At 58.8% G+C, this 55,778-nt stretch carries 56 protein-coding genes, 1 tRNA gene and 7 pseudogenes (2 of these 64 cut by a window edge); 21 read left to right on the top strand and 43 right to left on the bottom strand.

Annotated features, from left to right (window positions below):
• Window positions 1-50, top strand: the final stretch of a protein-coding gene (locus P6U16_RS06555) for an FAD/NAD(P)-binding protein (protein ID WP_277703080.1). Its footprint begins 1,414 nt before the window's first position; 50 of the gene's 1,464 nt are visible here — the last part of the coding sequence; the start codon falls outside the window, past its left edge; the stop codon is at window positions 48-50.
• Between the two features lie 591 nt (window positions 51-641).
• Window positions 642-902, top strand: coding sequence for a hypothetical protein (locus tag P6U16_RS06560; RefSeq protein WP_277703081.1), 261 nt, complete (start codon window positions 642-644; stop codon window positions 900-902).
• 572 nt (window positions 903-1,474) lie between these two features.
• Here the strand turns inward: P6U16_RS06560 and P6U16_RS06565 are convergent.
• From P6U16_RS06565 to P6U16_RS06590, 6 genes are all read right to left on the bottom strand, one after another.
• Complete coding sequence (locus tag P6U16_RS06565) at window positions 1,475-1,783, bottom strand: hypothetical protein (RefSeq protein ID WP_277703082.1); 309 nt, start codon at window positions 1,781-1,783, stop codon at window positions 1,475-1,477.
• Window positions 1,784-1,846: 63 nt separating this feature from the next.
• Entirely contained in the window at window positions 1,847-2,242 is a 396-nt protein-coding gene (locus P6U16_RS06570; RefSeq protein ID WP_277703083.1) for a hypothetical protein, read from the bottom strand.
• 108 nt (window positions 2,243-2,350) lie between these two features.
• Window positions 2,351-2,824, bottom strand: coding sequence for a VOC family protein (locus tag P6U16_RS06575; RefSeq protein ID WP_277703773.1), 474 nt, complete (start codon window positions 2,822-2,824; stop codon window positions 2,351-2,353).
• A 161-nt stretch (window positions 2,825-2,985) separates the two neighbouring features.
• Window positions 2,986-3,237, bottom strand: coding sequence for a DUF6074 family protein (locus tag P6U16_RS06580; RefSeq protein WP_277703084.1), 252 nt, complete (start codon window positions 3,235-3,237; stop codon window positions 2,986-2,988).
• Between the two features lie 132 nt (window positions 3,238-3,369).
• Window positions 3,370-3,765 carry a cupin domain-containing protein gene (locus tag P6U16_RS06585; protein WP_277703085.1) on the bottom strand — a complete coding sequence of 132 codons (396 nt, stop codon included), beginning with the start codon at window positions 3,763-3,765 and terminating at the stop codon, window positions 3,370-3,372.
• A gap of 31 nt (window positions 3,766-3,796) precedes the next feature.
• Complete coding sequence (locus tag P6U16_RS06590; RefSeq protein WP_277703086.1) at window positions 3,797-7,030, bottom strand: PAS domain S-box protein; 3,234 nt, start codon at window positions 7,028-7,030, stop codon at window positions 3,797-3,799.
• Window positions 7,031-7,353: 323 nt separating this feature from the next.
• On the opposite strand from P6U16_RS06590, the gene P6U16_RS06595 reads away from it, so the two are divergent.
• Together P6U16_RS06595 and glgX are read left to right on the top strand one after the other, a co-directional pair.
• Window positions 7,354-7,572, top strand: a complete 219-nt coding sequence (locus P6U16_RS06595; protein WP_277703087.1) for a hypothetical protein — start codon at window positions 7,354-7,356, stop codon at window positions 7,570-7,572.
• 136 nt (window positions 7,573-7,708) lie between these two features.
• Window positions 7,709-9,796: a glycogen debranching protein GlgX gene (gene glgX, locus P6U16_RS06600; protein WP_277703088.1), complete on the top strand. Its 2,088-nt coding sequence runs from the start codon at window positions 7,709-7,711 to the stop codon at window positions 9,794-9,796.
• Between the two features lie 35 nt (window positions 9,797-9,831).
• On the opposite strand, the gene glgA is transcribed toward glgX, so the two are convergent.
• Both glgA and P6U16_RS06610 read right to left on the bottom strand, forming a co-directional pair.
• Entirely contained in the window at window positions 9,832-11,310 is a 1,479-nt protein-coding gene (glgA, locus tag P6U16_RS06605) for a glycogen synthase GlgA (RefSeq protein WP_277703089.1), read from the bottom strand.
• Between the two features lie 204 nt (window positions 11,311-11,514).
• Window positions 11,515-11,742 carry a DUF2934 domain-containing protein gene (locus tag P6U16_RS06610; RefSeq protein WP_277703090.1) on the bottom strand — a complete coding sequence of 76 codons (228 nt, stop codon included), beginning with the start codon at window positions 11,740-11,742 and terminating at the stop codon, window positions 11,515-11,517.
• A gap of 293 nt (window positions 11,743-12,035) precedes the next feature.
• On the opposite strand from P6U16_RS06610, the gene P6U16_RS06615 reads away from it, so the two are divergent.
• The 5 genes from P6U16_RS06615 to P6U16_RS06635 all read left to right on the top strand — a co-directional run bounded on the left by P6U16_RS06615 (window position 12,036) and on the right by P6U16_RS06635 (window position 14,965).
• Window positions 12,036-12,275, top strand: a complete 240-nt coding sequence (locus P6U16_RS06615) for a hypothetical protein (protein ID WP_277703774.1) — start codon at window positions 12,036-12,038, stop codon at window positions 12,273-12,275.
• Window positions 12,276-12,454: 179 nt separating this feature from the next.
• Window positions 12,455-12,916, top strand: a complete 462-nt coding sequence (locus P6U16_RS06620) for a hypothetical protein (protein WP_277703091.1) — start codon at window positions 12,455-12,457, stop codon at window positions 12,914-12,916.
• 163 nt (window positions 12,917-13,079) lie between these two features.
• On the top strand, window positions 13,080-13,574 hold the full coding sequence (locus P6U16_RS06625) for a BON domain-containing protein (protein WP_277703092.1): 495 nt from the start codon (window positions 13,080-13,082) through the stop codon (window positions 13,572-13,574).
• A gap of 72 nt (window positions 13,575-13,646) precedes the next feature.
• Entirely contained in the window at window positions 13,647-14,537 is an 891-nt protein-coding gene (locus tag P6U16_RS06630) for a TIGR02587 family membrane protein (protein ID WP_277703093.1), read from the top strand.
• Between the two features lie 8 nt (window positions 14,538-14,545).
• Window positions 14,546-14,965 (top strand): hypothetical protein, encoded by a 420-nt coding sequence (locus P6U16_RS06635; RefSeq protein ID WP_277703094.1) that lies wholly within the window; start codon window positions 14,546-14,548, stop codon window positions 14,963-14,965.
• Window positions 14,966-14,981: 16 nt separating this feature from the next.
• On the opposite strand, the gene P6U16_RS06640 is transcribed toward P6U16_RS06635, so the two are convergent.
• Together P6U16_RS06640 and P6U16_RS06645 are read right to left on the bottom strand one after the other, a co-directional pair.
• Window positions 14,982-15,284, bottom strand: coding sequence for a hypothetical protein (locus tag P6U16_RS06640; RefSeq protein WP_277703095.1), 303 nt, complete (start codon window positions 15,282-15,284; stop codon window positions 14,982-14,984).
• A 215-nt stretch (window positions 15,285-15,499) separates the two neighbouring features.
• Window positions 15,500-15,688, bottom strand: a complete 189-nt coding sequence (locus P6U16_RS06645; RefSeq protein WP_277704034.1) for a hypothetical protein — start codon at window positions 15,686-15,688, stop codon at window positions 15,500-15,502.
• Here P6U16_RS06645 and P6U16_RS06650 point away from each other — a divergent pair.
• Entirely contained in the window at window positions 15,662-15,862 is a 201-nt protein-coding gene (locus tag P6U16_RS06650) for a hypothetical protein (RefSeq protein WP_277703775.1), read from the top strand. The genes P6U16_RS06645 and P6U16_RS06650 overlap by 27 nt on opposite strands.
• A gap of 3 nt (window positions 15,863-15,865) precedes the next feature.
• On the opposite strand, the pseudogene P6U16_RS06655 reads toward P6U16_RS06650, so the two are convergent.
• From P6U16_RS06655 to P6U16_RS06665, 3 genes and pseudogenes are all read right to left on the bottom strand, one after another.
• Window positions 15,866-17,118, bottom strand: a pseudogene (locus tag P6U16_RS06655) (FAD-binding oxidoreductase).
• Window positions 17,119-17,188: 70 nt separating this feature from the next.
• Window positions 17,189-17,689: a TIGR00645 family protein gene (locus tag P6U16_RS06660; RefSeq protein WP_277703096.1), complete on the bottom strand. Its 501-nt coding sequence runs from the start codon at window positions 17,687-17,689 to the stop codon at window positions 17,189-17,191.
• Window positions 17,690-17,825: 136 nt separating this feature from the next.
• Window positions 17,826-17,990, bottom strand: coding sequence for a DUF1328 domain-containing protein (locus P6U16_RS06665; RefSeq protein WP_277703097.1), 165 nt, complete (start codon window positions 17,988-17,990; stop codon window positions 17,826-17,828).
• 222 nt (window positions 17,991-18,212) lie between these two features.
• Here P6U16_RS06665 and P6U16_RS06670 point away from each other — a divergent pair, with 222 nt between their 5' ends.
• Window positions 18,213-18,428 carry a hypothetical protein gene (locus P6U16_RS06670; RefSeq protein WP_277703098.1) on the top strand — a complete coding sequence of 72 codons (216 nt, stop codon included), beginning with the start codon at window positions 18,213-18,215 and terminating at the stop codon, window positions 18,426-18,428.
• A gap of 147 nt (window positions 18,429-18,575) precedes the next feature.
• Here the strand turns inward: P6U16_RS06670 and P6U16_RS06675 are convergent, their stop codons facing one another.
• Both P6U16_RS06675 and P6U16_RS06680 read right to left on the bottom strand, forming a co-directional pair.
• Window positions 18,576-19,529 carry a PRC-barrel domain-containing protein gene (locus P6U16_RS06675; protein WP_277703100.1) on the bottom strand — a complete coding sequence of 318 codons (954 nt, stop codon included), beginning with the start codon at window positions 19,527-19,529 and terminating at the stop codon, window positions 18,576-18,578.
• A 192-nt stretch (window positions 19,530-19,721) separates the two neighbouring features.
• Window positions 19,722-20,051 (bottom strand): hypothetical protein, encoded by a 330-nt coding sequence (locus P6U16_RS06680; protein ID WP_277703101.1) that lies wholly within the window; start codon window positions 20,049-20,051, stop codon window positions 19,722-19,724.
• 167 nt (window positions 20,052-20,218) lie between these two features.
• Between P6U16_RS06680 and P6U16_RS06685 the strand changes: the two genes are divergently transcribed.
• The gene (locus P6U16_RS06685; protein ID WP_277703102.1) at window positions 20,219-20,374 is read left to right on the top strand and encodes a DUF3309 family protein; all 156 of its coding nucleotides are present in this window, start codon (window positions 20,219-20,221) and stop codon (window positions 20,372-20,374) included.
• Window positions 20,375-20,420: 46 nt separating this feature from the next.
• Window positions 20,421-20,669 carry a glycine zipper domain-containing protein gene (locus tag P6U16_RS06690; protein ID WP_277703103.1) on the top strand — a complete coding sequence of 83 codons (249 nt, stop codon included), beginning with the start codon at window positions 20,421-20,423 and terminating at the stop codon, window positions 20,667-20,669.
• A 77-nt stretch (window positions 20,670-20,746) separates the two neighbouring features.
• On the opposite strand, the gene P6U16_RS28330 is transcribed toward P6U16_RS06690, so the two are convergent.
• Window positions 20,747-20,962 (bottom strand): NepR family anti-sigma factor, encoded by a 216-nt coding sequence (locus P6U16_RS28330; RefSeq protein ID WP_349017690.1) that lies wholly within the window; start codon window positions 20,960-20,962, stop codon window positions 20,747-20,749.
• 156 nt (window positions 20,963-21,118) lie between these two features.
• Here P6U16_RS28330 and P6U16_RS06700 point away from each other — a divergent pair, with 156 nt between their 5' ends.
• The gene (locus tag P6U16_RS06700; RefSeq protein WP_277703104.1) at window positions 21,119-21,922 is read left to right on the top strand and encodes a response regulator; all 804 of its coding nucleotides are present in this window, start codon (window positions 21,119-21,121) and stop codon (window positions 21,920-21,922) included.
• A gap of 2 nt (window positions 21,923-21,924) precedes the next feature.
• Here P6U16_RS06700 and P6U16_RS06705 read toward each other — a convergent pair whose 3' ends face one another.
• The 6 genes and pseudogenes from P6U16_RS06705 to P6U16_RS06730 all read right to left on the bottom strand — a co-directional run bounded on the left by P6U16_RS06705 (window position 21,925) and on the right by P6U16_RS06730 (window position 28,026).
• On the bottom strand, window positions 21,925-23,172 hold the full coding sequence (locus P6U16_RS06705) for an FAD-binding oxidoreductase (protein ID WP_277703105.1): 1,248 nt from the start codon (window positions 23,170-23,172) through the stop codon (window positions 21,925-21,927).
• A 41-nt stretch (window positions 23,173-23,213) separates the two neighbouring features.
• Window positions 23,214-24,342 (bottom strand): annotated as a pseudogene (locus P6U16_RS06710) (AI-2E family transporter).
• Between the two features lie 330 nt (window positions 24,343-24,672).
• Window positions 24,673-25,727 (bottom strand): annotated as a pseudogene (locus tag P6U16_RS06715) (response regulator).
• Window positions 25,727-26,173 carry a response regulator gene (locus tag P6U16_RS06720; RefSeq protein ID WP_277703106.1) on the bottom strand — a complete coding sequence of 149 codons (447 nt, stop codon included), beginning with the start codon at window positions 26,171-26,173 and terminating at the stop codon, window positions 25,727-25,729. Before P6U16_RS06720 ends, P6U16_RS06715 begins: the two are co-directional and overlap by 1 nt.
• A complete protein-coding gene (locus tag P6U16_RS06725) occupies window positions 26,167-27,711 on the bottom strand; it encodes a sensor histidine kinase (protein WP_277703107.1) in 1,545 nt (514 codons plus the stop codon). The genes P6U16_RS06720 and P6U16_RS06725 overlap by 7 nt, the downstream gene beginning before the upstream one ends.
• Before the next feature lie 144 nt (window positions 27,712-27,855).
• A complete protein-coding gene (locus tag P6U16_RS06730) occupies window positions 27,856-28,026 on the bottom strand; it encodes a hypothetical protein (protein WP_277703108.1) in 171 nt (56 codons plus the stop codon).
• Window positions 28,027-28,180: 154 nt separating this feature from the next.
• On the opposite strand from P6U16_RS06730, the gene P6U16_RS06735 reads away from it, so the two are divergent.
• On the top strand, window positions 28,181-28,564 hold the full coding sequence (locus P6U16_RS06735) for a hypothetical protein (protein ID WP_277703109.1): 384 nt from the start codon (window positions 28,181-28,183) through the stop codon (window positions 28,562-28,564).
• 55 nt (window positions 28,565-28,619) lie between these two features.
• Here the strand turns inward: P6U16_RS06735 and P6U16_RS06740 are convergent, their stop codons facing one another.
• The 10 genes and pseudogenes from P6U16_RS06740 to P6U16_RS06785 form a co-directional block, all read right to left on the bottom strand.
• A complete protein-coding gene (locus tag P6U16_RS06740; protein ID WP_277703110.1) occupies window positions 28,620-28,964 on the bottom strand; it encodes a RidA family protein in 345 nt (114 codons plus the stop codon).
• Window positions 28,965-29,062: 98 nt separating this feature from the next.
• The gene (locus P6U16_RS06745; protein ID WP_277703111.1) at window positions 29,063-30,436 is read right to left on the bottom strand and encodes a HAMP domain-containing sensor histidine kinase; all 1,374 of its coding nucleotides are present in this window, start codon (window positions 30,434-30,436) and stop codon (window positions 29,063-29,065) included.
• A pseudogene (locus P6U16_RS06750) lies at window positions 30,433-31,105 on the bottom strand (response regulator transcription factor). The gene P6U16_RS06745 and the pseudogene P6U16_RS06750 overlap by 4 nt, the downstream one beginning before the upstream one ends.
• A 15-nt stretch (window positions 31,106-31,120) precedes the next feature.
• Window positions 31,121-31,659: pseudogene (locus tag P6U16_RS06755) on the bottom strand (cytochrome b/b6 domain-containing protein).
• A gap of 35 nt (window positions 31,660-31,694) precedes the next feature.
• Window positions 31,695-31,979, bottom strand: a complete 285-nt coding sequence (locus tag P6U16_RS06760; RefSeq protein ID WP_277703112.1) for a PepSY domain-containing protein — start codon at window positions 31,977-31,979, stop codon at window positions 31,695-31,697.
• Window positions 31,980-32,124: 145 nt separating this feature from the next.
• Entirely contained in the window at window positions 32,125-32,952 is an 828-nt protein-coding gene (locus P6U16_RS06765; RefSeq protein WP_277703113.1) for a dipeptide ABC transporter ATP-binding protein, read from the bottom strand.
• Window positions 32,949-33,802 (bottom strand): annotated as a pseudogene (locus P6U16_RS06770) (ABC transporter ATP-binding protein). Before P6U16_RS06770 ends, P6U16_RS06765 begins: the two are co-directional and overlap by 4 nt.
• Complete coding sequence (locus P6U16_RS06775; protein ID WP_277703114.1) at window positions 33,802-34,710, bottom strand: ABC transporter permease subunit; 909 nt, start codon at window positions 34,708-34,710, stop codon at window positions 33,802-33,804. Before P6U16_RS06775 ends, P6U16_RS06770 begins: the two are co-directional and overlap by 1 nt.
• A gap of 9 nt (window positions 34,711-34,719) precedes the next feature.
• The gene (locus P6U16_RS06780) at window positions 34,720-35,724 is read right to left on the bottom strand and encodes an ABC transporter permease subunit (protein WP_277703115.1); all 1,005 of its coding nucleotides are present in this window, start codon (window positions 35,722-35,724) and stop codon (window positions 34,720-34,722) included.
• Between the two features lie 146 nt (window positions 35,725-35,870).
• Window positions 35,871-37,466: an ABC transporter substrate-binding protein gene (locus tag P6U16_RS06785; protein ID WP_277703116.1), complete on the bottom strand. Its 1,596-nt coding sequence runs from the start codon at window positions 37,464-37,466 to the stop codon at window positions 35,871-35,873.
• A gap of 492 nt (window positions 37,467-37,958) precedes the next feature.
• Between P6U16_RS06785 and P6U16_RS06790 the strand changes: the two genes are divergently transcribed.
• Window positions 37,959-38,669 carry a helix-turn-helix transcriptional regulator gene (locus P6U16_RS06790; RefSeq protein ID WP_277703117.1) on the top strand — a complete coding sequence of 237 codons (711 nt, stop codon included), beginning with the start codon at window positions 37,959-37,961 and terminating at the stop codon, window positions 38,667-38,669.
• 158 nt (window positions 38,670-38,827) lie between these two features.
• A complete protein-coding gene (locus P6U16_RS06795; protein ID WP_277703118.1) occupies window positions 38,828-39,217 on the top strand; it encodes a response regulator in 390 nt (129 codons plus the stop codon).
• Between the two features lie 56 nt (window positions 39,218-39,273).
• On the opposite strand, the gene rirA is transcribed toward P6U16_RS06795, so the two are convergent.
• Complete coding sequence (gene rirA / locus P6U16_RS06800) at window positions 39,274-39,759, bottom strand: iron-responsive transcriptional regulator RirA (RefSeq protein WP_277703119.1); 486 nt, start codon at window positions 39,757-39,759, stop codon at window positions 39,274-39,276.
• A 199-nt stretch (window positions 39,760-39,958) separates the two neighbouring features.
• Between rirA and P6U16_RS06805 the strand changes: the two genes are divergently transcribed.
• Window positions 39,959-40,987: a Fe(3+) ABC transporter substrate-binding protein gene (locus P6U16_RS06805; protein ID WP_277703777.1), complete on the top strand. Its 1,029-nt coding sequence runs from the start codon at window positions 39,959-39,961 to the stop codon at window positions 40,985-40,987.
• Window positions 40,988-41,060: 73 nt separating this feature from the next.
• Here P6U16_RS06805 and P6U16_RS06810 read toward each other — a convergent pair.
• The 3 genes and pseudogenes from P6U16_RS06810 to P6U16_RS06820 form a co-directional block, all read right to left on the bottom strand.
• A pseudogene (locus P6U16_RS06810) lies at window positions 41,061-42,145 on the bottom strand (M48 family metallopeptidase).
• A complete protein-coding gene (locus tag P6U16_RS06815; RefSeq protein ID WP_277703120.1) occupies window positions 42,120-43,211 on the bottom strand; it encodes a YjgN family protein in 1,092 nt (363 codons plus the stop codon). Before P6U16_RS06815 ends, P6U16_RS06810 begins: the two are co-directional and overlap by 26 nt.
• A 190-nt stretch (window positions 43,212-43,401) precedes the next feature.
• Window positions 43,402-44,898 carry a CoA-acylating methylmalonate-semialdehyde dehydrogenase gene (locus P6U16_RS06820; RefSeq protein ID WP_277703121.1) on the bottom strand — a complete coding sequence of 499 codons (1,497 nt, stop codon included), beginning with the start codon at window positions 44,896-44,898 and terminating at the stop codon, window positions 43,402-43,404.
• 124 nt (window positions 44,899-45,022) lie between these two features.
• Here P6U16_RS06820 and P6U16_RS06825 point away from each other — a divergent pair, with 124 nt between their 5' ends.
• Both P6U16_RS06825 and P6U16_RS06830 read left to right on the top strand, forming a co-directional pair.
• Window positions 45,023-45,340: an antibiotic biosynthesis monooxygenase gene (locus P6U16_RS06825; RefSeq protein ID WP_277703122.1), complete on the top strand. Its 318-nt coding sequence runs from the start codon at window positions 45,023-45,025 to the stop codon at window positions 45,338-45,340.
• A gap of 10 nt (window positions 45,341-45,350) precedes the next feature.
• Window positions 45,351-46,232, top strand: coding sequence for a LysR family transcriptional regulator (locus P6U16_RS06830; RefSeq protein WP_277703123.1), 882 nt, complete (start codon window positions 45,351-45,353; stop codon window positions 46,230-46,232).
• A gap of 13 nt (window positions 46,233-46,245) precedes the next feature.
• Here the strand turns inward: P6U16_RS06830 and bcsN are convergent, their stop codons facing one another.
• From bcsN to P6U16_RS06865, 7 genes are all read right to left on the bottom strand, one after another.
• Window positions 46,246-47,136, bottom strand: coding sequence for a cellulose biosynthesis protein BcsN (bcsN, locus tag P6U16_RS06835; protein ID WP_277703124.1), 891 nt, complete (start codon window positions 47,134-47,136; stop codon window positions 46,246-46,248).
• A gap of 112 nt (window positions 47,137-47,248) precedes the next feature.
• Window positions 47,249-48,628 (bottom strand): bacterial transcriptional activator domain-containing protein, encoded by a 1,380-nt coding sequence (locus P6U16_RS06840; protein ID WP_277703125.1) that lies wholly within the window; start codon window positions 48,626-48,628, stop codon window positions 47,249-47,251.
• Window positions 48,625-49,350, bottom strand: coding sequence for a hypothetical protein (locus P6U16_RS06845; RefSeq protein WP_277703126.1), 726 nt, complete (start codon window positions 49,348-49,350; stop codon window positions 48,625-48,627). The genes P6U16_RS06840 and P6U16_RS06845 overlap by 4 nt, the downstream gene beginning before the upstream one ends.
• The gene (locus tag P6U16_RS06850) at window positions 49,347-51,722 is read right to left on the bottom strand and encodes a cellulose biosynthesis cyclic di-GMP-binding regulatory protein BcsB (RefSeq protein WP_277703127.1); all 2,376 of its coding nucleotides are present in this window, start codon (window positions 51,720-51,722) and stop codon (window positions 49,347-49,349) included. Before P6U16_RS06850 ends, P6U16_RS06845 begins: the two co-directional genes overlap by 4 nt.
• Window positions 51,715-53,970 (bottom strand): UDP-forming cellulose synthase catalytic subunit, encoded by a 2,256-nt coding sequence (bcsA, locus tag P6U16_RS06855; RefSeq protein WP_277703128.1) that lies wholly within the window; start codon window positions 53,968-53,970, stop codon window positions 51,715-51,717. The genes P6U16_RS06850 and bcsA overlap by 8 nt, the downstream gene beginning before the upstream one ends.
• A 315-nt stretch (window positions 53,971-54,285) precedes the next feature.
• Window positions 54,286-54,362, bottom strand: a tRNA-His gene (locus P6U16_RS06860).
• Window positions 54,363-54,572: 210 nt separating this feature from the next.
• On the bottom strand, window positions 54,573-55,022 hold the full coding sequence (locus P6U16_RS06865; protein ID WP_277703129.1) for a phasin: 450 nt from the start codon (window positions 55,020-55,022) through the stop codon (window positions 54,573-54,575).
• 249 nt (window positions 55,023-55,271) lie between these two features.
• On the opposite strand from P6U16_RS06865, the gene P6U16_RS06870 reads away from it, so the two are divergent.
• Window positions 55,272-55,778: the beginning of a PAS domain S-box protein gene (locus P6U16_RS06870; protein ID WP_277703130.1), read on the top strand. 3,600 nt of this gene lie beyond the right edge of the window; the window shows 507 of its 4,107 coding nt (coding positions 1-507); its start codon is at window positions 55,272-55,274; its stop codon lies off the right edge, out of view.

The raw sequence follows: 55,778 nt of genomic DNA on the forward strand, positions 1-55,778 counted from the left end.
GAATGCTGGCGCGGCGGCACCGGACGATCTTCATCGGGCGACAGGAGTAGAAGCAGTCCTATCACCAGCCTTGGGTCTATTGCGACGCAGACGGGCAAGCTTAAAGATGCGCGATGTCATCGAATTGGACCGTGACGATACGAAGCCGTGTCATGGCCTCAAGCGGAAATAATTGCCGCTATGCCTACCCTGTTGGCTGAGGGCCAAAGCCAGGGCGCAAAGGTGGCATCCACGGTCGCTCGCGATGGGAAAACAGAGGGAACTTCAAGGAAATTTATCTAAGCCATTGAAATCATGTTAGAATCCAGGCTCCCCAGCCACTGTATTTTTCTTCAATGAAATTAGATACTTAGATTACACTAGAAAAGCCTAAGTTTTACAGCCGTTTGGATGATCCACATGGGCTTTGGCCTATGCCCCACCATCCTTACCTTCAGCCCACACTTGACAGGCAGCACCGCCGCGTAGACCTTCGCGCCGGGGTAAATATGCTTGGGGTCAATCTTGAGAAAGTCGATTGTCGTCGCGGCGGCGCTCGCGCGCTCCGGATGCACCACCACCTCGAAACACCCGACAGGCAGATGGCGGGACAGCAACCACCATCGGCGGCGCTAAGGTAGAAGGTCGCTCATGCAGCGCGCGTGTCGCTCCGAGATCCTTATTCCGTCCGCGACGTTTCAATTTCATCCTATGTGCCAGCACCGGAGCAGCCCGGCAGCGGCTTTATATGCGTTCGCTACAACGCTAAGAACGGCTTCGGCGGCTACACCGGGCTGAAGACGGTCGGAACTAACATCATCAACGGCGAGCTTCGGGGGCTATGGCAGAACCCCTACCAGGGCACCATGCCAAGCTTGCAATGGCATCCGCTGCCGGAAGTTCCGCAGCTTCAGAACCTCTGACTACCGCAGCGGGTAGTCAGAGGCGCGCCGCTAACCAACCCGATCTGACATCATGCCAGCAATTAGGGAGCATATGACAAAATAGAACAACTGAAGAATAATAAGGACAGAAATCATAATAACTCCCTTCAGATTTAAGCCGGGACGAAAATCCCTTTCAGAGTCTATCAATATCGGAACAGCTATTAAGAAGAATTTTGTGGATATATATGATATTGAGTAGCTAAAATATAGCTGCGTAAAGAAGATCAAGGCACCAAATATCGCCAGGGTCCATTTCCAGACGCCGTTAGAATCAGCAATCTCACTGCTGATAAAGGATTGAATGGCTGCGAGAAATGCAAGCCTGGTTAGAAAGCCAATAAAATCAGATACCTTCTTCGTTCTCTCAAACTGCTGCGAAATCGTTCTCTTCGATGCTGTGTCGGCGAACTCTTCTAATAGCGACAACCATGCCGCGATTGACTCGCGTAAATGCTTTCGGATTCCCACTGCTCATCCCTCGATTGCCTGTCGGTATGATGTCATCATTACATGAAATGCAAAAGCCCGCCGGGTTTCCCCGCGGGCTTCTAAGGCGCTGATGAGCGAGCGGATATGCTTCCACTGCCATCGCGCTCATCCGGAGAACGCCCCTCACCCCTTCGGATCAGCATCCAAGATCGACACCCCAGCATCACGCCGAGCCTTTGGAAACAGCGGGGTGATATTGGAGGTTTCGCCTTTTGGGCGGCTTCGCCCTCTTGGCGGCGGTGGCGGGCCTGGGTGATGCGGGTGATCCGGCGCAGGAAGTCGGCGCGCGGATCGTAGTAGTCCGGGCGTTCAGGTTTCTGGAGCTTGTATTCCGACGAGAGGGTTTCGATCAGATCAAGCGCCCGCACGCCGAGCCGTGAAAAATCTTCCTCGCGGCGCTCGAACAGGTCGTCGAAGGCGGGGGCACGACTTCAAGCGAGATCGAGGCCATCGAGGACATTGCGGAGCCGGTTCGGCATCCACAAAATCTGCTCGGCGAGATCGGGCTGCAGCACGCTCCATTCGACATCGCGCGGCAGGTTGAGACGCGGATCATCGATGTGGAAGACGAATTCGGACGGATCGGCCGGGTTGAATTCCGGCGTATCGCTGACGGCCGCATGGCAGGCGCCGACAAACTCATCGAGCGCGATCACGGTGCGAACGGCAAGCTGGCGCGCCTCAAGGCCCGATCGCGCGCTGCGATTGTCGCGGGAGGCCGGTCGCGAAGACACGGCGCTGACCAGCCATCCGGTGATGACGCCCATCAAAGTGAGGCCGGCGCCCAGCAAGACCGATCCAATTCCACTGCCCAGAATCTCGTTCAATATGAAGTCCCTGCGTTTGAGATACATCAATATCTAGTGGTTTGCAGGATCAACGACAAGTGACCCCTTGGGATTGCCAGCCTTGCATTTCCCGCAGAGCACGCTTTGTCAGCCGCGCCGGGCTGCCTCGATCGCGGCGACGTCGATTTTCCTCATGTCCATCATAGCTGCAAAGGCGCGCTTGGCCTCCGCGCCACCCACGACCAACGCCTCGCTCAGCACGCGCGGCGTGATCTGCCAGGAAATGCCCCATTTGTCTCTGCACCAGCCGCAGGCGCTTTCCTCCCCGCCATTGTCAACGATGGCGTTCCAGTAACGGTCGGTTTCTTCCTGGTCTTCGGTTGAGATCTGGAAGGAAAAGGCTTCGTTGTGTTTGAAAGTCGGGCCGCCGTTCAGCCCCAGACAGGCCACACCGGCAACTGTGAATTCGACGGTCAGCACGTCACCTTCTTTTCCCGAGGGGTAATCGCCCGGCGCGCGGCAGATGGTGCCGACCGCGCTATCCGGGAATGTTGCGGCATAGAAATGAGCCGCCGCTTCGGCGTCCTTGTGGTACCACAGGCAAATCGTGTTCTTCGCCATCATCTGCTCCTCGCCTTCAAAAGGCCGGCTCTCCCTGCCGCTTCGTGCAGGGAGTATTCCGGATAGAATGCGCTGAGGCAACCGGCGTTCCGGAAGCGTCGCGGAAAATGTCCCGGCAGCGCGGCAAACGCTTCCCCCGTGCGGACTTCAGCGCCGACGGTCTAGGCGAGCGCGCCCTGTGCCTGCTCGGCATAGGCTTCCTGTAACTGGATCTGGACAGCCTGCATGAACAGGCGGGCCTGGAAGGCAATTTCGGCCTCCTCGACACCATTCGCAACCAAGGCTGCCCGGAAAGCCACCATTTCCGAACGCCAGAAACGATTGGCCTCTTCGCCGTGGATCATCTGCAGCGCATCCGCGCAACGCTTTACGTCGGCAACGCGCCGATCTGCCGGAAATTGTACGAGTGTCATCGGTTCTCCAACCCACCAGTCGAATCACATGGGGTGGTTCCACAATCGCTTCCAAGTTCTTCACAAAAGCTAAACGCGCCGTCATTCTACGCACTGGTCTGGGTGGAGAATGTCGATTTCGCCTGATGGCGCTCAGGCGCCGTATTCCGCGTCCGTCACCTTTTCCATCCAGTCCACGGTCTTGCCATCAAGCGCTTCCTGGATGGCGATATGGGTCATTGCCGTCGTTGGTGCTGCGCCATGCCAGTGTTTTTCGCCGGGTTCGAACCAGACGACATCGCCGGGGCGGATGTCCTCGATCGGCCCGCCTTCACGCTGAACCCGGCCGCAGCCGGCCGTCACGATCAGGATCTGCCCGAGCGGATGCGTATGCCAGGCCGTGCGCGCACCGGGCTCGAAGGTGACGGCATTGCCCGCAGCGCGGGCGGGCTCGCGCACCGGAAACTGCGGATCGATCCGCACCGTTCCAGTGAACCAGTCGACCGGCCCCTTGGTCGATGGCTGCGAACCGCTTCTCTTGATGTCCATGGTCGTTCCTTCCTGATGCCTACCGTATCGACTACGAATCCTTTGACACGGCAGCGATGGCGGCGGCCAGCGTATCGCCGGAATAGGGTTTGACCACCAGCTGCACGCCGGCCCCCGGCTGGATGCCTTCGTGATTGCTGTGGCCGGTGGCGTAAATGACCGGAAGCGACGGTACGATCGCCCACGCGCGTTCGGCCAGCATGATGCCCGACATGTCCGGCAGGCCGACATCGGTGACGAGAATGTCGATGTTACGCTCCGACAGCACCGCCAGCGCAGACTTCGCATCCGCGGCCTCGATCACCGTATGCCCGAGATCCTCGAGGAGCTCGACGGTGCTGGCGCGGATCAGCCAGTCGTCTTCACAGACCAGGATGGTCTTCGGGCCAGCGTCTGCAGGTGCATCGGCTGCAGCACTCTGTGCCGTGGGCTCCTCAGCCTGCACTGGCGCCTCAGCCTGATCAACGACAGCGCCGTCGTCGTTTCCAGCCGCATCGGCCTTGGAGAGGAGATAGCGTATTTTTCGGGCCAGCGCCTCGCGGGTATAGGGCTTGCTCAAAAGCTCGACACCTTCGTCGAGGCGGCCGGAATGCACGATTGAATTTTCCGTATACCCTGAGGTGAAGAGCACGCTGATACCCGGCAGGCGCTCGCGGGCCTGGCGCGCCAGTTCGGGGCTTTTCATCGGGCCGGGCATGACGACATCGGTAAACAAAAGGTCGATGGCCATACCGCTTTCGATCACCGTCAGGGCGCTCTGCGCATCCTTGGCCTTCAGCACGCGATAGCCGAGATCGCTCAACAAAGCCACCACGGTTTCGCGCACCGCTTCATCGTCTTCGGCAATCAGGATGGTTTCGCTGCCGCCGGTGATCGGTCCGGATTCGATATCGACCAGCCGGTCTTCCGATTGCGTCGAGCGCGGCAGATAGAGCTTGATGGTCGTGCCCTGCCCCGGCTCGCTGTAGATATTGATATGGCCGCCGGACTGCTTGACGAAACCATAGACCATGGAAAGTCCAAGGCCCGTTCCCTTGCCTTCCGGCTTTGTCGTGAAGAAGGGTTCGAACACCTGGTCGAGAACCTCGCGCGTCATGCCGACCCCGGTGTCCGTTACCGCCAGGATGACATATTGGCCGGGCGTCACGTCGTCGTAGTTCGCGGCATATTTGTCATCGAGGAAGGCGTTTCCCGCCTCGATCGTCAGGCGGCCGCTGCCGTCCATGGCGTCGCGGGCGTTGATCGCGAGGTTAAGGATGGCGTTTTCAACATTGCTCGGATCGATGAATGTGTTCCAGAGGCCGCCGGCCACGATGGTTTCGACCTCGATCGCCTCGCCGAGTGCGCGGCGCAGGATATCGTCCATGTTGCGCACCAGCCGGCCGATATTGACGACCTTGGGCGCCAATGGCTGGCGACGGCCGAAGGCGAGCAATTGCGAGGCAAGCTTGGAGCCGCGGGCGACGCCGGCCATGGCATTCTGCAGCCGCTGTTCGGCCCTGGCATTACCGGCAAGGTCGTTGGACAGCAGCTGCATATTGCCGCTGATCACCTGCAGCAGATTGTTGAAATCATGGGCGACGCCGCCCGTCAGGTTGCCGATGGATTCCATCTTCTGGCTTTGGCGCAGCGCATCCTGAGTCCGCAGCAGTTCGGCGGTGCGCGCCTCGACGCGCTCCTCCAGCGTGGCAGCCAGATCGGCAAGAGCTGCCTCCGCCGTCTTCTGGTCCTCGATATCGGTATTGGTGCCGATCCAGCGCTCCAGCACGCCATTCGGGCAGCGGATGGGAACCGCGCGCGCAATATGCCAACGATAGATGCCGTCATGCCGGCGCAGGCGGAATTCCACCTCGTAGGGCGTGCCTGTCCTGCAGGCCTCGGCCCAGCTGCCGGCCGTCGTCTCGACGTCATCGGCATGCAGCATGGCGACCCAGCCGGTTCCGTCCAGCATGCCGGGCGCAGACCCGCTATAGGCGTAGACGCGGTCATTGAACCAATCGAGCCGGCCATCGGGGCCAGCCGTCCAGACGTGATTGGGCATGGACTGCGCCAGCGAACGGAACCGCGCCTCGCTCTCGAGGATCGCCTGTTCCGTCAGTTTGCGGGCCGAAATATCAACGAACAGAACCGCGAAGCGGTCGGGTCCCGCCTTGCGGGCCCGCGCCTCGAACCAGCGATCGGCGAGAGACGGCACATGAACTTCGAACTGCAGCGCCTCGCCGGTCTCGACGACGCTGGCATAGCGGGCGATCAAATCGTCGGGAACGCCGGGGATAATCTCACGCACGCGACGTCCGGCTGCGGTTGCCGCGGCCACGCCTGTCTGATCCTCGAAGGCGGGATTGAGCTCCACGAAAATGAAATCATCGATGATGCCATCCGCATTGCGGACGACTTCGCCGATGAAGAACCCCTCCTGCATCTGCTCGAACAGGCCCCGCCAGCGGGCTTCGCTTTCCTGGATGGCGGCTTCCGCCAATTTGCGCGCCGTGATGTCGAAAGCGATGCCGATGAAGCGCCGCTGGCCGCTTCCGGCGCTCGACACCACCTCGCCGCGTCGGGCGATCCAGCGGACGGCACCCGTCTGCGGGTCGATACGCCGGTATTCGGCATATTCGAGCGGGTTGGCCTCGGCCAGTTTTGCCGGTCCCGCAACGGCGCGGTCATCGGGATGCAGAAGACCGACGAGCAGCTTGTCAGTCACCGGGACATCCGGACCAAGCCCCCAGATGCGCCGGTATTCGTCCGACACGTCGAGACGTCCGGTTTCCGGATACCATTCAAACGTGCCGATGCCGCCGGCCTCCTGGGCAATGCGCAGGCGTTGTTCAACACGAACCCGTTCCGTGGTTTCCTTGACGATCGACAGCACGCCGCCCGGCGCACCGTTTTCGTCGAGGATCGGGCTGTAATCAAGATTGAGCCAGACATCCTCCGGAACACCCTTGCGCTCCAGCACCAGATGCTGGTCGCGATAGGCAAGCGTTCCGCCAGCCAAAACGACTTTCAGGACGTTGTCGTTGAAATCAGCGACTTCCGGCCAGCCTTCGCGAACATTGCAACCCAGCAGACTGGGATGCCGTCCGCCTGCAAAAGCCGCATAGGCGTCATTGTAGATCATCACGCCATCCGGTCCCCAGAGCAGGATGATCGGCACATTGGCCCGCAATACTGTCGCGATGAGGGTCTTCAGCGGGGCGGGCCAGCCGACTGGACCGCCGACCGGCGTCTTTTCCCAGTCGAACTGGCGGATAAGAGACGTCATCGGCCCATCCGACGACAGGAAGGAAAAAGGCGAAGACGAGATGTGCATTGAGCCCTGATGCAGATGAGTAAGCCAAGCGCTTTTTGAGAGCGATGGTCTGAATGTTGTCACGATTGTCTATTGGTCAACGAGGTACCGCAAAATCCGGTCGATCACTCCATATCCAGCGAAGAGAGATAGAACACATCCGCAGATCGGCAAGGACCCGTTTCGAACATTTGCAAGGTCTGGACAAGACAGCTCACGAACGATCTGCACCGTTTCTTCTGTAGCAAAGTATGGTATCTTTCCGCGTCTACGGAAAAAACCGAGGAGAAACTGCGATGCACTACAGCGTTCAGATTTTCACCTGGAGCCCGAAGCTTGGCGTTCATCAAGTGGGCTCCGCTATCGAGATCGATGCTCTCAACCCCAAATTCGCGGCCGTAACGCTTCTCGGCATGCGGCTCGACGAAACCGGCAGTTCGCGGAACCTCGCGGTTCGTGTCTGGAACGCGGAAGACGCCGAAAAGGCCGATTGCAGCTGCTACTACTATCATTAGCGATTGAAGCAAGCATCGTGCGCTTGTGCGAACGCTTGAGCGTCCAGGACGACCCGACAAAAAATTTGATTGCCTGCGGAACAAAATGGCGCACTGCACAATTTAGCAGGCTCTGGGGCAATAGGGGTTTTCGAGAATGGACGGCAAGGTCAATCAATACCGCGTCGAAGCCGGCAACTGGCAGAGCCTCGGCGCGACGCCGGACGCCGATGGCACGAATTTTGCGCTTTTTTCAGCCCATGCCGAGCGCGTGGAGCTTTGTCTTTTCGACGATAGTGGCACTATCGAAACAGCGCGCATAGAACTCCCTGAGTTCACCAACGAAATCTGGCATGGCTATGTTCCGGGCCTGAAGCCAGGTGCGCTGTACGGCTATCGTGTCCGGGGTCCATTTGATCCTGCCAATGGTCACCGCTTCAACGCAAACAAGCTGCTCGTCGATCCCTATGCCCGCGAACTTGTCGGCGACGTTCAGTGGTCCTCCGCGCATTTCGGCTACATCGCCGATAGCGACGACAAGGATCTCTCCTTCAACGGCGAGGATAGCGCGCCCTTCATGCCGAAATGCCGGGTCGTCGATCCAACGGCCCATGACTGGCGAAACGATCGCGGGCCAAATATTCCCTGGTCGAACACGATTTTCTACGAGACCCATGTCAAGGGTTTCACCAAGCTGCATCCCGCCATCCCGGAAAACCTGCGCGGCACCTTCGAGGGCATGGGCCATGAGGCGATCGTCGGCTATATCAAGAGCCTCGGTATCACCTCCGTCGAACTGATGCCGATCCACGAGTTTCCCGACGACGACTTCCTTTTGAAAAAGGGCCTGCGCAATTTCTGGGGCTACAACACGCTCGGCTTTTTCGCGCCCGCCCAGCGTTATTATGGCCCGCGCGGTATCGCCGGCTTCCGCGACATGGTCCGCGCGTTTCACGATGCCGGGATCGAGGTCATCCTCGATGTGGTCTACAACCACACGGCAGAAGGCAACGAAATGGGGCCGACACTGTCTTTCAAGGGCATCGACAACCTCTCCTACTATCGCACCCTGCCGGACAATCACCGCTACTACATCAACGACACCGGCACCGGTAACACCGTCAACACCTCGCATCCGCGCGTGTTGCAGATGGTCACGGACTCACTGCGCTACTGGGTCGAGCACATGCACATCGACGGCTTCCGCTTCGATCTCGGCACTATCCTTGGACGTGAACCCGAGGGCTTTGATCAGCGTAGCGGCTTTTTCGATGCGATTGGTCAAGACCCGCTGCTTTCAAAAGTGAAACTGATCGGAGAACCCTGGGATATTGGCCCCGGCGGCTATCAGGTGGGTGGCTTTCCTCCGGGCTGGGCCGAATGGAACGACAAGTATCGCGACAAGATCCGCGATTACTGGAAGCTAACGCCAGGCGTCGAGCCCGATCTTGCGGCGCGCCTTCTCGGCTCCGGAGACATCTACGATCACCGCGGCCGCCGCCCGTGGTCGACGGTCAATTTCATCTCCGCCCATGACGGCTTCACCTTGAACGACCTCGTCTCCTACAACGACAAGCACAATGACGATAATGGCGAGGATAACAGGGACGGCCACAGCGACAACCGCAGCTACAACTACGGCGTGGAAGGCCCGACCGACGACGCAGCGATTAACGCGATCCGCGACCGGCAGAAGCGTAACATGCTGGCGACGCTGCTTCTCTCCCACGGAACGCCGATGCTGCTTGCCGGCGACGAGTTCGGGCGCAGCCAGATGGGCAACAATAACGGCTATTGCCAGGACAGCGAGATCAGCTGGGTCCATTGGGAAGGCACGCCCGAAAGCGGCGAGCAACTGAAGGAATTCACCCGCCGCCTCATTGCGCTGCGCCAGGAACAGCCCTTGCTGCGGCGGGAAAGCTGGCGCGATGGCACGGTGATCAACTGGGTTAGCGCCGACGGCACGCCTCATCTCGGAGACGACTGGGGCGTTGGCACGGATGCCGTGCTCGGTGTTCACCTGATACGGGAAGACCTTCAACAGGTCGAAGGCGTCTGGTCGGACGTTCTCACCCTGTTTAACCCGACCGATGCGGACGTTCCCTTCATCGTGCCGGCTCCGCAGGAGGGCGCTTGGGCGCTGGCCTTTACGACAGCCGATCCCAGCGCGGATGCGGCCACTCTTTTGGGCGGCGAAGCCTTCGAACTCGAGGCGCGCAGCATGGCTCTGTTCCACCGCATATGATCGACAGAGGGGCGGCGCCGCGTGGGTGGTTGCGCTCACTCGGCGGCGTTGGCCCGCTCGACCGGTGCATAGGCGAAACCCGGCAGCAGCTTGGCATAGAGCGCTGCATATTGCTCGGCGCTCCGCTCCCAAGAAAAGTTGGCTTTCATACCCTGGTTCTGCAGCCGTGCCCACTTCTTGGGGTCGGAATAGGCCTGCAGCGCCCGGCGAACCGCAAGGCGAAGGTTTTCGGCGGTGGCCGGATGAAACTGGAACCCCGTTGCAACACGCGCAGAAATCGCCGCGTCATTGGCATCAATGATTGTCTCGGACAGGCCGCCGGTGCGCGAGACGACCGGGACACAGCCGTAGCGCAACGCGTAAAGCTGGGTGAGGCCGCAGGGCTCGAACCGAGAAGGCTGGATGATCACGTCGGCGCCGCCGTGAATGAGGTGGGCCGTCGCCTCGTCATAACCGATCCGCACGCCGATGCGTCCCGGATAACGGCCGGCGGTCGCCAGCAGCGACACTTCGATATCCTCGTCGCCCTTGCCAAGCACAATCAGCTTGCCGCCAACCATTGCAATTTCCTCGGCAACCTCGGCCAACATGTCGCCGCCCTTCTGCCAGGTCAACCGGCTGACCGTCGCAAAGATCGGGCCGACAGCATGGTCAAGGCGGAAGGCATCAAGCAAATGCTTCCGATTGGTGGCCCGCAGCCGCATGCGCCGATAATCATACTTCTCAGGCAGATAGGGGTCTGTGGCCGGATTCCAGACATCCATGTCGATGCCGTTGACGATGCCCGTCAGCGCGCCCGGCCGGGCACTGAGCGCACCATCAAGCCCCATGCCGAGATCCGTCGAAACGATTTCGCGGGCATAGGTGGGGCTGACCGTGGTGATGGCCGTCGCGGTCTGGATGCCGCCCTTGAGATAGCTGACATAGCCGTAATATTCGAGACAGTCGGTCGACAGCGTCTCAAGCGGCAGGCCGATCTGCGAGACGACGGAGGTGGGAAACTGTCCCTGGAAGGCCAGATTGTGAATGGTCAGCACGCTTGGCACGTGGTTCGCATTGGTAGAGTGGCGCATATAGACCGAGGTCAACGCCGTCTGCCAGTCATGCGTATGCACCAGATCTGGGCGCCAGTCCGGAAGCAGGCCGCCCGCGATGGCCGATGCCACATAGGAAAGAACCGCAAACCGTTTCCAGTTATCGGCAAAATCCTTGCCGTCCTGATCGACATAGGGGCCACCCGCACGATTGTAGAGGGCGGGCGCATCAAGGATCAGAAGATCAAGGCCCTCATGCCGGCCTTCAAGCAATTGCGCGGGCGCACCGAAAAGATCCGGAAAATAATAGATCTGCTGTTTGTCGTGAACCGCGGAAAGAAGCAGCGGATATCCTGGAACCAGTGTCCGAATGAGAGCGCCATAATTCTTCAACGCCTTGGGCAATGAGCCCGTCACATCGGCAAGGCCGCCGGTTTTTATCAAGGGAAATATTTCGGACGTTACCGAGAGTATTTTCACGAAGCCCTGTTTCCTTCTCCCGCCTGAATCCCGCCGCAACGCACAAGCGTTTATGCTGCGCTGCCGAATCTATGATGTGATAAACGGGCGACCTTGTCCGCAGAAAAGAGACCTGCGGCGCGATAAAATTTTTCCGGTCAAATTTGAAGACGACGTATAAGCGCCGACAAGCCCGGCGCCTTCCGTTTCAACCTGAAGACGAATTCAGGACGCGGCCTTGCCACGCTTTTTTGCTACCATCTCCATCGGAGCATCGTTCTTGACGATGCTGAAGGGCGCCGGCTTGACTGTGTCATCGGCAGCAGCACTCTTCCCGCTCAACTCCCGTACTGCCTGCTCCCAATGCGAATACTCACGCCCTTCCGGAAAGCCCTGCGACTCCCAGATTTCATAGGCGCGCTTTCTGATGAGGTCTTCGTCAGTGTCTGTCATCTGCTTCTCCCTGGCACATCACATTTCACCACAACGACAATCTTACGCCTTGGTTCCTTTTCCGACGATCCTTAATTTTTTCCCCGTCCTATTCTTTTCCAGCGAAACGGGAAAACTATGATTTCCCTTGGCTTTTCCGGGCACATGTAAAAAGCAAGACTGGCGGCAGTGGCATGCAGCGCATATAAGCCTTGGGTAATTCTACTGCGCCCACTCGTTCCTAGTCAAACGAATCAGTGCACTGATCCGGCGACAGCCTCCGGTCGGCTGTCCCCAATCAACGAAAAGAGACGATCATGGCCGCGGAAAAGTTTATCGTCCTGCCCTATCGAAAAGTCCGCGGCGGCGTGGCACCGGGCGAGATGCGTCAGGCAAGCAGCGCTGCCAGTGCGGAAAAGATCGCAACGGCGATGTCAGGTCGTTTTCCCGGCGTTGCCGCCTATGCGGTGCAGGTCGATGAAGAAACCGGCGACATGAGCAGCCCGCGCCTCCTGATAAAATTCGGGGAAACGGCCGACCTGCCGTCCGACTGATCGGCCTCTCGGTTCCCGACGATTTTCTGCCGTAAGAACCACAGCCTTGGCCGGATGGAGGCGCACTTTGCGCATTCTCTGGGCGTTCTCTGGAACCTTTGTTGGGCATGAGCGTTTGTTGGGCAGTTGCCTTCAAAACGTGCGGGCACATCAAACGCTCTTCAAAGGATGTGAAAGCCATGAACCAACATATTGACCCCAAAGGAAGCCGCCCCGGAGATCCCGTTAACTTTCCCGCTGAACCGGCAACCACGCAGCGTGTGGATCCGCTGGCCGCACAGCAGCCGCGGAACGACTACACGACCACCGTCGACAATCGCCGTAGCTTCGGTAGCTGGCCGATCCTGATCGTGCTGCTTGCAGGTTTGGTGCTCGCATTACTTGTCTGGATGCCATCCGGCACCGATACATCGGACACGGCAACACAGCCGGCAACGACCGAGCAGACAACAACACCGCCAGCCGACGGGACCACGACGCCGGATACGGCCGTAACGCCGACCCCGGACGCGACGCCGGTGGTTCCCGACACGACGCAGCAGGCGCCGGCAACTGAGACACCGGCAACCGGCGAAACGCAGCCGCAGACGGATGGCGCTACGCCGAACAACGGCACAACGACCACGCCCGCTACGCCGTAATCGCAAGCTCACAGAATGTCTTAGGGATGGCGAAGCAACGCAAGTTGCTTCGCCATCTTCGTTGTTCACCTCGCCGTTTTCAGGCGACTTCTACCGCAGGCTCAATTGAACAAAAGACGCTTCCGGCCGTTTCTGCTTCAGGCAACAAACGTGAGGACAAGCCATGACAGAGAAAAATGGAAAGCCGACAAGCCGCGAGGAAGACTACCGCGACTACGAGGAACGAGATCTGAAAGACGGCTGGCCCTATGCCGATGCCGTTGCCGGATCGGATACGACCGTGCAAAACCAATCCTATGGCGATACTGCGCAAAACTTCGACGAAAGCGGTAATCCGGGTTTTGAGACAAGTTCCGAGGCAGCCATCCAGAGCGCCAGTGGTGCCGATCTTCTCGGGGAACGCACGGACGATGAAATCAACGATGACAGCATAGAGGAAGCCATTTCCGAAAGGCTGGAAAACAGTGATATTGAAACGGCGGGAATGGATATCAAGGTCAGCGCCGGCGTGGTCCATCTGACTGGCTTCGTCGAAACCGCAGGGCATCGCCGGCAAGTCGAAAAGCTGATCTATGCCGAGCCGGGCGTTACGGGCATTCGAAATGATCTGACCCTGACTGCCGCCGACGCGAATATTCCCGCCGACTGGGACGAGTAGCGTTATACGCAAATACTGGATACGGACGGCCGGACATGCGGCCGTCTGCGGGGCAAGGCAAGGGGAACTTGAATGTCTACCGATGGGGCGCAGACACCTTCTGAACAAGGGTCTGAAGATTTAAACCCTCGAGATCAGCAAACCGAATTCGTGGTCGGGCTCGGCCGCGGTATCGGCGGTGCGCTGCTGTTTGCGCTGCCCATGCAGATGACCATGGAGATGTGGCAGCTCGGTTTCTATATCGACCGCAGCCGGCTTTTCCTCCTGTTGATCGTGGCTATCCCCTTGCTCATCGGCATTGCGCATCGGATCGGGTTTGAAAAAACCATCGGCTGGAAAGATGACATTCGCGACAGCATTATCGCCTATGGCATCGGTATCGTCACCAGCATCGTCCTCCTGTCGCTTTTCCGTATTTTGACGCCCGACATGCCAGCGAGCGAAATCATCGGCAAGATTGCGCTCCAGGCAGTGCCCGCAAGCATCGGCGCCATGCTCGGGCGCAGCCAGCTTGGCAATGGCGGAGCGGATGATGACGACGAGGATAGCGATGGCGCCGCACCTGATGACAAGGGTTATGGCAGCGAATTGTTCTTAATGGCCGTCGGTGCGCTTTACCTCAATCTCAATATGGCACCCACCGAGGAGATGATCCTTATCTCATACAAGATGACACCCTGGCATGCACTTGCAACAATTCTGCTTTCGATCACTCTGATGCATGGCTTCGTCTATGCCGTGTCCTTCAAAGGCGGGCATGAGATTTCGGGCGATACGCCAGGCTGGCACGCGCTGATCCGCTTCACCCTGCCCGGCTATATCATCGCGCTCGCCATCAGCCTTTACGCGCTCTGGACCTTTGGGCGGTTGGACGGCGTCGGGCTGACACCGTCGATCATGGCGATGATTGTGCTTGGTTTTCCTGGCGCGCTGGGTGCCGCGGCCGCACGGCTGATCCTATAGGAGAGACAATGGCCGAAGACGCCAAGACATCGAAGAAAAGCAAAACCGTCGATCAGGACGCCCACTGGGTCCAATGGCTGACCGGGGCGATCTGTGCGGTGCTGGTTTCCGGCATGATCGGCTGGATCGGATACGAAGCGGTTATCGGCCAGGAGGGGCAACCTGAATTGTCGACCCGCATCGTTCACCAGGACAGAGTCGGTGACGGACAGCGGGTGGTGTTTCTCATCGAAAATGCCGGCGCGCGAACGGCAGCAGCCGTTGTTGTTCAGGGCCAGATACGGAATGGCGAAGCTGTTCTCGAAACATCCGAAGTGACATTCGACTACGTGCCCGCCCATTCCAGCGTCTCTGGAGCCATGCTGTTTCAATCGCCGCGGGACGCTGGTCGGTTGCAGATCCGGCCAACCGGCTATAGCGATCCATGACCGATTTTAAACGGGGTTATGCGGCAGAAGGCTGATCCTTGCCATCGCCTATTGCAGACGATGCGTTCCAGATAAACTGGCTTTCGCCGGCATCACCCTGCTGTGGCACCCAGAAGCTTGCAAGCGGCATCGCAGCGGCCCGCGCCTTGCTTTGTGAGAGGACAGTATCGACAGCGTCACCGGCAGCGGCGAGCGACGGATACAGCATGCCATCAAGGCTCCAGACGCTATATTTCACCGCGATAAAGCGTAGCTTGCCATTTTCGGGCACCAAGGCGCCCACAGCTTCGCCACCAAACTCAACAACCTGTTTCTTCATGATAAAACTCCCCTGCCTTGGCCCCGATCGGCAGTCATTTGGCTGCGCGCATGGCACAGCCGACCGAACCCTCGCCTTTCAGCCCGCACTGAAACGCGCGATTCAAAACTTGGTTCCATCCTTTTCAGAAAAAAACGACTTCGGTGCGGCGGACCTCAGCCAAGACGGGGGCAATTTCGAGTCCTGCGCTCGATCCGGCGACACCAGCGTCCGTATCATGCCGGTGCATGCAGCCTGAATGCGCGGTTCAGCCTGCGTTCCGGTGGAGTGGTGTTTTCTACACTTGCGACTGGAAGCCGGAACATTTCCGGCGGCGCAGGGCGACGGGGCGGCAGGTGCAACACTATTTCTTCGATTTGTTCTTCGGCGACGAGCAGATGGTCGATGACGAAGGTGTCGATCATTTCGACGAGGGCTCTGCCGTCTATTACGGGCAGAGGATCGCCGACAGGATCGGCCGCGACGCGGACTACCGCGCGCTCACGGTCCATGTCCGCCAGACGGACGGCGCTTTGCTCGCCGTCCTTGCCGCCTCCACCGGGCGCGGCATCGAGCGCACGGCGTTGATCGGTCGCTGAAGGTCAGGCCACGAACCGGTCCGGCCGGAACGGCTTGATGTCGATGACGGTTTTTCGCCCGTCATCTTCTCGGCAAGCGCACGGCCGGTGATCGGTCCGAGCGTCATACCATGATGGGCGTGGCCGAAGGCGAACCAGAGGCCTTCGTGGCGCGGCGCCTTGCCGATGATCGGCATCATGTCCGGCGTGCAGGGGCGAGCGCCCATCCAGGGTTCGTCGTCCCGGCGCTCCGCCAGTGGGAAAAACTCACGGGCGACACGCTCGGCGCGGGTCAATTGCACGGGTGTCTTGGGCGCATCGCGATTGGCAAATTCCGCACCCGTAGTCAGACGGACACCGCGCAGCATCGGCGCCAGGAAATAGCCCTTCTCCGCATCCAGCACCCAGTTGTTGAGCGTCGCCCCCTCTTCCATGCCATAGTGCATGTGATAGCCACGCTTGACGGCGAGCGGGAAACGATAGCCGAGTTTCTTCGTAACCGTATCGGCCCAGGGACCGAGAGCGACGACGACTTCTTTTGCCTCCAGCGGACCCTCGGGCGTGGCGACGCGCCAGCCTGCCCCTTCGAGAACATGCTCGAGCGTCGCGGCATCACCCGAGACAAGGCGTCCGCCCAGCGACTGGAAATAGATGAGATAGGCCTTGTTCAGGCTGTGCGGATCGCGGATCGACCAAGGATCAGTCCAGCGCAGGCCGCCGGCGAGATCGACCTTGATCGACGGCTCGATCACCTTCATTTCGGCGCTCGAAAGCTTCTGGTGGCTGACACCGAAGGTGGACGAAAGTTTTTCGGCATCCTTGTAGGCGGCGTCCCGCTCCTTGTCGGTGCGGAAGACCTTCATCCAGCCATCCTTGCGGATGAGATCGCCGGCACCCGAGGCGTTGATCAGGTCTGCGTGTTCGGCAATCGAATTCTCGATGAGCGGCGCATACATCGAGGCGATGTTCTGGTGCTGAGTAAAACCGGAATTCCACCAATAGCGAATGAGGAACGGAACGAGACCCGGCAGCGCACGAATATGGTAATGTGCATCGATCGTGTTGTTCAGCGCATAACGAAACAGGGCGCCGAAATCATGCGGGAAACCATAGGGAAAAACACCCTCGCGCTGGATAAGACCGGCATTGCCGAAGGACGTTTCCTCGCCGGCACCGCGACGATCGAGCAATACGACCGATTTGCCGCGCCGCGCTAGATGAATGGCCGTCGACAGGCCGACGATACCGGCACCCAGAACTACAACATCGGTCTTCATTTTTCAGATTTCCCCGTTTTCCAAGACATGGATTTACCAGTGCATACCGCGTCCACGGCTGCAAGCCGTGTCATTTCTTCAGCCCGTTCATGATACGCTCGAGATAGCCGAGCATCAGGGCCGAAACGACGAAGGCGATGTGCATGATAGTGGCCCACATCAGCTGTTCACCGGTATATTGTTTTGTGTTGAGGAAGATTTGCAGCAGGTGGATCGAGGAAATCGCCACGATCGACGAGGCGACCTTGATCTTGAGGCTGCCCGAATCGAGCTTTCCGAGGAAGGAAACCTCGCCATCTCCCTCGTCAAACCGGCTGACAAAATTCTCATATCCCGAGATCATCACCATGACGATGAGGCTTGCGACCAATGCGGCATCGATCAGGCCGAGCATAGCGAGGATCATCTGTGCATCGTCGTAGACGAACACCATCTCGGCGACCTTCAAGAACTTGTAGAGGAAGGAAACGCCGTAAAGGGCAAGCGCGGCTACCAGACCGAGATAAAAAATCACCAGCAACCAACGGCTCGAAAGGATGATCCGTTCGACAAGAAGTTCCAGGGATTTCATGGGGCAGCTCCGGATGTTGCGCGTGCGAACAATGAATAACCAAACGGCCCGGTTCCGGCAAGTCGCAGAAAACCGCATGCGAAAGGGCGGCAAAGATGCCGCCCCTCAACTGTCAATCATGACCAGTAAAGCCTATCTAGGCCCTGCGGAACAGACCGGCAATCAGAGAGATTACCAGGAACGCGAGGAACAGGAAGAACAGGATCTGGGCGATACCCGCCGATGCACCGGCGATGCCGCCGAAACCAAGCACACCAGCGATGATGGCAACAACCAGGAAGACGAGAGCGTAATACAGCATGATCATTCTCCTTTGCTTTGAAAGCTGTTCAGTAAACGCGCGTGGCGCGCGTTTGTTCCTGCTTCAACTTCAGCCTGTCTAACGCACGTAGTGGCTTGAAAGGATTGATTAACCATGTGCCAAAAATATGAACCGTTTTGAAACGGTATGGTCACTGGTTTGATGGAACTATCCACATAAACGACGCGTTGTGAGGGCAAGTAGCAAATGCGAGATAGTAAAATGACCGTATTGACCGTATCACCGTCGAACATATGGAAATCCGCATCCGAGGTCTTGCGCGCGCCCTCAGCACAACGGGACAAGAACCTGCATATCGGCGGCACCTTGCGAGACCTTTACTTTAGCGCCTCGATGCCAGCGACCGAAGGAGAATTTGCAAAACTCCTCAGCGATCTTGAAGCCGCAGAGACAGATAGCAAGAATCGCGACGCTTGAAACACGTATGAGCATAAGGACCAGGGCCGCCGAGAGCGGCCTTTTTCGTGTCTGCACCTCGCCTGAAAGTGAAAAGCCGGCGATGTTGACGCCGGCTTCGATTGCAATCATTGCCTTGTAAAGATTATTGCGCTGGCGTGGAAAGCATCATCCCGCGACTGTTGGCTGCGTAGCTCTCCTTGTCATAGGCCGGCTGCTTTTCCAGCTGCTCCTTGGTAAAGGGGAGTAGATCATCATCTTACCGCTCGCGTCTGCCATCACCTGCACGCTCTTCGCATTCATCGCCACCGGCTTTGCACCGACACCGAGAAAACCGCCGACATCGATGATATAGGCCTCGAGCTTGCCGTCTGCGCTCAGGATAACGTCGCCGATCGTGCCGATCTGGGTATCATCCGCAACCTTGACCTCGGTTCCGATCAGCTTTTCGGCGCTGAGCAGCGCAGGGTCCACGGGCTGCAGTTCACCCGACGGGACTGCCGCGGTGACATTCTTGTCCAGTGTCGCCGGATCAACATCCGGGTCCGTCATCAACGGCGTCGTTCCGGTTTCCGGAATGATCGTTTCTGCCGTTTGCGGTTCTGCCGTGGTAGACGCAGACGGCTCAGCCTCGGCCGACTGCTTGTCGGACTTGGCAGCATCGTTCTCGGGAAGCGTTGCCACTGCCCCGTCCATGACCGGGGCACGATCAAATGGCGGGGCTGCCTGCAGTTCCTCCTTGGTCGCGGAAATTACGATAATCCGCTCTCCGTCCTTCTGTGAAAGCGAGACGCGGTCGAAATTCACCGCCACATCCTTTTCGCCGATGCCGAGGAAGCCCCCGACGCCAACGACCAGCGCTTCGGCACCGCCACCGGCATTAATGACGACGTCGTTAACGTCACCAACGGCCTCGCCCTCTTCGTCAGCGCCCGTGTAAACCGTCTTGCCGATCACCGATGAGGCAAGAATCTGCTCCGCCGAGGCTGCAAAATAACCGACCGAACCGGACTTGGCTGAATCCGTCTGGACTGCCCCGTCCGTCGATGTGGCCTGCTGGGCAAGGACGTTCGTCGTGAAAATTGCGACAAAAACGGTCGTGGCCATAAGTGTGCGGTTCATTTCAATCTCCTTAAGAAATTTCGGTATCGACGCCCAGGCGAAGACGGCCGGCATCGCGCCGACTCTGAGTGCAAGGAACGGAAGAATGCGTGTGTTTGTTCCAAGGGTAGAGACAGTATCGCCCCCGACTGGTTTGCCTCGCAGGCAAAACTCGTCTCATGCACAGACAGCATTTTCGTGAGGTGTCACTGACTAATTGCTAAGCACCACGGAACGGGAACCCTTTTGAGCAACCACAATGGCTGCATCGGCAGCGTCATTCACAACTTGGACATTGAGTTCACCTGAGGAGGTAACATCCCAAGTGATCGTTGCATCTTCCAAAAAGAGCGCCGGATCGATGGTTGCACATTTGCCATAAGTAATACCGAACTGCCCCTCAACACTCCTGAGTGCTGGCTTCAGCAGTGCCTGGCATTCCTCAACGGTTTCAAATCCAACGGCGGGTGATGGAATTTCGCGGCAATCGGCATTTGCCGCGCCACACCCAATCAGCATCATGATTGCTGCAACATGCTCCATCCTCGTGCTCCTTGCACAATGACCGCGTTGCCAAGCAAACGGCGTTTCGCCATCAAAGTTCCAAAAATGGAAAAACCTTTTAGAGGGAACAAATTTATCTCACCTGCGTTTAGCTGCCGATAACAATTCGGCCACAAAGGCTGCAGACAGCTTTAAAGGACACGTCCATGCTCGGTACAATTCTGCTGATCGTCTTGATACTTCTTCTCGTCGGAGCGCTTCCGAATTGGGGACACAGTCGGAATTGGGGTTACGGACCATCGGGCGGGCTTGGCCTCGTTGTCGTCATCCTGCTTATTCTGGTCCTGATGGGCCGCATCTAAACCGCCTGCACGTCAATCACAATCGACACCTGAAGAGGAAATCCCCATGAAAAAGATAATGCTCGCAGTCGCGCTGATCCTGCCACTGACCGCCTGCACGCAGACTGAGCGCGGCGCCGGGATCGGAGCAGCATCTGGTGCTATCATCGGTGGCGTTGCAACAGGCAATGTCCGTGGCGCAGCTGTGGGTGCTGCGGTGGGCGGTGTCGCCGGCGCGCTGATCGGCAATGCCAATGAGCCGGGTCGCTGCTACTATCGTGATCGCTATGGCCGTCGTTACATCGACGCTTGCTAATTGCGAAACCAACGCATGAAAAAACGGGCCTCGGCCCGTTTTTTTATGCTTTCAGCCGTTTTTACCAAGGGTCACAACTAGACTTTGGGTTCATCAAGCTTTTCAGCCTGATCGAGCTTTTCGAGGAGATCAAGGAATATATCCGGAAGTGGCTGCATCTCGACAGAGTTGTACAATGCACGCAATTTCAAGGCGATCTGCGAAGAGCTCTCCAAAACCTCATGAGGATTTGACCGCAAATCTGCTGACTTTCCAGGCTTCTTAGGGGGGCCACTCATCGAATAGTCTCGCATCGGCAACCAAACAGTGCTGCATTATTTTGCTGACTCTTTCCTCGCTTGGAAACTTCCAATATTGGGTAAAACATGGTCAAACCACTGGCAGTTTCGGCTGAGGAGCGTCCTCTGCGAGCCTCACTCTCAAACACATCATACTAAAGGAAGTTCCGTATGTCACTTTCGATGCGAATTGCTGCCCATCTTCCCTACCTGCGCCGCTTTTCGCGTGCGGTCACCGGTTCGCAGGCCTCCGGCGACGCCTATGTCGCTGCTGTGCTGGAGGCTTTGATCGCCGATATTACCTTGTTTCCGAAAGGCTCAAACGACCGGGTAAACCTGTTTCAGCTGTTCTGCTCGCTCTTCGACGGCATCAATATCGACCTGCCCGAAAATACCTCGCCCTTCGGCTGGGAACAGCGCGCTGCCGACAATCTGGCCGTCGTTTCACCGGCAGCCCGAAAGGCTTTCCTGCTCGTTGCAGTCGAAGGTTTTTCGCCGGAGGACGCAGCGGACGTGCTCCAGGTCTCGGAAGAAGCGTTGTCCGGTCTGTTGCGGCAAGCATCGGATGATATTTCCGGACAGGTCGCCACCGATATCCTCATCATTGAGGACGAGCCTCTGATTGCCATGGATATCGAGGACATGGTGAAAAGCCTCGGTCACACGGTCACGGGCATTGCCCGCACGCACAAGGAAGCTATCGAGCTTTTCCGCCAGACGCCGCCAAAGATGATCCTTGCGGATATTCAGCTTGCCGATGGCAGCTCCGGTATCGATGCCGTTAATGAGATACTCGCCAAGACGTCGATCCCGGTGATCTTCATCACCGCCTTCCCCGAACGACTGCTGACCGGAGAAAAGCCGGAGCCCGCTTTCCTCGTCACCAAGCCGTTCAATCCTGACATGGTGAAGGCCCTGATCAGCCAAGCGCTGTTCTTTGACGAGCATGGACGCTCATCCGGCAGAGCCCACTGAGATCAGCCCACTGGGGAGGGGCGGTCCAGCGCAAACGCATCGAACCATGCTTCACGCTGGCCGCAACTAAGGGCGGCCAGGATGCGCGATGCCATGAAGCTGAACGTGATGCCGTTGCCGCCATAACCATAGGCTGCAAGCAGGCGAGGATAACCGGGCACCGGGCCGATCAGTGGCAAGCCGTCCTCGGTTTCGCCGAAGGCACCGGACCAGGAATAGGCAATGGTCGGGTCTGCTGCCGGCCAGAGGCGCCCAAGGCTTTGGATCAGGAATTCTTCTTTCGCCTGAGCCTTGGCATCTCGCTCTGCTGGATCGACCGTATCATCATCACCTCCGCCGATGATGATACGGCCGTCCTTGGTTGTTCGGGCATAGAGATAGCTTTCCGTAGCCTCCCAGATGAGTTCGCCACCGGGCCATAGATTATCTGCCTTCTGGGGTACCGTTGCGATCGCCCAACTCGAGGCTGTGCTGTGCAAGGCGCTTCCAACAAAATCGGGCATGACATAGCCGGTAGCGAGGATCACATGGCGCGCTTCGATGACGAAGGGGCTATCGGTCTCAACGACCACCGCACTGGACGAAGAATGGTATTCCGTCGCCATGGCATCGATCAGTCTGGCGCCCTGCCCCACGGCCGTCTTGAGCAGACCCCAGGAGAGGAGCAACGGATCGGCATCCGCTGAGCCCGGCGACAGAATGGCCGCAGCCCGGTCGATACCGAAAGTCGACAGAAGGTCGCGGTACTCGATGAATTGGCCGGGCAGGCCTGCACGCTGCCGCAGTTCGTGTTCCGCGTGAAGTTCCGAACTGCGGCCCTCAGCACCTGCGATGTAGAGCGTCGAGCGCTGGCGATAAAGGCAAGGGATCTGCAGAGACTGGACAAGCCCCGTCAGTCCCTGAACCGCTGCCAAGCTGCGGCGATAGATGGAGGCGGCCTGATCGAAGCCATAAAATTTGGTCAATTCTGAAAGCGGGCAGTCGATTTCCCATTGCAGCATGGCTGTGCTGGCATTGGTGCTGCCGAGCCCCGGCTGCTCGCGATCAAGGATGCAGACTTCAATGCCAAGTGCTGCAAGATGCTGCGCCGCAAGCGATCCGGTAATCCCGCCACCGACGACGAGCACCTCCGTCTTAATGCTTTCCGTGAGCCGCGCCCCGCGTGGCCGCAGCGCCGCGCCACCCCATGGGGACGTGCCACCACGGAGATCGTTCTGTCCGGTCAGATCCGGATCAAGCGATGAAGACATGGATAATTCCTGTATGAAAGGCGCCCGCCGGCAGCGTGGTGCTAGGATGGGAGGTGGCGTTCAGGCGGGTGTGTGCGGAGTTCGTCGAAGACTGTCATAGCGATCAGCGACATGGGCAAGGCTAGCATGGCGCCTACGGCACCCCACATCCATGTCCAGAAAATGATCGCAAGGAAGATCAGAAATGGGTTGATCTCCAGCCTGTGCCCGAGGATGGAAGGCGTTACGAGGTTTTCCATGACCAGATGAAGAAGAAAGAAACCAAGCGCCGGCGCCAGAGCCAGCAGCAAGGCATCATGCGTCATCAAACCGGCAACCATGAGCGCGATCGTCATCACGGTGACGCCGACATAGGGAATGAAGCTGGAGATGAAGGCAAACAGGCCCCAGAGCCCCGCCATGCCCAAGCCACCGACAAAGGCGATGATCGCCGTAATCGCACCGAGCACGATGTAGATCAGGCTTGCGGTGGAAAAATAGAAGCCCATGGCATTTTCGGTAGCGTTCATGATGCGGATTGCCGTCAATCTCCGTTCTCGCGTCGCGAACGCCATTATAATTGTCTTTCGCAGCTGTGCTCGGCCAACGAGAAACAGGCCCAGCGCTGCGAGGAAGATCAATGTCTGGATCAAGGCTGGCGTGAGCCCCGACGCAACGAGGCCGAGCATGGCCCCCGCATTCTGCATTGCGATGTCCGCCACCGCCTTTTCATCTGCCCCTGCAAGGGCCGATTTGAGCCAATCAAACCGCTCCACAAAAGGCAGAACCCGTTCAACGGTGCGCTCGAGAATGCGCGGCGCTTCGACGGCAAGTTGAGACATGGGTTCCACCAGGGCATTTATCAGCAGAAAAAGGCCGGCGACGAACACAATACCGAGGAGAAGACCGCCAAGCACGGGGAAGACCAAATTTCGCCAGGCGGTCCGCGGCGAGACCCAGCACCATACCGACGACGATCGCAAGCGTTATCGGCATGAGGATCGCTTCCATCAAATAGATGACAGCGGAAGCAATGATGATGAAGATGCCTACAATGCTCCAGGCGACCACCAGGTCAAGCGAGTCGCGTGGATTGACCTCCGGATAGGCGGCGTCGATTGCGGCCTGCTCGGCCTCGCGAATATGCTTACGCTTTCGAATATTCGCTTTTTCTTGCAGTACGGCGTCCATGTCGATGACCTTGTTCCCCCGTCATGGATTTGCCGAGAAGGCGGCCCGGAGATGACGCTCAACACCGGGCGAAAGAAGGAAGCGATCTACGTTTATGAGCATGGCCTTCTGATCCGCGCCCCATAAACGCCGGTTTTGCGAAAAAGTTCCACCGCCGCCTCGCCGAATGTGCGGACCAATCCCTCACTCGAGACGTTTTAACAGTGGCGGACTTGGGCATCCCCCCGGAAATCCGGTCAGTCGATGGAATGCAACCCTTCAATGGAGAAACCATCGATTCGACTGACTGAACCGGTACGGGAATCATCGCGAATTTACGCCACTTTTGGTTTATTCTGGAAACAGCAATTCTACTTTGGTACCCGCGCCCGGCTGGGCGTCATAGACCAGGGAACACCCCATTGCCGCTGCCATCGCCGAGATAATACGGCTGCCGAGCCCTGTCCCAATCGCCGGGTCATTAGGATCGAACCCTTGTCCGTCGTCCTCAACGCGCAAGCCGACCTTGCCGCTCTGTCGGAGCAGATGCACCCGGATTTCGCCCGCCTGCCCCGCGGGATAAGCATATTTAAAAGCGTTGGTGACCAGTTCACTGACGACCAATCCAAGCGTCACCACTTTGTCGGTTGGTAGATGCACGCGTTGCGCATCAAGAGTGACAGTGTGCGGGCGCATATCGTCACGCATCGATAGTTGAAGTTCATCCAGAAGACTGCTCAGATAGACATCGACCTGGACCGAGCCGACTTGATTGTTGACATAGAGATGCCGATGCACATTGCCGATCGCATTGATGCGGGCCTGTGTCTCCTGCAAGGCTTGAATGGCGATCGGATCGGTGACCAGCGAGGCCTGCATGCGCACCAAAGCCGCAGCCAGACCGAGACTGTTGCCAACACGGTGATTAACCTCGCGCAGCAGCAACTCCGCGCGATCACGCTCTTGCCGCACCAGATCCTGCGCCAGTTTTGTTTCGCGCCGGTATCCGGCACGCTCCAGGGCCTGATGAAGCGCGGCGGCCAACAGCTCGAAAAATCCGTCGAAACATTTTTTGCCACATAGTCGTCAGCCCCACATTTCAGGGCCTGCACGGCAATTCGAGTATCACCCGCACCTGTTACATAGACGACCGGCGGATGGTCCGGGCGCTTGAGGATTTCCGGGAGAATATCGAGGCCAGTTTCTCCCATAAGATAATGATCAAGGGCGATGGCATCGATATCGCCGCCAGCAAGCAAGGCGAGCCCGGTCATCCCGTCCAGAACAGTGACGACCTCGAAACCAAGGCGCTCGAGGTTTTTCTTGAGGAGAATGCCAAGAGTCTCGTCGTCATCGATATATAGGATACGGGTGCCAGTGCTTTGCATCTCGCGCGCGGATGACATTATCTTGCCTCCGGGACAGCCATGACCGACAGGAACAGTCCCAGTTGCTGGATGGCGTTGACAAATCTCTCATACTGCATGGGTTTGGGAATGTAGACGTTGGCACCCAGATCATAACAGCGGTGGACTTCGCGCGGATCATCCGTCGTGGTGAGGATGATGACCATGGTTGCATTGAGATGAGCACTGCCGCGCATCCGGGCGAGAATATCCATGCCCGTCATATCCGGAAGGTTGAGGTCCAGAAGCACCAGGATGGTCTGTCCGATGTGCTCGCTACCCGTTCCATCAGACCCAAGCAGAAAGGACAGAGCCTCAGTGCCATTGACGAAGGCAACGATGTCATTGGTAACCCCCGCGCGACGGATGTTCTTTTCGATTAGCCGGGCGTGCCCCTCATCATCCTCGATCATGACGATTTTAACGGCGCGTGCACTGGTTACCATTGCTCACCCCAGTTCTTTGCGCGGTTGAGATCTGCGGCAAGCGTAACATCGAAAGAGGTTCCCTGCCCCAATGTCGAGCGCACGCCGACCTCCCCGCCCAGCCGTCGAACCAGGGCACGCACATGCGCGAGTCCAATGCCTTCACCTGGTTTATCCTGTCTGCCGGAGCGTCTGAATAATTCGAAGATGCGCTCGTTGTCCTGGCTGGCAATACCTCGGCCATTGTCGCGTACGGTCACCGTCACATCCTCCCCGACGACTTTGCCGAACACCTCGATGACGGCGCGGCGCGAAGGATCGGCATATTTGATTGCGTTGTCCAGCAGATTGGCAAAGATTTGCTGAAGCGCCAAACGATCGGAGACGACGCCCGGAAGATCCGGCGAAATCGTAACGACAGTGTTGTTGCCATCCAAGCGGTGTTTGAGCGTTGCCACCACATCGTCAATCAGCGCCGCGAGGTTCAGCGGCTCGGCCTGCAAAGTCCGGTTGCCGGCTCTGGCGAGTTTGAGGATTTCATTGATCAGGTCATCCATCCGCTTCATCGACGACCTGATAAACCGTAAAGCTTCCGGAACATCCTCCTGGACTGCCTCGCGCGCAGCCTTTGCGGCGGGATGGTCCGGCAGGGGATTAGCCAAGAGATAGCTGGCAAATCGTCCCGACGCCCGCTCGAGCTCCGCGGTGAAGCCCATGATGTTGACCAACGGCGCGCGCAGATCATGGCCGACGATATAGGCATAGCTCTGCAATTCGCGATTTGCCCTTTCCAGATAGCGTGTACGCTCACGGACTTTCTGCTCAAGAGTCTCATTTTGAAGCTCGAGCGCCGCACTGGCCTTTTTGAGTTGGCGAGAGTGCCACAGTATGAGTGCGACCGCGCCTCCGACAAGAACGACGAGCAGAATGGCGCCGCCGGTTATCGAAATCAGCAGGAGGCGCGTGGCATCAGTAAGCGCAGACAAACGAACAAAGCCGACATTGTTGGTGATCGCATCTATGCGAACCATGATCTGCCGGATTTCTTCCATGGCCTGCTTTCCACGCTCGGTGATGACAACGGCAAGCGCTGCTTCTGCTTGTCCCGATCGCTTGAGTTTCACCGTCTCAATTAACTCGTCGAGCTTCGTTTTGATCAATGCGTCAAGTCGCTCGACCGTGACAGAACTGACAGCGATCGACTGAAAGTCGGGAAGCAGACTTCTAAAATGCAGGGGGATAAGATTTTCAGATCGCCGGAATGTTTTCAGGAACTCTTCTTGCCCCGTCAAGAGATAGCCGCGTTGACTGGTTTCCGCGTCTTGAATCAATGTGAAAAGCCGCATCACCCGGCCATTCAGGCGCGCGGCGTCCAGCGCCTCCTGCGCATTCCGGCTGGTCAAATTTGCAAAATGAAGAGACGAAAGAACAAGGACGAGAAGCAGGAGCGCTCCCGCGAGCAAAATTAGCGGCACCGATCTGGAAATGATCGTGTCCCTGTTCATTGTGGCCAGCTCACGAACATGATGGAACAAACGCCCCCGAATGCGCCGGCTCACCGCCGATTCATCGCAGCAAGCAATCCCTTTCGTCGCGAAAAATCAACCCTGAATATGCCTTGGAGTTGATTATCTTTACGCACTGGTCCCTCGCTCGGGAAAAGAGCCGCATCAACGAAGGTTTTGGGACAAGCGGAGGCGCTATCAGTAACGCTCGGGCGGAAAGACGTGAAGTGTCAGCGAAAACAAACCGAGACCCAACAGGACTACCATGACCGTGTTTGCGACATCATCGGATGTGGATGGCAGAAAACCGAGGCCAAGGATCGCGGCAACAAACAGTACCAGGCAAACTCTCGGAAACCAGTACAACATGGGACGTTCCTCGCGATGTATTTTTGATGCAACTAAACGCAGGAACAATGGAATGGTTCCCGCTGTTCGTTGCGAGGAAGTTCCAGTTCGGAAACTTTTTCGGTGATCCAACCGTGTATCGACACGTATCTTTACATGCCATCAGGAGACGATCATGAAGACGCTGATATTTGCACTACTGGGTATTCTAGCAACCGGCTTTTCCGGTGTGCATGCCAAGCAGTTACAAGAAGCCGATATTCGCAGCTCCATCATCGGACGCACGATTTACCTTGCAGCACCCATGGGCGGCGAGTTTCCGCTGAACTACAGGCCATCCGGCGACGTCGATGGCAATGGGAAGGCGCTTGGTCTTGGCAAGTTCATAAAGCCCACGGACACGGGCCGCTGGTGGATCGAGGCGAACAGACTCTGCCAGCAATTCAAGGTCTGGTACGACGGCAAGCAGATGTGCTTCGAATTATCGGAGAACGGCCCAGACAAAGTGAAATGGATCCGCGACAACGGTGACACGGGCATTGCACGCATCGGAAATTGATTGGGTAAGAAATGCGAAGATCCGGCGCAGCTTAAGCGCCGGATCGCTCAACTCATCACAGTGCGGCGATAACGATCACTTCAACGAGATATTCCGGGCTCGCAAGTTTGGCTTCACCCGTCGCGCGCGCAGGCGTGTTGCCCTGCGAAGCCCAGGCATCCCAAACGGCGTTCATCTTCGGAAAATCGACCATATCGGCCAGCCAGATGGTTGCGGAAAGAATTTTCGTCTTGTCGGTCCCGGCAAGCGCCAGAAGGCGATCGACTTCAGCCAGGGCCTGCTTTGTCTGTGTCGCGACGTCGTCGCCGGCATTGCCGACCTGGCCAGCGAGATAAACGGTGCCGTTGTGGACGACGGCCTGGCTCATGCGCGGGCCGGTTTCAAAGCGTTTGATATCCATGTGATGATCCTCATCAGAATTGCGGATCGCCGCGAAGGGCGTACCCGCGCGCTTTATCGCAGTTTCCATCAAAGGGAAACCGGATTTGCTTTGCGAGATCACGCAGCCGATGGCTCGGCAGGTGCCGGGAAATCCAGACGGACGCGTGTGCCCTTCCCGTCGTCGCTGTCGAGGGTAAGCACGGCACCGTGCAGCGCGGCAATGCGCTCGACAATCTTCAGGCCGACGCCCAGCTTATCCGAACTCTTGATCCGGCCGCCTTCGAGAACACGGGCGGCAGCCGAACCAAACCCCGGACCATCGTCGATGACATCCAGTCTTCGCCCCGGGCCTGTCCTGACGACGATATGCGTTCCTTTCGGCGTGTGCCGGACGGCATTTTCGACGAGATTGCGAATAGTGTTTTCGATCAGCGAGGGCACTGCATAAACGGGAGATGTACCCGCGTCGTCGAACTCCAGGGAGTGCCCGTTTGCAAAGACGAAGGGGGCGAGAGCCGCGACGCTGTCATTGGCGAGGTCACTGAGCGAGACCATCCGGAACGATGCACTATCGACCACATCAAGCTTGGCGAGAGACGTCAATTGTTCCAGCATGTGGGTCAGTGCATCGAGATCCCTTTCCGCCTTGCGCGCCCGTTCGCCGTCGATCCGCTCCAGTTCCATTCGCACGATAGCGACGGGGGTGCGGATTTCGTGAGCAATCGCCGTCGAGAATATCTTCTGCGCCTGGATAAGATCGGCGACGCGCACGAGCACGCGGTTGACCGCATTGGCAAAATTCGCAATCTCGCGCGGCATTCCGCGTGTCGGAAGATGGTCGAGCGCATTGCGTGGGTCGATATTGTCGGCAGCCTCGGCAGCCTCGATCACCGGCTTCAATGCGGCCCGGATGGACAGGATCGTGGCGCCCGCAACAAGCCCGAACATCAAAAGCATCGGAATGATCAGGTGATCACGAAGCTCGTGGAACAGGACGTTATAGATAAAACTGTGGGGATCCTTGACGACCGCAAGCTCGACGAAAACCTCCTGGCTCCCAACCGTAAAGGATCGCCCACCCGCCACGCTTAGCGGCTTTCCCGGCGCGATCTGGCGCTGCCAGAAAGCGGGAGGATTAATCTCGACCGGCAGAAAATGCGCCTGGCATATCGCCTCGCAGCTGGAAAACAGAATGGCGCCGTTGGCTGTTCGCACCCGCAGATACAGCGCACCATCGCCATCATCCCCGCGATTGGTGTAGCGCTCGCGCATTTCATGGGACAAAGCGAATGTCAGCTTTCCATTCCGGACCGTAATTCCCTCTGAAAGAGCATCCGTTTCATGCTCGATGATGAAACGCCCGAGCTCGCTGTCGTCGGACCAGTATTCGGCCAGCACGATGCCGAACTGCAAAACCATCGCCAGTACAGTGAAAGCAACGATGCGTCGGGAGACCAGGCCTGTGAGGGACGGTGGCTGGCGGAGCTTCATGGAGAGACCTGCACCATATAGCCGACACCGCGCACCGTCACCAGATCGATACCGGTCTCGTACGGCAGCAGCCTCTTGCGCAGCCGCGACACTGCCAGCTCGAGCGCGTTGTGGCTGACCTCTTCGCCGAACTCCGACAGCGCCTGTTCGAGCTTGCGCTTGAGAACGACGCGCCCTGCGTCGCGCATCAGAAGCTCGATCAGGGCGCGTTCTCGCGGCGCCAGCGAAAGGGTGCATCCTTGCAGCTCAGCTCGGCGGTGGAGGGATCATAGCGAAGATGGCCCGCTTCCAAAACCGGCTGAAGCGCCGTCGGCGCGCGGCGCAGCATGGCCCGGCAACGGGCCAGGAACTCCTTGTGATGGAACGGCTTGACCAGATAATCGTCCGCACCGGCATCCAGGCCTTCGATCCGCTCCTCGATCGATCCGCGCGCGGAAATGATCAGAACCGGCAGGTCCTTGTGATCGCGCCTGATCCGGCGCAAAAGGTCGATGCCGTTGCCATCGGGCAGGCCGAGGTCGAGCAGCACCAGATCATGTTCGCGAAGCGCCAGCACCAGCTCCGCATCGGCAATGGTGGTCACGGCATCCATCCGCCATCCGGCTTCGCGCACGGTTTCCCCAGAAGTTCGGCCAGGCGCGGACTGTCTTCAACCAAAAGGAGACGCATCAATTCTTCCAAGTTTCACGACTGTAACGGCTTCTTCCGGCCGGTGACCATTGCCAGCACGAGATTTTCTCGATGGCGGACGCTCTCGACAATCGCCGCCAGCGCATGCAGACCGGCCAGCACCATGATACCGTTAGCCAGCACTTCGTGCGTCTCCTCAATGAAGCCGTTCCCCCAGAAGGCGTCAAGCGTCATCATCCAGCCGCTAATGCCTGTCGCCAGAAGCAAGGCCATGAGCGCCATCATCATGACGGCCGCTGCCGGATTGTGCCCGAGATGACGCGCTTCACGGCCGTGACGCAAATCAACGAGATAGCGCCTGATTGCCGATGGAGAGCGAACAAAATCGGAGAACCGCGCATGGCGGGTACCGACGAAGCCCCAAACAAAACGAACGGCCAGCAGACCAAGAACCGCATATCCTGTGTAGCGATGCCATTCCTTGCCAGGGGACAGGACGAACAGGTTCAGCACGCAGGCCGCGACCACCCCCAATGGAAAAGCCGGACGAGCGGATCCCAGACGGCAATGGTTCGCGACGATGCGGCGGGCACTGTTGCGCCCGGCCCTCCCCTGGAGCGATCAACCGTCAATTGTCGATCTCCGCCTTGACGACGTCACCATTGACCGGGTTCATCACGACTTCCGCCCGCTCGCCTGTGGTAGTCATAGCATAGACCTCGTAGCAGGTGCCCTCGGTCTTGACCTGACGGATGTCCTTGTATCCGGCCGCGACCGCCTTGGCGGAAATCGCATCCGTGCTCATCCACTGGGCCTGTGGCTCGGTGGTGCAGGACGCATTGTCGTCGTCGGCAAAGGCGGCTGGGGAAAAAGCAAGCAGGCCAAGTGCTGCGAAAATGACTGTCTTTTGCATGGGGATCCTCGTTGTTTGTCGCCGATCTGGCGTGAGGGGACCATGCTTCATGCTTGCCGTCAGAACGCCGTCAGCATCAGAGGCTTCAGGCGCCTTCCGAACAAGACGGTTGGCGGCAGGGGCACGGCCTTGCCGTCAGAACGCTTCAGGCTGCAGCCTTGCGCGCAAGCCGCGCCTTGATGCTGTCGATGTCGGCGCGCGGCGTGGCGGCAAACAGCGTCTGCGTGTAATTGTGCTGCGGATTGCTGAAGACGGCCTCGCGCGAACCGTATTCGACAGCCTCGCCGTAATACATGACCATGACGTCATCGGCGATGTAGCGCACCACGGACAGATCGTGGCTGATGAAGACATAGGTCAGCTGGAACTCGTCCTGCAGGTCGGCAAGCAGGTTCAGCACCTGCGCCTGCACCGATAGATCGAGCGCCGAGACCGGCTCGTCCAGCACCAGCAGCCGCGGATTGAGCATCAGCGCGCGGGCAATGGCGATGCGCTGGCGCTGGCCGCCCGAAAACATGTGCGGGTAGCGCGCATAATGTTTCTCCTCGAGCCCGACTTTCTTCAGCATGGCCATCGCCTTGTCGCGACGGTCGTCCGCCTTCATGCTGGTATTGATGATCAGCGGCTCTGTCAGGATATCGCCGATCTTCTTGCGCGGGTTGAGCGTGCCATAGGGGTTCTGGAAGACGATCTGCACCTTCTGGCGCATTTCAGGCGTCAGTTCTTCCTTGGCGATATCGACCTTCTGCCCATCAATCAGCATATCGCCTGAGGTCGCCGGGTCGATCATCGTCACGATGCGCGCGAGCGTCGATTTTCCGCAGCCGCTTTCACCGACGATGGCAAGTGTCTTGCCTTGCTCGACCGAGAAGCTGACGCCCTTGACGGCGTGTACGGTCTTGCCCTTTTTCAAAAGGCTGCCCGGAATATAATAATCGCGGACGAGGTTTCTGGCTTCGAGAACAGGGGTCATCGCACGGCTCCCGCAAAAATCTGGTCGTCACTGAGGAATTCGGCAATCGTCGGCAGGCGGTCTCCCGTCGCATTGTCGGGAAGCGCCGAGAGCAGCGCCTTTGTGTAGGGGCTCTTCGGGGATTCGAACAGCGACAGCACATCCGCCTCCTCGATCTTGCGACCCTTATACTGGACGATGACGCGGTCTGCGGTTTCTGCAACCACGCCCATATTGTGGGTGATGATGATGAGCCCCATGCCGTGTTCGGCCTGCAGGCGCATCAGGAGGTCGAGGATCTGCTTCTGGATCGTGACATCAAGTGCGGTCGTCGGCTCGTCGGCGATCAAGAGTTTCGGATTGCAGGACAGTGCGATGGCGATCATCACGCGCTGGCACTGGCCGCCCGACATCTGGTGCGGGAAATGGCCGAGCCGTTCGGCCGCGTTCGGAATGCCGACAAGGTCGAACAGTTCGATGGCCCGGCGCGGCGCGCGGCCTTGTCGAGACCGAGATGGATGCGCAGCACCTCCTCGATCTGGAAGCCGACCGTGAAGCACGGATTGAGGCTCGCCACCGGCTCCTGGAAGATCATGGCGATGTCCTTGCCGACGATCTTGCGGCGGTCCGAGTCGGAAAGACCGAGCAGATCGATGCCGTTGAACAGCAATTTGTCGGCCGTCACCTTGGCCGTCCAGGGCAAAAGCCCCATCGCAGCCAGCATCGAGACGGACTTGCCAGACCCGGATTCGCCGACGATCGCCAGCACTTCGCCGGCATCGACCTTGAGCGAAACACCATCGACGGCCCGGAAAGGACCGGTCGATGTCTGGAATTCGACGGCGAGATTTTCGATTTCGAGCAGGGCCATCATGACCTCTTCAGTTTGGGGTCGAGCGCATCGCGCAGCCCGTCGCCCATCAGGTTGATTGCCAGAACGGTGATGAGGATGGCGAGGCCGGGGAAGGTCACGACCCACCATGCGCGCTGGATGAATTCGCGGGCTTCGGCCAGCATCGTGCCCCATTCCGGCGTCGGCGGCTGGGCGCCCATGCCGAGGAAGCCGAGGGCTGCCGCGTCAAGGATCGCCGCCGAGAAGGCGAGCGTTGCCTGAACGATCAGCGGCGCCAGGCAGTTCGGCAAGATGGTGAGGAACATGATGCGCGTGGTACCGGCACCGGCCACCTTCGAGGCGATCACATAATCCTTGGTGCGTTCCGTCATGACCGCAGCGCGCGTCAGCCGCACGAAATGTGGCAGGTTGACCAGCGAAATGGCAATCATCGCGTTCAGGAGACCCGGCCCCAGGACCGCGACGAGCACGAGCGCCAGAAGCAGTGATGGAAAGGCGAGGATGATATCCATGACGCGCATGATGATCGTATCGGTGCGGCCCCGGAAATAACCGGCAACCAGGCCGACCATCACACCGGACAAGACCGAGAGACTGACGACCACAAGGCCGATGAACAGCGAAAAGCGCGCGCCATAGATCAGCCGCGTCAGGATATCGCGTCCGACCGGGTCTGTTCCGAGCAGATAGGCGAACTGCCCGCCTTCCGCCCATGACGGCGGTAGCAGCAAGGCTTCGCGGTTCTGGATGCTCGGCGAGTGCGGCGAAACGAGCGGCGCGAAAACGGCCAGAAGGAGGATAATCGTGAAAACAACAAGGCCGATCACCGCGCCCTTGTTGCGCGAGAAATAGAACCAGAACTCGCCCAGCCCGGACGGCGGTGCAGTACCCGACGGCGGGGCGGCGTTTGTATCGACAACAGCCATATCAGCCTCCTAATGCCGGATTCGGGGGTTGATGAAGCCGTAGAGCACATCAACAATGAGATTGACGATCATGATCACGCCAGCGATCAGCATCAGCCCGCCCTGGACGACGGCGTAGTCGCGCTTGAAAACCGAATCGACCATCCATTTGCCGATGCCCGGCCAGGAGAAGATGGTTTCCGTCAAAATCGCGCCGGCGAGCAGCACGCCGATCTGCAGGCCGATCGTCGTAACAACGGGGATCAGCGCATTGCGGAGCGCATGCACGCCGATGACCCGGAATGGCGAAAGCCCCTTGGAGCGCGCCGTGCGCACATAATCCTCGCCCAGCACTTCGAGCATGGCCGAACGGGTCTGGCGGGCGATGACCGCGAGCGGGATCGTCGCCAGCACGATCGTGGGCAGGATCAGATAGGTGACCGCCGACTTGAAGGCGCCGGCCTGGCCGGAGAGCAGGCTGTCGATCAGCATGAACCCTGTCACCGGCGGGAAGAAGTACATGAACGAGATACGGCCCGAAACAGGCGTCCAGCCAAGGTAGCCGGAAAAGAAGATGATCAGCAGCAGCCCCCACCAGAAGATCGGCATGGAATAACCGACGAGCGCCGTGCCCATCACCGTCTGGTCGAGCCAGGTTCCGCGCTTTACCGCGGCGAGAACGCCAGCCGGGACGCCAAGAGCCACCGCCAGCAGGATGGCACAGAGCGAAAGCTCCACGGTCGCGGGAAACAGCGTCAGGAAATCGTCGAGCACCGGCCGCTTGCTGATGATGGAGCTACCGAAGTCGCCCTGCAGCAAATTGATGAGGTAGTCGAAATACTGGATGTACATCGGCCGATCAAAACCAAGCTCGGCCATGATCTGTGCATGGCGTTCCGGCGACATCACGCGTTCGCCCGCAAGCAGCATCACGGGATCGCCGGGCAGCAGGCGGATGAAGGAGAACGCAATGATGGAAACACCGATGAAAGTGGGAATAAGGACGGCCAGCCGTCCCAAAATAAAGCGCAACATGAGCGTTTAGTCCGTTGGTGGGAGCGAATGATAGTGTCAGGAATTTGCCGCTGCATATTCCGGTATCATGCTCGAAAACCGGCGGCTCGAAAGTGATTTCGAGCCGCCGGACACAGCCGCGAGGCGGCATACGATCGATTGTGTCGTTACTCGGCGATGTCAACGCCTTCGAAGACGAAGTCGCCAAGCGGGGATTGAACGAAGCCGGAAACCTTCTTGCTCATCGGCACGACGGCCAGCGAGTGATCCAGCGTATTCCAAGGAGCTTCTCTCTTGAAGACGATCTGCGCCTGCTCATAAAGCTTCGTGCGCTCGGCAACATCAGGCGTTTCCTTGGCCTTCGTTACGAGGTCGTCAAACTCCTTGTTGCACCATTGTGCGCGGTTGTTGCCGCCCACGGCATCGCAGCCGAGCAGGGTGTCAAGGAAGTTGTCCGGATCACCATTGTCACCCGTCCAGCCGAGGATGGCCGCGCCGTCGCGGTCCTTGGCGGAGGAGAGCTTCAGGTACTCGGCCCATTCGTAGGAGACGATTTCGACTTCGACGCCGATCTTGGCAAGGTCTGCCTGCATCAGCTCAGCTGCACGGCGCGCATTCAGCATGTACGGACGCGCGACGGGCATGGCCCAGATCTTCATCTTGAGACCGGAAACGCCGGCATCTTCGAGCATCTTCTTGGCTGCATCCGGATCGAACTTGTCGTCCTCGACGGCATCATTGTACGACCACATTGTCGGCGGGATCGGGTTCTTGGCAACCTGTGCTGCACCCTGGAAGACGGCGTCGACGATGGCCTGACGGTTGATGGCCATGTTGATGGCCTTGCGGACCTCGACCTTATCGAACGGCGGAACGAGAGTGTTGTAGGCGAGATAGGCGACGTTCAGGCCGGCCTGCTCGGAGATGGTGAGATTCGGATCCTTCTTCAGTTCCTCGACGTCGGCCGCGTTCGGATAGGACATCAGGTGGCATTCGCCGGCCTTCAGCTTCTGCGCGCGGATGGCGGCATCGGTGGTGATCGCGAAGACGAGATCATCGATCGGCTGCTTGCCGCCCCAGTAATCAGGGTTGGCCTTGTAGCGGATCGCAGCGTCCGTCTGGTAGGCGACGAAGGAGAACGGACCGGTGCCGAGCGGCTGCTGGTTCATCAGTTCCATCTTGCCGTCAGCCTGAAGCTTGTCGGCATATTCCTTGGACACGATGGAGATGAAGGGCATGCCGAGGTTGGCAAGCAGCGGCGCTTCCGGGCGCTTCAGCTTGATCTTGACCGTGAGATCATCGACCTTCTCAATGCTCTCGATGACATCGGGCAGGCCCATGCCGGAGAAGTATTCCCATGACGCACCGGGAACGTACTTGTTCCAGGCGTTGTCTTCCTTGTACTGGCGCTCGAAGGAGAAGATCACGTCGTCGGCATTCATCTCACGCGACGGCGTGAAGTATTCGGTCGTCTGGAACTTTACGCCCGGGCGCAGCTTGAATGTATATTCCTTGCCATCGGCGGAGATTTCCCAGCTTTCTGCCAGCGCCGGCTCGATTTCCGTCGTGCCGCGCTTGAATTCGACCAGCCGGTTGTAGACCGTATGGGCGGCTGCGTCGAAAGTCTGACCGCCCGTATAAAGGCCGGGATCGAAGCCTTCCGGCGATGCTTCCGAGCAGTAAACGAAGGTCTTTGACCATGCAGACCCGGCCATCAGCGTGGCAATCGCGGTAGCTGCAAGGAGAGTGGTGAGCTTTTTCATGAGCTTGCTTCCCAGTTTTGTTCTTGTTCTCATATTTTTTGATGCAGGACGCCGTTGCCTCCCGTCAAGACCGGATGGAACGACATTTAACCCTTCAATGCAATAAGCGTCTTGGAAAATTTGTCCAATTGGAAAATTCTTCCAGATTTTACGGGATACCGCTATCCACGAGTTTACGGTAAATCACCAAATGCACCAATACGAATCACTTTTCCATACCTACGAAAAGTCAATCCTGAGGTGCACCGATAGCAAAGATCGAGCGCAGATGCGATAAGCATCCGGCGGGGCGGGGAGGACTGTTCTGTTTTCGGTGACCAGGCGGGGAACCTGAAAGCACAGTGAGGCAGTTCTCCCTCTCGCCGGCACCCCAGCACGATGGCAGCACACCGCTAAAACTCCCCAAGTATAATCTTTAAGTTCTCGAAACAGTTGCTTATGGCGATTCACACGCTAAACTGGTCTTTGCGGAACTAGGGGGACGGCCGCACCGTGGCAACTCTTCTGAAGAACCATCGGCGATACGACATCTTCAACGATTTGGAGAAAGCTCTCAATCGCGTTGATTTTTTCCGCATATTTCACACTATGGCCCTCCGCTTCGGGTTCGATCACTTCGGTATCCTGCAACTTGGAAATGAAAACGACGCCTGCATGTTGTCGAATCGCTTGACGTTGCATGATCTGCCGTCCGGCCTTGCCGAAGAATACGACAAGCGGCATCGTTTTGGTGATTCTGTCGTCTACAAGAGCCTGCATGCCTCCACCATCCCTTCCGTCTGGAAGGCAGATGACCCACATTTGGGCAATGGCAGCAACCTTCTTGCACAACTGGGTTTCGATCTTTTGCTTTGTGTGCCGGTGAACGGCATCAACGGCGCGCGCTATGCTATTCTCTTTCTTGGTGACAGCGAGGATATCGAGCGCAGGGAACATTTCGAACTGTGTTATGACGCCATTGCCGCCTTTGATTACTTCTATAGGCTGGTGCTTTCCAATAAAGCAGGGATGGGATTGACGCCGCGTGAAACGGAAATCCTGCGGTGGATTTCTCACGGAAAAACGGCAAGCGAAATCGCCCTGATCGTTTCCGTGTCGGAGCACACCGTCAATTCCCACACAGCAACGATCTTGAAGAAACTGGACGTCGTCAACCGGACACAGATGGTGGCAAAGGCAATTCGAGAGCAAATTATACAGTAATATGAAGATGTTTGGTACTTGAATGGCCGTCACTCGGCACTGGTCGCGTTGCCTTCAGCATGCTGAAGAATTCCTAAGGACGACCAGAACCAGGTTCTGACATCAAAAAAGCATACCAATCCGTTTCTACGCACCCTCAAGAAAACGTCAGAGCCACCATGACACAGATAATTCACATATTACTTGTTGATGATGACCCGGCGGAGAACGTAATCCTGCGTGCGTTGATGAAGAAGGTCACGAGCGCCTCGATAGAACTGCACTATTGCGAAACAATCGACGGTGCACTCGACTTCATTCGCGCGGGTAATCCCGTCAACATGGTGCTGATGGATAACCGGCTGCAGCCGCAGGCAGATTTCAGAGAGACGGTGCCGGCCATGCGCCAGCAAGGCTTCATCGGACCGATCGGCGTGATCTCGTCATCGCTTGCCGATCCGTATTTCCAAAAATTCGAGGAATACGGCGCCGATTTCCGCATCGACAAATCAGAACTCGATCCAACGGCAATCGAGTTTATTCTGCGCGAATATGTAAGCAAGAACTGACGATACTTGACACCATGGAAGATCCGGCATCCGGCCGCTCTCCCAAAGACGGTCCGTTAAGCGGCCGTCTGTGCTGCCGGTGAGGAAACCTTTAGCGGACGCCGTGTCTCTTCAAGCCCGAGCAGGAAGTTGATCTGTGGGCGGGCCTTGACGAGGTCATCGATCGAATACTGCTGCAGCACTTCGAAAAACGCATTGAGCGCCTTGCGCAGCGCAGCGTTCAGGCCGCAGCTATCAACGAGCGGGCAATCGATTTCGCCAGCCTCGAAGCATTCCGCCATGGCAAAGCTGTCCTCGGTGACCTTGACGATATCGAACAGGCTGATCTCGGACGCAGGCTTGGGCAGGCGCACCCCGCCATTGCGGCCACGCACCGTCTCGACCAGTCCAGCCTTGTTCAGGGGCTGGAGAATCTTGAACAGAAACAGTTCGGATACGCCATAGGCTTTCGCGATTTCCGGGATGCGGCTGAGATGCCCGTCATTGGCCGCACAATACATGAGCATGCGGACTGCGTAGTTCGTTTGCTTCGTCAGGCGCATCACTTACTCCGGGAGATTCGAAACTGCACTCCACCTCATATAAGGCGGAACGTAGTTTGGAACAATTCCAAAAAGCAGAAAATCATTTTGACGTGAACTTGATCAGCTTCGCGCTTGACTGTCCAGTCCGGCTTCTGCAAAAGGTGAGCGCATTAGTTAAGTTAAATACACCAAGGAGGACACCATGCCATTCAAGACGATGATGCTTTCCGCGCTGACCGTGACGACGGCGCTGACGGCCTTCAGCGCACAGGCGCTGGCCGACGGTGAGGTCAATATCTATTCCTATCGCCAGCCGGAACTGATCCAGCCGCTGCTCGACGCCTTTACCAAGGAAACCGGCATTGCCACCAATGTTCTCTTCCTCGACAAGGGGCTGGTTGAGCGTATCCAGGCAGAGGGCGCCAATTCGCCGGCCGACGTCATTCTCACCGTCGATATCAGCCGCCTGACGGAAGCCAAGGATGCCGGCGTCACGCAGGCCGTCAGCGACGAAGCCATCAACAAGGACATCCCGGCCCAGTATCGCGATCCTGAAGGTAACTGGTTCGGCCTGACGACGCGCGGCCGCGTGGTCTATGCCTCGAAGGACCGCGTTTCCCAGACGGAAATCACCTATGAGGAACTCGCCGATCCGAAGTGGAAGGGCAAGATCTGCACCCGTGACGGACAGCATTCCTACAATGTCGGCCTTTTTGCCTCGATGATCGCCCATCACGGCGAAGCCGAAACCGAAAAGTGGTTGACGGGCCTGAAGAACAACCTCGCCCGCAAGCCTGATGGCGGCGACCGCGACCAGGCAAAGGCGATCTTCGCCGGCGAATGCGATATCGCGCTCGGTAACAGCTATTATGTCGGCCTGATGATGACCAACGAAAAGGAGCCGGAACAGAAGGAATGGGCCGGCGCCATCAAGGTCATGTTCCCGAATGCCGGCGACCGTGGCACCCATGTCAACATTTCCGGCATGGCGCTCGCCAAGAACGCACCGAACAAGGACAATGCCATCAAGCTGATGGAATTCCTGTCGGAAGGCGAAGCCCAGAAGATCTATGCCGAGCAGGTGTTCGAATATCCGGTCAAGCCGGGTGAAGAACCGTCCGCCATCGTCAAGTCCTTCGGCCCGATCAAGGCGGACCCGCTGCCGCTTTCCGACATTGCCGCAAACCGCAAGAAGGCTTCGGAACTGGTCGACAAGGTCGGCTACAACGACGGCGCTGAAATGTAATCGTCCGAAACATAAACATGGAAAAGGCAGCCCTCTTCCGAGCGGCTGCCTTTTTCATGACCGGTAATGACGGTTACTGCGGCTGCTGCTTTGCCTTGAGTGCACCCGCATAGTCGAGAATATCCCGCTTACGTTCCGGCGTGCCTGGATGGGTCGATAGCATGCTGGTGCCCGACCGATCCCCGAGTTTCTTTTCAAGCAGCGCGAAGAAACGGGCAATCGCCGTCGCGTCATAACCCGCCTTCGACATCAGTTCCACGGAATGGCGATCGGCGGCGGCTTCCGCCGTGCGCGAATGGGACAGCGCCAGAAGCCCGCCCCCTGGACCAGAAGGTCCTCCATGCTCGATCCAACATCGCCGGCAAGCATCATGATCAGGCCGGCCGTGCCCGCCGCCCGATAAATCTGCCGCAGGCTGTGTTCCAGTTCGACATGGCCGATCTCATGGGCAAGGACGCCGATGATCATCTCGTCGTCGCCATCGGCCAGCTTCACCAGTTCATCGGTCAGAACCAGCGTGCCGTCCGGCAATGCGAAGGCGTTCGGGCCAATGGCGCCGCCCTCGCGGAAGTTCAGGCTGTAGCCCGCCAAACCACGCGTGGACAGGGCAGCGATCCTGGCGAAGCCTTCCGAAATCTCCCGCTGTTTTGCCGCATCGAGCCGGGAGGGACTGAGCATGGTCCGATCCATGGTCTCCAGCGTGCTGACGGACATGATCTTCGGGACGACCGGCGGCGTCACCGCCACAGCCACTTCGACCAGCACCGGCAGGGCGTAGCGATAGACAAGGCCAGCCAGCAGGAATGTGGCGACGACCAGCGCGATCAGCCGTGGATGGAAGCGCTCGAGGCCGTGGACGAAACCTGTCCCGCGGCGGCCTGACCGGGACAACAGGCGATCGATCGCCTCATTGTCCGTCGTTTCGAACAGGGAAGCGTCGGAAAAGTGGACACGCCGCGGGATCGAGCCGACCCGCGACGAAATCTCGATGGCGCGCTGTGAACCGCTGGCGAGGGGTTCGCCAGTCGATACGCGCTCCACAACGAGACCTGTCGATGTCTCGATGAGACGAGCAACCACCGACAGGCTGGAATTAGCCGGATGCCACTCGCCTTCGGCAATGATCCGGCTATCAAAAGCCAAAATCGAAGCCTTCATAGGACATGAATTCGGCCCCGACAGCAGATCCATCCTTTTCGGCGACGGCGAAAACCTCGCCGACATCGCCGGAGAACCGCACAGCCGTATGCGTGTTGACATAGCGCGCCATGCGCACGGCAGCCCATGGCCGCATCAGGCCGAGTGTCAGCAGCGTCACGATCAGGTTGCTGATCGTTATCCAGACATAACCCGCGCGCGACAGATCGCTTTTCAGCGGATGCGCGCCGTCAAAGACTGAGGACGACCAGGCGATATTGCGAACGCCGGCCCGATAGACAAGCGCTGCGATGCCGAAGGAGACGAGAACCACGAGATAACCGATGACACCCATTGTGATCAGTGCGGCGTGCAACTCCGGCGGGATGGCCTGCGGATTGTCGATCACCGCAAAAAGGACCGACATGTTGATGAACAGCACGAAGCCGATGATCAAGAGGCCAAGCAGGATGATCAGCGCCGACAGGAACCAGGTCTTGTAGATCGCACCGAGGCCTGGATTGGTGGTAAACGCCTTTGTGCCATAGCGCATGTTGTTGCCGATATAGCGGTACATCCAGCGGCTGGCGAGCGGCGCAAGGATGCCGAGCGTCAGCGCCGCCAGGATCGGGCCAACCAGAAAGGCGAGGAAGGCGCCGCCGACACCGCCGACGAAATTGAACCGGACATTGCGATAGCTGGTGACCCGGGCACTGAAGCGCAGGCCACGCATCACCAGCCAGGGAATGAAGAACAGGATGAGCACGGCCATGCCTATGCCGACCAGCGGCACCACGGTCAGAAGCACGTTGTAGATGATCAGATAGGCGAACACGATGATGCGGCCGATGAAAATCTGCATGCCCTTGGCATGATATTCGAAGGCACGGCCGAGCAGCACCGTATTGCCGTAGAAATAGCGGTTACGGCGAACCTTGGCCCAGGCAGAGTAAATCCCGACGGTAATGATCGTCAGCAGGATATTGACGATCCAGATGCCGAAATACTCTTTGCCGCTTCCGGTAAAGGACAGGCGATGCCAGGTTTCAGACGCAGCAGGCAGCGGCGCACTCTCGGTTACGGCCATGGTTTCCCCCAGGTTTCGGTCGATACATCAGAGAACGGCCGACAATCCCCCGATATTCGGCCGTCAGTCGAAAACTCTGGACCGGGCAAAAGCCAAGGTCAAGATGGGCGCGCCTGACAATACTGCAAAACAAAAAAAGGACCTCCTTTCGGAGGTCCAGTTCTGGGAGGATGTGAAACGATCGTTCAGACTACTTCATCGTCGGCATGACGAATTCCGCGCCATCCTTGATGCCCGACGGCCAGCGGCTGGTGACCGTCTTGGTACGGGTCCAGAACTTGATCGAATCCGTGCCGTGCTGGTTGAGATCGCCGAAGGACGAGGACTTCCAGCCGCCGAAGGAGTGATAAGCGAGCGGAACAGGGATCGGCACGTTGATGCCGACCATGCCGATATTGATGCGCGAGGCGAAGTCGCGGGCAGCGTCGCCGTCGCGGGTGTAGATCGCGACGCCGTTGCCGTATTCGTGCTTCATAGGCAGGTCGAGCGCTTCTTCATAGGTCTTGGCGCGAACGACGGAGAGGACCGGGCCGAAGATTTCGGTCTTGTAGATATCCATGTCCGGCGTGACGTTGTCGAACAGGCAGCCACCGACGAAATAGCCGTTTTCATAGCCCTGAAGCTTGAAATCGCGGCCGTCGACGACGAGGTTCGCGCCTTCTTCGACACCCTTGTTGATCAGGCCAAGAATGCGGGCCTGGGCTTCCTTGGTGACAACAGGGCCGAGATCGGCCTTTTCATCGGTATAGGGACCGATCCGCAGGCTCTCGACCATCGGCGTCAGCTTTTCGATCAGCCGGTTGGCGGTTTCCTCGCCGACCGGGACGGCCACCGAGATCGCCATGCAGCGCTCGCCGGCCGAACCGTAACCGGCGCCCATCAGGGCGTTGGCGGCCTGGTCGAGATCGGCATCGGGCATGATGATCATGTGGTTCTTGGCGCCGCCGAAGCACTGGGCGCGCTTGCCGTTCATCGCAGCCGTGCCATAGACGTAGCGGGCGATCGGCGTCGAGCCGACGAAGGATACGGCGGAAATGTCGGGATGTTTCAGGATCGCGTCGACAGCCGACTTGTCGCCATTCACGACGTTGAGGATGCCGGCCGGGAGACCGGCTTCGATCATCAGTTCTGCGAGGCGGATCGGCACGGACGGGTCGCGCTCGGAAGGCTTCAGGATGAAGGCGTTGCCGCAGGCGATCGCCGGCGCGAACATCCACATCGGGATCATGGCCGGGAAGTTGAACGGCGTGATGCCGGCGCCGATGCCGACAGCCTGGCGGATCGAATACATGTCGATGTTCGGACCGGCACCTTCGGTGAATTCGCTCTTCGACAGATGCGGAATGCCGATGACGAATTCGCAGACTTCGAGACCTCTGATAACGTCGCCCTTGGCATCGTCGATGGTCTTGCCATGCTCGCGCGACAGCATTTCCGCAAGGTCATCCATATTGTCGTTCAGAAGCTGAACGAACTTCATGAAAACGCGGGCGCGGCGCTGCGGGTTGGTGGCGGCCCATTTCGGCTGGGCTGCCTTGGCGTTCTCGACGGCAGCATTCATTTCCGCGTCGCTGGCAAGCGCCACGGTGGCCTGAACTTCACCGGTTGCCGGATTGAAGATATTGGCCGTGCGGCCGCTGGTGCCGGAAACGCGCTGGCCGCCAATGAAATGACCGATCTCGTACATGGGGTGATCCTCCTGATCTTGATTATGGGCGGAGTGTCGCACTACAATATGCACAAATCAACGCGCGATAATCAGCAACCGTTGTGCGTATATTGAAGCCCGGAATCTGAAAATGGAGACTTTGATGGTTGTCGATACAGAAAAAGTCGTGAGGATGGCCGAACTGCAGATCGAACCGGCGCACATTGCTGCTTATACGGCGCTACTCAAGGAAGAAATTGAAGCCTCGGTCGAAAACGAAGCGGGCGTCCTGATGCTGCATGCGGTGGCGGTCAAAGGCAACCCTGCCAACATTCGCATTCTCGAAGTCTATGCCAGTCGGGAGGCTTACGAAGCCCATCTCAAGACGGCGCATTTCCTCAAATACAAAACCGCGACGGCCGACATGGTGAAGTCTCTCGATCTTGTCGAGCTTGAACCCATCGCCATGCGCTCAAAATGAGGAGAGCCGCATGAACTGGGACGATGTGCGCATGTTCCTTGCCGTCGCGCGCAGCGGCCAGATTCTCGCCGCTTCCAAGCGCATCGGCGTCAACCATGCCACGCTCAGCCGGCGCGTCACAGCACTGGAGGAATCGCTGAAGACGCGGTTGCTGATCCGGCGAACAAATGGTTGCGACCTTACGGCGGAGGGCGAAATCTTCCTCAATGCCGCCGAGCGCATGGAAACCGAAATGCTGGCAGCGCAGTCGCAGATCGGCCGCATCGACACGGCAATCGCCGGCACCGTGCGGATCGGCGCGCCTGATGGCTTCGGCGTCTCGTTCCTGAGCTCGCGGCTTGGACGGCTGACGGCACGCTATCCGGAACTGCGCATCCAGCTCGTACCGGTTCCGCGTTCTTTTTCGCTTTCGCAGCGTGAAGCCGATATCGCGATCACGCTGGAACGGCCCGAACAGGGACGGCTGATTTCATCGAAGCTGACGGACTACACGCTCGGCCTCTATGCCTCGAAGACTTATCTTGCAGACTACGGTACGCCGGCTGCGGTCGAGGCGCTGAAAAGCCACCGGCGGATCGGTTATGTCGAAGACCTGATCTTCACAGCTTCGCTGAATTTTACAGCCGAAGTGATGCGCAGCTGGGATGCGGCCTTCGAGATTTCCAGCGCGACCGGCCAGACGGAAGCCGTACGCTCCGGCGCCGGTATCGGCATCCTGCACAACTATATAGCGCGGCAATATCCGGAACTCGTCCGCATACTGCCGGATACGGTGATAAGGCGCGCCTACTGGACCACCTATCATGAAAGCGCCCGTGATCTGGTGCGGGTTCGCACCGTCGCGGATTTCCTGCAGGAACTGGTCACAGCCGAGCACCGGATTTTTCTGTAATCCGGGCGCGCGATTATTCCGTCGCGGCCACGGCGCCCGGCAGCGGGATCAGCGACGGTTTGGCGATCTGCGTTTGCGCCGATACGGCTTCGGCGGCTTTTTCAGCAGGGATATCTTGCACAACGGCCATTGCCGCTTTGGCATCCTTGTCCGCGGCGGCTCCCGGCAGCGGAATCTTGGCAGCGTTCTTGATGCCGCCCTGATCCTCTGTCACAGGCTCCTCCTGCACCGCTTCGACAGCCGCCAGACTTTCGGCCCGGCGAACGCGCTTGCGCTGTATCGCCGGCTCCGTTGCGATGGCAGCCTGTTGGACGACCGGTTGCAGGACCGGAACGGACGTCGTGGCGGCGAACCCCTGCCCTCCCGCACTGCGGAGCATGTCGAACGTCCCTGCCGTCACGGGCTTGAGCCGCAGGCCGTTCATCAGACCGACGAGTTGCTCTACCGAGGTGGACGGCGCGCAATAGCGCAGGCGAACCTGCGCTGCGTATTTCGAACTCCCGAGCGCTGAAAAGCCGGCGCCGTCGCGGGCGCTGATGTTCCGCGCCAGTTGCCACGCATAGATGCAACTGCCGTTTTTGCCGGTTGTGCCGGCTGCATAGCCGTACGTGCCATAGGCATTGTCGCCGATGACATTGCTGATCTTCATATCGACGCCGGAGAATGCGGTGGCGATTTCGGCGCGAATATCGCCTGCCGATGGGGCGCGTGCAAACCCCTTCTCGCTGCCGGGGGCACCGACCGTGACAACCAGCGTGTTTTCGCCGGGAAGATCGGTGGCGTTGCCGTAGACGATCGTCTGTTGCGCATAATTCTTGCGCGCGGTTTGACGGACCGCTGTCGCAGGGCTGCCGATCACGGGAATGGAACCGAGCGCAAACTCCGGTGACACCGAACTCGCCAACGTCGGTGCCTCCTCGCCGTGTCGCGTGTTAGCGCGGAGGTCTGGAGAAACGGATCATCAACGGTATTGCAGCCGGATAGCAAAATCGGAACCAACCAGAAAAGCCTGCGGATCATTGACGGGCTCCTTCGACACGCGAGGCCTCGACCAGGCCGCGCCGCGATGCCGTATCGTTCAGATGATCGTTCAGCCGCTGGAAGACCTGCTTGGCCATGCCCCTGTTGCCCAGGTGATAATAGGACCAGCCGCGCAGCTGGCTGAGATCGGTCGGTTCGGCAACCAGCGTCGCCCGGGTGTTCAGCGCGTCGAGGGTATTCTGGTATTGCCCCTGGTCAAAGGCGGAGCGGGCGCGTTGCACGTAGATTTCGGCGCGCACTTCACGATCGCGTTCCGTCGTCATCGGATAGGCACGCAGGATCGCCTCGGCATCGTCGGTCAGCTTGCCGCGCAAAAGCGTCAGCGCCGTACCATAGGCCGCATCAGCCTGCGCCTGCCCGCCGGCGGTCATCGCCTCGGCGAAGGAGGCGCGGGCTTCGGACAGCCGGCTAAGACCCAGATAACACCAGCCACCGATCAACGACGCATTGGAGGTCATCTGGCCGCGGGCACGTAGGTCGCTCAGGTCACTGATGCAGGCGCTGTACCGCTTGGCCTGGAAATTGCGGAAATAATTGGCCTGGATCGCCCCGCGCGGCTTGATCACCGCCGCTGCCTTCTTGCCCTTGGGCGCGGGCGCGACCTTGATCTCGGTCCAGATCTCCGGGTAGAGATCCCCGTACTTTTCCTGAAGCGCGGCAAATTCCTGCTTTTGCGAGAGGCGCATCATCGACAGCGCCAGACCCTTGACGCGCGCCGGTGCCACCTTCCAGTCGATCGACTTGCCGAACCAGGCTGCCGCAGCCTCATATTGCTTAGAATTATAGGCGTACCAAGCGAGAATTTCGGCGTGATCAGCATTCAGCGTCTGCAGGATCGTTGTCGAGTAGGAAGCGACGATCTTCTCGTCGATCGTCGCCGTATCGGGCTTGGCAAAGCGCAGCGACAGCGCATTCATCAAAAATTCCGGATCGCCGGTGAGATCCTTCAGATGCGTTGCGGCAACCTGATAGGCCTCTTCCTCGAGATTCTGTGCTGCGAGGCTGAGATAAAGCCCTTTTGCATTGCTGGCGTCGGGTTTCAGCTCCAGCGCTTTCTTGAACCACTGGGCGCTGACCGACGGCTGCTTGATCTTCAGGTAGTACCAGCCAAGCAGCCCCATGTCGCTGGCATCAGGTTTGGTTTGCGTCGCCAGCTTCAGCGGCTCCAGATCGGCATCCGCCAAGGGTTCGGTGCGCTTTTCGTCGGCATTGAAATCGGCGACCGTCTTGCGCAGGAGATCGAAGGCAACCGGCTGCAGGTCGGCCTGCATCGCCGGGGTGACGGAAAGCTTTGATATGACGGCCTGAACCTCGGACGCCGGAAAATCGCGGATCGCCTTCTGGAGCGTGGTCACGAGGACAGCGTCCGGCAGGCGCTTGTCCCCTTCCTCAAGAGAATGCCGCGATAGACGCTGGCCAGCGGTTCGCGCATGCCGGTCTGCGAATAGGTATCGATTAAAAGCCAGAGCAGATCGATTTCCGTCTCCGTCGCCGGATCGATGGCGCTCGCCGCCTGGATCACGCCCGTCCAGTTCTTGTCCGCCGCAGCCTCCGTCATCAACACGCGCTGCTTCTTGGTCGCCAGCTTTGCGCTGAAATCGGCTGTCGGCGTCCAGTCCGGCGCCTCGCTCTTCAGGCGGATAATCTCGGCGTCAATGCCGGTGAAATCATTCTTCTGGTAGAGTTTCCAGAGCAGCGTTTCATCGGCGCTCCGTGCCGTCTGCGGCTGGTAGAGATTCTGCGGCATTTCAAAGCCCGGATATTTGAGCCGCAGCCGCGCACTTTCGGCGGCGACACGCTCGTCCTGCTTCTGCTCGGCATAATAATAGAGCGCCGCCAGTTCCACCGCATCCGGCACCGGCTGAGCGACGACAACAGTTGGCTGCCCACCCATTGCTGCGGTCTTTGGGTCGACGGTTACGATCTCGTTCGAAACCGCGCCCGTCATAGCATCATCCACCAGGCGAAACGAGCCTTCTGCCTCGGTGAGGAGCGCCGCTGAATCCTGCGCGAGGGCAGAAGCCGGCAGCAGCATGCAGGACGCGGCAAGCAGAGCGATGAAACGTTTGCTGATCATTGATCGGACCTCACACCCTTGCGCGGAACGGCCCGGCCGAGCCAAACCCCGAAAATACCCATCGAAGCGACGATAAGCAGGACGTAGAACTGGAAGTTGTCGGAGAACCAGGCGGCGGCGAGACGGCGGATATTGGCCGGGCTCTTGTCGGTCATTCCGGCAATGAAATGGGTGCCGGCCGGCATGGTGTTGACCGAGAGGCTGGCGGTTTCGATTTCTGCAGAGCCGCCATCAAGCCTGCTCCATACGGCCGGCTCGACGAGACGCCTGACACCGAGCGCCACATCGCGCGGCGAACGGGCATGCAGCACCGTCCACGTTGCGCTGCCTTCCGGCGACGGGATCTGCGAAAGGGTGAGGAGCGACTGATCCGGCTTCAACGCCAGCGTCTTGTTTGCCCCGTCGTCATAGTTCAGCCATTGGGCAAACCGGGCCCCGCCAATGGAGAACCAGTTTCCGATACGGGCAGTCCAGGACAGCGCATCGGGCTGCGTCGTCGATTTCTTGAAAGCATCCAGCAAGGCGTCGGCATCATCGGTTCCCGGTGAGACCGCCACGGCCTGCAACATGGCTTCATCTGAGATCGCCGCCGTCTTGAACGGATCGGTGTCGGCCAAGGCTGCGCCCGTTTCGTCCGAAAAGTCGTTCAGCGGAAACTCGCTTTTGCCGGCACTGCCGAGTTCGGCAAATTCCTTGTCCGTTTTGATCACCAGGGCATTGCGGCCCTCGGTCGGGATCGCAGCGCTGAGGCGGATATTGGCATTCAGCGGGTTGCGGGCCGAAAGCGCCAGCCGCGAGAGCATCGTCAGTGCCGCGCCGACGGATTGTCCGTCCGGACGCTCAACAAAAATATCGAACGGCTTGCCATCGGCGTAGGGGTAAGCGTTGCCGGCCAGAGCCGCGATGTCAGGCAGGCGGCTGATACGCGCCAGCGCCGGCACGGTGATCTCGGTGTTTTTCAGGAGAATAAAGCGCGGCTGGGCATCGTTGCGGGCTTCCGGGGCGCAGACATCGTCTGACACCATTGGCACCTCCGCAAGCAGCTCGACCTTGTTTTCGCCGGGATGAAAAGCCCGCAGCGGCAGTTCGATCAGCTTGCCCTCGAACTGTTCGCCCTCGATGTTGCGAAACGGATAGCTGGTGACGACCTTGTCGTTGACCCGCACGAGAAGCTGCGCGGTGCGCTTAAGGCCTGGCGAGGTGGCGGCAAACAGGCGGATGCCGATCGTGTCGTAGTCGGCCGGATAAAAATCCGCCGGCATGACCATGTTGAAATCGGTGCGCGACAGGCGACCGGAGAAGACCCGCGTTTCATAGCCGGTATCGCTCAGCTGGTATTGGCTTGACGCATCGGCGCGGATCGTGCCGGTTCCGGTGGCGAAGATGCCGCTGTCGAGGCTCTCCTTCAACGGCCCGCGAATAGCAGCCAGCAACTGGCTGCTGATTTCGGCACGGGTTGCGCCGCGCAGGCTGACCATCGCGCGCCCCCGCTCGCCGGCATCTGCGACGGAAAGACCATAGGGTATAGCGGCGGCCGTCGATGCTCCACCGAGCAGCGCACGCGTCTTTTCAGTCGACACGTACAGATCGATTCCGGGGCCGGTTCCGGGCTTGTCGCCGACGCTGACGGAGAGATCGTCGCGGTTCATGAAAAGCGCCAGCGTCTGCAGAACGGGTGCTGCATCGTTCAGCATTTCGGCCGTGGCCGTCTGCGGCAGGATCAGCCGGACATCGGTCAAACCGGCATCGGTGCGCGCGACGGTCAACACATCATCGAAGAAGTTGAAACCGTCCGATTTGGCGGCGATGAAGCCGCTCGTCTTCGGATCGAGTTCACTCCAGAGTTCATAGGTTGCTTCCAGCGAGCAATCGACGCGGTGAAACTGGCGGGCGCGCAGGGTCACCTCGTTGCGGCCGGGCTTCAGCAAAGCACCAGCGACCTTGATCAGCTCCGGCTTGAAATCATTGGGGGACGCGATGCGGAATGTGCCGGCCGGCCGGCCATTGACGGAAACATCCATCACCGATGTATCCGGCAGGACGGACACTGCATTGCGATAGGGCAGCGACAAGCTGCCACCGAGCGCCACCTGCTCTGCGGAAAGATTGAAGGTGAAGCGGCCAAGATCGTCTTCGCCGGCAAGCCGGTAGGACGGTGCGGACTGTTCGAAGGGCACGAGACCGGCGAGCTTGTTTTCCTCCGGCTCGACGGGTGCTGCGCGCGTCGACAGGATGGCTTCGCTGGCGCCGGGCTGCGCACGGGTGACGACCGGTGCCGCCTCGAGCAGGCTCTGGGCGGAAAGCGGCAGGGCCTGCGCCATCAGGGCGGCAAGCGACAGGCCAACAGTCTTGACGCTAAGGGACTTAACCATAGAGCTGCGTTCCTGTATGTACCGGGCCTGAATGAACCGGGCTTGCCTGAGACGGGCCTACCTGAGACGGGCTTGTGTGAATCGGCGCGGTATTGACCGGGACTGCTGCGTCGGCGGTCTTTGCCGGCAGACCGACGGGCACGACCTTGTTGTCCTGAAGGACAATCGGCGCGTCCTCGAAGGAATGGGCGACGCTTTCGCGGATAAGCCCGGCACTGTAGCGAACGGCGCGCAGCGATTCCGTCAGGCTCCACAGCGCAAAGCGGCTGGTGCCCCAGAAGAAGTTGCGGCGCACCTGGCGGCGGACCAGACGATCCTGCAGCACCGACTGGTCGGAATACATCAGCTCCGCGATCGCCATGAAGGTTGCCGGCGTGCGCTCGGCAAAGGCGAAGCCATATATCGAGGTCTTCTCCATGGTTCGGCGCGAGCGGTAGACAACATTGAAAGCGATCGTTTGGCCGCCGCGACGCACCTCGACCTGGGCCCGTGTCGGATTGGCAAGATCCATCTTCGGCTCTGGATCGACGAATTCGATCGAAACCCCGCCGCTGGAGGCATCCTGGATGATGACGGTGCAGACGGCGTCGGCGATGCGCAGCAAAGCATGGCGCTTGACCGGCAGGCGCTGGTTGCGGCGCAGTTCGCGGCGTTCGGCAATCGCGCCGAGGGCGGCACCGGCAAGACCGAGATTGATCAGGTTCCACATGGCGACGATCAAGAGCAGCTCGCTGGCGACCGGCTCGGTGAGCACGCGGTAACCGGAGTAAAGGGCGGCGGCGAGCAACAGGAAGAAGATCGCGAAATAGGGTTTTGCCAGGGGCGAAAGCTTGCTCTGGTCGAGCGTCTGGCCCTTGGCCGTGACGTTGAAAGTCGGCTTGCGCGGATTGCGCACGACGCTGATGATGCTGCCGAACAGGAACACGGCCTGTACATATTCGTAAAGCTCGGAGATCCACGGCCAGCGCACCTTGCCGTAGAGATAGCTCTGCATGGCGAAAGAACTCACCAGATAGGTGACGGCATAGGAGGCGAATTCGAGAATATTGGCCTTGTAGATCTCGAGCGAGAAGAAAATGTAGAGCAGCGGCGAGAACATGAAGGCCAGCCGCGACAGCGGGAACAGCCAGAAGGTGTTGATGCCGGCATAGCAGAGGCGCTGCGGCAGCGAGAGACCCTTGGCAAGGAACGGCCGGTTGAGAATGAGGATCTGCAGCATGCCCTGGCACCAGCGGGCGCGCTGGCCGATGAAGGAAACGAAGGTCTCCGGCTGCAAGCCTGCAATCAGCGGCTTGTCGATATAGACGCTGTTCCAGCCCTGGCAGTGCAGCGACAGGGCGGTTTCACAATCCTCGGTGATCGACTGGCCGGAAAAGCCATCGACGGTTTCGAGCGCCGAGCGGCGCAGGACGGCCGCCGAACCGCAGAAGAAGGACGCATTCCACTTGTCGAGGCCGCGCTGCAGGATCGAGTAGAACATCTCGTTTTCCGACGGCATGCGCGCAAAGGTCTGGAGGTTTTTCTCAAGTGGGTCGGGATTGAGGAAATAGTGCGGCGTCTGGACGAGGAACAGCTTCTCGTCCTCGCGGAAGAAGCCGACCGTTTCGCGCAGGAAGTCGCGGACCGGGGCGTGGTCGGCGTCGAAGACGACGACCAGATCGCCCTTGGAGATTTTCAGGCCTTCGTTGAGATTGCCGGCCTTGGCGTGGTCGTTCTTCTGGCGGGCGTGATACTGGACGCCCATGGCCTCGCAAAGGGCCTTCAGCTGATCGTGGCGGCGATTTGCAGCAAGCGAAACATGCGGGTCCTTGTGATTGCGCTTGGCATCCGTGCCGCCGTCGTCGAGCAGGTAGATCTTCAGCTTGTCCTTCGGATAGGCCATCGACTTGGCAGCAGCCAGCGTCACCGCCAGCAGTTCGGCATCTTCGTTATAGCTTGGGATAAAAACATCGACAGTCGGCAGATCGGCATTCGCGCCGATATCAGGCGTCTTGCGCTTGATCGGATCGACAACCATGAAAAAGCTGATCGCCAGCATGCAGAGGCAATACATTTCGGCGAGATAAAGCAGGAAACCCGGAATGAAATTGAGAGGCTCGGAAATGCTCGGCAGCGTTTCGGTCGTGCGCCAGAAGCCGTAACGCAGCGCGATAATGGCGGCGAAGACGAATGTGACCAGCCGGAACGTGCTGTTGTCCGGCTTCGTCATGCCGATGAACATGACGCCAAGAACGGCGAAGCTGAGCATGAGCTGCGCCTGCAAACTCATTGGCAGGAGGATCAGAGTCAAGCCGACCGCACCGGCGGGAATCGCCAGAAATTTACCGCACCGCATGTGCCACCAGCCTCATTGTCATTTCAGCAACGCATCATGCGCGCCGGTTCTACATCGAACAGACAGACCCTAGGGCGGAAACGGTCAATAGAATCCTAATGAAGCAGAAGAGTCCTGGAAGGAGACAGAACGAGGTAAACACAAGGTTTACGGAGCAGTCCAAGATATGGCTACAGGCTTGTGCCGGAAAATGTTCTGGAAAGCGTCAATCATATCATTGAGGAAATTTGGTACGGTTGGGTGGTCTCGAACCACCGACCTCAGGATCCACAATCCTGCGCTCTAACCAACTGAGCTACAACCGCACAATAACGAGCCCTCAACTACAGGGCCGCTTTCCGCGTCAAATACGGGCAGTCCGTCTTTTTTGCAAGTCCCATCTTGCGACTTCCCGTGAAAAAACGGGATATGCGAAGACGCTCTAAAAAATATAGCCGTAAAAAAACCGGGCGGTCACCCACCCGGTTCGTCGTATCAGGATCTTCGCGCCTATTATCAGGCGCTGAGAAGGTTGATTAGACCTTCTTGAAGCTGGACATTGCCTTTTCGGCGGCGTCCTTGCCTGGCTTGGTGACGCTTTCAGCAACCTTCTTGGTGGCTTCCTGCATGGCCTTGGCCTGTTCCATGGCCAGTTCGGCCTGCTTGCGAATGAACGCGGTCTGCAGTTCGAACAGTTCGGAAACCGACTTGACGCCGAGCAGCGCTTCCATGTGCGAAAGCGAATTTTCAGCATTGGTGCGCAGGGCGTCGATCGCCTTGAGGCCGAGTTCGACCGTGCCGGACTGCGCGCTTTCCAGCGTCGCTTCAACGGTCTTCGTCGCGTCTTCAGCGGCGGTCTTCATCTTGGAATAGGCTTCCTTGGACTGCACGGCGCCCTTTTCGGCGAATTCGCGCAGGCTATCGGTAACCTTGGCCGGGTCGAAAGAGGTCATCGAAAATACGTCATCTGTTTTCTTGGTAGCCATGATCAGCGCTCCTGTTTCGGGCCCTCTCCAGAGGCACCCTGTTGATGTTGAATAGGTTTATACACCAGATTATTGTGCATTGCAACATATTTGTGCACCGCATATAAATCTTGGGCAATCGGCACATTAACCTTCAAAACGAAAGGCCGTTGCCAAGCTTACGGCGTGCTGGACCCTGGCGGACGCGCCGGGTATTAATAGACCGTTAACAATCACGTCCTCGTGACGTTTCTGCCAACAGGTCCGTTCATGTCCGCAAAATTGTACCCCTTTATCGACATTGCCGTGCATGAGCGGGTGCGTGGGCACTTTGCGCGGGGCGATGCGGCGGTCCTATTTTCGGCTGATATGCGCCAGGTCCTTTGGTCGAACGGCGAAGGCGCTGCCCTTTTCGGCACGCCCTCGATCTATGATTTCATAGACAGCGGCGCCAATATCGGCGACGTGGCCTTTCGCCAGATGGAGGCGACCGCCCGCCAGCTTCAACGCGTCGGCGAAAGCCGCACCTTCGTGATGCGCATCGGCGCCGGCTTTCGCCGCATGCCGGTCAATGCGCTGGTAGAGATGATCAGCGTGTATCCGGGCGAGACCGCGATCCTCTTCACTGCGCCCGGCACACTCAAGGCCCGGACACCGGCGGAGATTGCCCGCACGATGATTTCGGGCTTCGACGACCCCGACACGCATATGGCCGTTCTCGATGGCGATGGCGGCATCGTTGCCGCCTCACCCGGCTTCGAAAGCCTTGCCATGACA

This window comes from Rhizobium sp. 32-5/1 (assembly GCF_029537235.1).
Classification (GTDB): Bacteria; Pseudomonadota; Alphaproteobacteria; order Rhizobiales; family Rhizobiaceae; genus Pararhizobium.

Bases quoted from the DNA above. Each gene is read 5' to 3' on its own strand.
- P6U16_RS06705 (WP_277703105.1), bottom strand. From the start codon at position 23,172: ATGTCTTCATCGCTTGATCCGGATCTGACCGGACAGAACGATCTCCGT.
- P6U16_RS06740 (WP_277703110.1), bottom strand. From the start codon at position 28,964: ATGGATATCAAACGCTTTGAAACCGGCCCGCGCATGAGCCAGGCCGTC.
- P6U16_RS06660 (WP_277703096.1), bottom strand. From the start codon at position 17,689: ATGAAATCCCTGGAACTTCTTGTCGAACGGATCATCCTTTCGAGCCGT.
- P6U16_RS06625 (WP_277703092.1), top strand. From the start codon at position 13,080: ATGACAGAGAAAAATGGAAAGCCGACAAGCCGCGAGGAAGACTACCGC.
- P6U16_RS06690 (WP_277703103.1), top strand. From the start codon at position 20,421: ATGAAAAAGATAATGCTCGCAGTCGCGCTGATCCTGCCACTGACCGCC.
- P6U16_RS06720 (WP_277703106.1), bottom strand. From the start codon at position 26,173: ATGGTAACCAGTGCACGCGCCGTTAAAATCGTCATGATCGAGGATGAT.
- P6U16_RS06635 (WP_277703094.1), top strand. From the start codon at position 14,546: ATGGCCGAAGACGCCAAGACATCGAAGAAAAGCAAAACCGTCGATCAG.
- P6U16_RS06680 (WP_277703101.1), bottom strand. From the start codon at position 20,051: ATGGAGCATGTTGCAGCAATCATGATGCTGATTGGGTGTGGCGCGGCA.
- P6U16_RS06685 (WP_277703102.1), top strand. From the start codon at position 20,219: ATGCTCGGTACAATTCTGCTGATCGTCTTGATACTTCTTCTCGTCGGA.
- P6U16_RS06620 (WP_277703091.1), top strand. From the start codon at position 12,455: ATGAACCAACATATTGACCCCAAAGGAAGCCGCCCCGGAGATCCCGTT.
- P6U16_RS06645 (WP_277704034.1), bottom strand. From the start codon at position 15,688: ATGATCGACACCTTCGTCATCGACCATCTGCTCGTCGCCGAAGAACAA.
- P6U16_RS06575 (WP_277703773.1), bottom strand. From the start codon at position 2,824: ATGGCGAAGAACACGATTTGCCTGTGGTACCACAAGGACGCCGAAGCG.
- P6U16_RS06830 (WP_277703123.1), top strand. From the start codon at position 45,351: ATGAACTGGGACGATGTGCGCATGTTCCTTGCCGTCGCGCGCAGCGGC.
- P6U16_RS06595 (WP_277703087.1), top strand. From the start codon at position 7,354: ATGCACTACAGCGTTCAGATTTTCACCTGGAGCCCGAAGCTTGGCGTT.
- P6U16_RS06735 (WP_277703109.1), top strand. From the start codon at position 28,181: ATGAAGACGCTGATATTTGCACTACTGGGTATTCTAGCAACCGGCTTT.
- P6U16_RS06670 (WP_277703098.1), top strand. From the start codon at position 18,213: ATGACCGTATTGACCGTATCACCGTCGAACATATGGAAATCCGCATCC.
- P6U16_RS06765 (WP_277703113.1), bottom strand. From the start codon at position 32,952: ATGACCCCTGTTCTCGAAGCCAGAAACCTCGTCCGCGATTATTATATT.
- P6U16_RS06820 (WP_277703121.1), bottom strand. From the start codon at position 44,898: ATGTACGAGATCGGTCATTTCATTGGCGGCCAGCGCGTTTCCGGCACC.
- P6U16_RS06865 (WP_277703129.1), bottom strand. From the start codon at position 55,022: ATGGCTACCAAGAAAACAGATGACGTATTTTCGATGACCTCTTTCGAC.
- P6U16_RS06585 (WP_277703085.1), bottom strand. From the start codon at position 3,765: ATGGACATCAAGAGAAGCGGTTCGCAGCCATCGACCAAGGGGCCGGTC.
- P6U16_RS06775 (WP_277703114.1), bottom strand. From the start codon at position 34,710: ATGGCTGTTGTCGATACAAACGCCGCCCCGCCGTCGGGTACTGCACCG.
- rirA (WP_277703119.1), bottom strand. From the start codon at position 39,759: ATGCGCCTGACGAAGCAAACGAACTACGCAGTCCGCATGCTCATGTAT.
- P6U16_RS06785 (WP_277703116.1), bottom strand. From the start codon at position 37,466: ATGAAAAAGCTCACCACTCTCCTTGCAGCTACCGCGATTGCCACGCTG.
- P6U16_RS06580 (WP_277703084.1), bottom strand. From the start codon at position 3,237: ATGACACTCGTACAATTTCCGGCAGATCGGCGCGTTGCCGACGTAAAG.
- P6U16_RS06795 (WP_277703118.1), top strand. From the start codon at position 38,828: ATGACACAGATAATTCACATATTACTTGTTGATGATGACCCGGCGGAG.
- P6U16_RS06700 (WP_277703104.1), top strand. From the start codon at position 21,119: ATGTCACTTTCGATGCGAATTGCTGCCCATCTTCCCTACCTGCGCCGC.
- P6U16_RS06665 (WP_277703097.1), bottom strand. From the start codon at position 17,990: ATGCTGTATTACGCTCTCGTCTTCCTGGTTGTTGCCATCATCGCTGGT.
- P6U16_RS06845 (WP_277703126.1), bottom strand. From the start codon at position 49,350: ATGATCAGCAAACGTTTCATCGCTCTGCTTGCCGCGTCCTGCATGCTG.
- P6U16_RS06760 (WP_277703112.1), bottom strand. From the start codon at position 31,979: ATGCAAAAGACAGTCATTTTCGCAGCACTTGGCCTGCTTGCTTTTTCC.
- P6U16_RS06730 (WP_277703108.1), bottom strand. From the start codon at position 28,026: ATGTTGTACTGGTTTCCGAGAGTTTGCCTGGTACTGTTTGTTGCCGCG.
- glgX (WP_277703088.1), top strand. From the start codon at position 7,709: ATGGACGGCAAGGTCAATCAATACCGCGTCGAAGCCGGCAACTGGCAG.
- P6U16_RS06780 (WP_277703115.1), bottom strand. From the start codon at position 35,724: ATGTTGCGCTTTATTTTGGGACGGCTGGCCGTCCTTATTCCCACTTTC.
- P6U16_RS06815 (WP_277703120.1), bottom strand. From the start codon at position 43,211: ATGGCCGTAACCGAGAGTGCGCCGCTGCCTGCTGCGTCTGAAACCTGG.
- P6U16_RS06745 (WP_277703111.1), bottom strand. From the start codon at position 30,436: ATGAAGCTCCGCCAGCCACCGTCCCTCACAGGCCTGGTCTCCCGACGC.
- P6U16_RS06640 (WP_277703095.1), bottom strand. From the start codon at position 15,284: ATGAAGAAACAGGTTGTTGAGTTTGGTGGCGAAGCTGTGGGCGCCTTG.
- P6U16_RS06610 (WP_277703090.1), bottom strand. From the start codon at position 11,742: ATGACAGACACTGACGAAGACCTCATCAGAAAGCGCGCCTATGAAATC.
- P6U16_RS06630 (WP_277703093.1), top strand. From the start codon at position 13,647: ATGTCTACCGATGGGGCGCAGACACCTTCTGAACAAGGGTCTGAAGAT.
- bcsA (WP_277703128.1), bottom strand. From the start codon at position 53,970: ATGCTCAGCTTCGCCGTTCTTGGCGTCATGTTCATCGGCATGACGAAG.
- P6U16_RS06850 (WP_277703127.1), bottom strand. From the start codon at position 51,722: ATGGTTAAGTCCCTTAGCGTCAAGACTGTTGGCCTGTCGCTTGCCGCC.
- P6U16_RS06590 (WP_277703086.1), bottom strand. From the start codon at position 7,030: ATGACGTCTCTTATCCGCCAGTTCGACTGGGAAAAGACGCCGGTCGGC.
- P6U16_RS28330 (WP_349017690.1), bottom strand. From the start codon at position 20,962: ATGCGAGACTATTCGATGAGTGGCCCCCCTAAGAAGCCTGGAAAGTCA.
- P6U16_RS06825 (WP_277703122.1), top strand. From the start codon at position 45,023: ATGGTTGTCGATACAGAAAAAGTCGTGAGGATGGCCGAACTGCAGATC.
- P6U16_RS06805 (WP_277703777.1), top strand. From the start codon at position 39,959: ATGATGCTTTCCGCGCTGACCGTGACGACGGCGCTGACGGCCTTCAGC.
- P6U16_RS06675 (WP_277703100.1), bottom strand. From the start codon at position 19,529: ATGAACCGCACACTTATGGCCACGACCGTTTTTGTCGCAATTTTCACG.
- P6U16_RS06650 (WP_277703775.1), top strand. From the start codon at position 15,662: ATGGTCGATGACGAAGGTGTCGATCATTTCGACGAGGGCTCTGCCGTC.